Origin of the sequence: Sinomonas mesophila (assembly GCF_001999765.1) — a bacterium.
Classification (GTDB): domain Bacteria; phylum Actinomycetota; class Actinomycetes; order Actinomycetales; family Micrococcaceae; genus Sinomonas; species Sinomonas mesophila.
In genome coordinates this window covers 185,322-242,596 of the sequence record NZ_KV908324.1, presented here as the reverse complement: position 1 = coordinate 242,596, position 57,275 = coordinate 185,322, and the positions used below count along the sequence as shown (strand labels likewise).

Genomic DNA, 57,275 nt, shown 5'->3' with positions numbered 1-57,275 from the left:
GCCGGGATCGTAGATGCGGGCGACGACGTGCGGGACGTGGAAGGTCTCGCGCGCCACGCGCGTGGCGAGGATGTTGGAGTTGTCCCCGCTCGAGACCGCGGCGAACGCGTAGGCCTCCTCGATGCCGGCCTGCTTCATGGTGTCGCGGTCGAAGCCGATGCCCGTGACCTTGCGGCCCGCGAAGCTGCGGCGGAGCCGGCGGAATGCCCGGTCGTCCTGGTCGATGACCGCCACCGAGTGGCCGGAGTCCTCGAGGGTGTGGGCCAGCGTCACCCCGACACGGCCGCAGCCCATGATCACGTAGTGCGCCATGTCCCCAAATCTACCGCGCCATGACACGGGTGCTCCTTTGCGCATAACGTGTCAGGGTGCTGACGCTTCTGAACTCGGTCAAGCGTGTCTTCGTCGGGAGGGCACTGCGCAACGACCGCCTGGGGCAGACACTCCTGCCCAAGCGCGTCGCGCTCCCCGTCTTCGCCTCCGACGCGCTCTCCTCGGTCGCGTACGCCTCGGACGAGATCCTCCTCACGCTCGCCCTCGCGGGCGTCGCCGCCGTCGCGCTGTCGCCGTGGGTCGGCCTTGCGGTCATCGTGGTCCTCCTCGTCGTCGTCGCCGCCTACCGCGAGAACGTCCGCGCGTACCCCTCGGGCGGCGGGGACTACGAGACGACGACGGTCAACCTCGGCCGCACGGCGGGCCTCACGGTCGCGAGCGCCCTCCTCGTCGACTACGTGCTCACCGTCGCCGTGTCGATCTCCTCGGCGGCGACCTACCTCACGGCGGCCGTCCCCACGCTGCACGGCCGGCAGGCGCTCATCGCCGTCGTCGGCGTCGCCCTCCTCGCGCTCGCCAACCTGCGCGGCATCACGGGCATCGGCGCGCTCTTCGCCCTGCCCGCCTACATCTTCGTCGCGGCCATCCTCGGCATGACCGCGGTGGGCCTCGTGCAGTGGCTCACCGGGACGCTGCGCCCCGCGGAGAGCGCGGCGTTCGACATCGTGCCCGTGCCGGAGTTCGAGCAGGGCCTCGTGGGCGTTGCGGGGGCGCTCCTGCTGCTGCGCGCGTTCTCCTCCGGCGCCGTGGCGGTCACCGGCGTCGAAGCGATCAGCAACAACGTCCCGAGCTTCCGGCCGCCGAAGAGCGCCAACGCGGCCATTACGCTCCTGCTCGTAGGGGCGGTCGCCGCGGTGATGCTCGGCGGTGTGATCTTCCTCGCCAACGCCGCCCAAGTGCACATCGTCCAGGATCCCGCCCGGGAGTTCCTCCTCGACGGACAGCCCCTCCCCGCGGGGTACCTCCAGATGCCCGCGATCGGGCAGATCGCCGAGGCCGTGTTCGGGTCTGGGCACGCCCTGTTCTACATCGTGGTCGCCGCGACGTGTGCGATCCTCGTCTTCGCCTCGAACACGGCCTTCACCGGGTTCCCCGTGCTGGCCTCGATCCTGGCCCAGGAGGGCTACCTCCCGCGGCAGCTGCGCACGCGCGGGGACCGGCTCGCGTTCAGCAACGGCGTCCTCGCCCTCGCGGCCGGGGCGGCGCTGCTCATCCTCGCCTTCAACGCGGACGTGACGAGGCTCATCCAGCTCTACATCGTGGGGGTGTTCGTCTCGTTCACCGCGAGCCAGCTCGGCATGGTGCGGCACTGGGGCCGCGAGCTGCGGCGGCAGCGGGACCGGCCAGGGCGCGTGCGGATCATGCGGTCCCGCGCCGTCAATGCGATCGCGTTCGTCCTCACGGGCCTCGTCCTCGTGATCGTGCTCGTGACGAAGTTCGAGCACGGGGCGTGGATCGCGCTCCTGTCCATGGTCGTCCTGTACCTCATCATGTGGAGCATCCACGCGCACTACGAGAACGTCGCGCGGGAGCTCGCGGTGGGCGACGACGTTTCCGCGCGGGCCCTGCCGAGCCGCGTCCACGCCGTCCTGCTCGTCTCGCACGTGCGCAAGCCCGTCCTGCGGGCCCTCGCCTACGCCCGCGCCTCGCGGCCCTCGACCCTCGACGCCGTGACCGTGGACATCAGCTCCGAGGAGACGGCGCAGACGCTCGCGGACTGGGAGAAGCTCGAGATCCCCGTCCCGCTCACGGTCCTGGCGAGCCCCTTCCGCGAGACGATCACCCCGCTCATGGACTACATCCGCGGCATGCGGCGCGATTCCCCGCGGGACCTCATCGTCGTGTACATCCCCGAGTACGTCGTGGGCAAGTGGTGGGAGCAGCTCGTGCACAACCAGACGGCCCTGCGGATCAAGACCCGGCTCCACTTCGAGCCCGGGGTCATGGTCGCGAGCGTGCCGTGGCAGCTGAAGTCGTCGGAAGAAGCCAGGAGGCTGCAGGAGCTGTGAGCGCCCAGACACCACGCCCGAGAACCGGGGGGAGCGCGGAAGACCGCCAGGACGGGGGAGAGGCCCGGGTCCTTGAGCTGCGGCTGGGCCCCGTGGCACACGGCGGCCACGTCGTGGCCCGCCACGAGGGTCGCGTTGTCTTCGTCCGGCACGGCCTGCCGGGCGAGCTCGTCCGCGCTGCCCTGACCGAGGCCGAACCCGCCGGGAAGTTCTGGCGCGCCGACGTCGTCGAGGTCCTCGAGCCGTCGCCGCACCGCCGCGAGCACGTGTGGGACCTCGCCGACTCGCTGCGGGCCTACGCCGAGGGCCGGCTGCCCGTGGGCGGGGCCGAGTTCGGCCACATCGAGCTCGCCGAGCAGCGCCGGCTCAAGTCCGCCGTCGTGCGGGAGCAGCTCGAGCGCCTCGCGGGGCTCGCGTGGGACGTCGAGGCGGAGGAGGTGCCGCTCGGCGCGGCCGGGGCGGGCGACGGCGGGGGGCTGGGTTGGCGGACCCGGTGCAGCTTCGCCGTCACGCCGGGCGGCCGGCTTGCGATGCACGCCCACCGGTCCGACACGCTCATCCCGGTCGAGGCCATGCCGCTCGCGACCGATGAGATCAACGCCCTGCGCCTGTGGGAGCTGGACCTGCGCGGCGTCGAGCGGCTCGACGTGGCCGCGCCCGCCTCAGGCACGCCGCCGCTCATCGTCTTCATGCTCGCCGACGGGGTCACGCCCGGCCGGCTCCAGGAGGCCCTCGCGGGGCTCGACCCCGCGGTCTCGGCGAGCGCGCTCGCCGCGGGCAGCCGCACCCCGCTGACCATCCGGGGGCGCGGCTGGGTCGCGGAGAACGTGCTCGGCCACCACTACACGGTCACGGGCGACGGCTTCTGGCAGATCCACCGCCGCGCGCCCGAGACCCTCGTCGGCGCCGTGCTCGAGGCGCTCGACGGCGCCCTCGCCCCGGGCGCCCAGGTCGCCGACCTCTATGCCGGCGCGGGGCTGTTCACGGCGCCGCTCGCGGAGGCCGTCGGGCCCTCGGGGCACGTGCTCTCGGTCGAGGGCGCCCCGGGGACGAGCCGCGACGCCCGGCGGACGTTCAAGCGGCGCGAGGAGATCGCCGTCGTCCAGGGCCGGGTCGAGCGGGTGCTGCGCGAGCACGGCCGCCGCGGCGCGTTCGACGCCGTCGTCCTCGACCCGCCACGGGCGGGGGCGGGCAAGGAGGTCGTCCGGCAGCTCGTCGCGGCGGCGCCGCGCGCGATCGCGTACGTCGCGTGCGATCCGGCCTCGTTCGCGCGCGACGTCGGCTGGTTCCGCGACGCGGGCTGGCGGCTCGAGGGGCTGAGGGCGTTCGACCTGTATCCGCAGACGCACCACGTAGAAGTGGTAGGACTGCTGCTGCCCGGCACGTGAGCCGACAGGGATCAGGGAGGGGGAAGGGCGGGTGGTAGGACTGCTGCTGCTGCCCGGCACGTGAGCCTGGCTACATCCCCTCCTGCTGCCAGAAGCCGGGAACTAGGATGGTCGGCGAAGCCATGCGTCCCCCCTCGAGGGCGCACGAGCCCGGGTTAGGCGTGCCTAACTAGAACCGCCATGGTACCGGGACAAAGATGGCTGTGTTGCGAGAGGAGTCCTGCATTGAGCACTGTGGACAGCTTCGGAGCCAAAGGCGTCCTGAACGTCGGCGGAACCGAGTATGAAATTTTCCGGCTGAACTCTGTGGAAGGCCACGAGAGCCTCCCCTTCAGCCTCAAGGTCCTTCTGGAGAACCTGCTCCGCACCGAGGACGGTGCGAACATCACCGCGGACCACATCCGCGCACTCGCCGGCTGGGACCCGAACGCCCAGCCGAACACCGAGATCCAGTTCACCCCCGCCCGCGTCATCATGCAGGACTTCACCGGTGTCCCCTGCGTCGTCGACCTCGCGACAATGCGAGAGGCCGTCAAGGAGCTCGGCGGCGATGCGAAGCGCGTCAACCCGCTGGCACCCGCCGAGATGGTCATCGACCACTCGGTCCAGATCGACGTCTTCGGCAACGCGTCCGCGATCGAGCGGAACATGGAGATCGAGTACCAGCGCAACGGCGAACGCTACCAGTTCCTGCGCTGGGGCCAGACGGCGTTCGACGACTTCAAGGTCGTCCCCCCGGGCATGGGCATCGTGCACCAGGTCAACATCGAGTACCTGGCGCGCACGATCATGACCCGCGAGGTGGACGGAAAGGTTCGCGCCTACCCCGACACGTGCGTCGGCACCGACTCGCACACGACGATGGTGAACGGCCTCGGCGTGCTCGGCTGGGGCGTCGGCGGCATCGAGGCCGAGGCGGCCATGCTCGGCCAGCCCGTCTCGATGCTCATCCCGCGCGTCGTCGGCTTCAAGCTCTCCGGCTCGATCCCCGCCGGGGCGACCGCAACCGACGTCGTCCTCACGATCACCGAGATGCTGCGCAAGCACGGCGTCGTCGGCAAGTTCGTCGAGTTCTACGGCGAGGGCGTCGCGGCCGTGCCGCTCGCCAACCGCGCCACGATCGGCAACATGAGCCCCGAGTTCGGCTCGACCGCGGCCATGTTCCCGATCGACGACGTGACCCTCGACTACCTGCGCCTCACCGGCCGCTCCGAGGAGAATCTCGCCCTCGTCGAGGCCTACTGCAAGGAGCAGGGCCTCTGGCACGACGCGGCCCGCGAGCTGCGCTTCTCCGAGTACCTCGAGCTCGACCTCTCGACCGTCGTGCCCTCGATCTCCGGCCCCAAGCGTCCCCAGGACCGCATCGAGCTCTCCGATGCCAAGGAGCAGTTCCGCAAGGACCTGGACAACTACGTCTCGATCGAGGACGGCAGCATCGACGAGACGATCGCCGAGTCGTTCCCGGCGTCGGACTCGCCGACGACGACCGAGGCCGACAGCCACGTCCACGAGACCGCACGCCTGGCGAACCCGGTCGAGTCGGCCGCGTCCGGCGCGTTCGGACGCCCGTCGCAGCCCGTCCACGTCGCCATGGAGGACGGTCGCCAGTTCGAGCTCGACCACGGCGCCGTGACGATCGCCTCGATCACGTCCTGCACGAACACCTCGAACCCCTCGGTCATGCTCGCGGCGGCCGTCCTGGCCCGCAACGCGGTCAACAAGGGCCTCGCGTCCAAGCCGTGGGTCAAGACCTCCGTTGCCCCCGGCTCGAAGGTCGTCACCGACTACTACGAGAAGTCCGGGCTCATCCCGTACCTCGAGAAGCTCGGCTTCTTCACGGTCGGCTACGGCTGCGCGACCTGCATCGGCAACTCGGGCCCGCTCGAGGCCGAGATCTCCGAGGCCATCCAGGCCAACGACCTCTCCGTCACCGCCGTCCTCTCGGGCAACCGCAACTTCGAGGGCCGCATCAACCCGGACGTGAAGATGAACTACCTCGCGTCCCCGCCGCTCGTCATCGCGTACGCCCTCGCCGGCACGATGGACTTCGACTTCGACGCCGAGGCCCTGGGCCAGGACCAGGCCGGCAACGACGTCTTCCTCAAGGACATCTGGCCGAACCCGTCCGAGGTCCAGCAGGTCATGGACGCCTCGATCGACCAGGACATGTTCACGAAGTCATACGCGACCATCTTCGACGGCGACGACCGCTGGAAGTCCCTCCCGACGCCGACCGGCGACACGTTCGAGTGGGACGACAAGTCCACCTACGTCCGCAAGCCCCCGTACTTCGAGGGCATGAAGGCGCAGCCGGACCCCGTCACCGACATCGAGGGCGCCCGCGTGCTCCTCAAGCTCGGCGACTCGGTCACGACCGACCACATCTCCCCGGCCGGCTCCTTCAAGTCCGAGACCCCGGCGGGCCAGTACCTCCTGGCCAACGGCGTCGAGCGCAAGGACTTCAACTCCTACGGCTCGCGCCGCGGCAACCACGAGGTCATGATCCGCGGCACCTTCGCGAACATCCGCATCAAGAACCAGCTGCTCGACGGGGTCGAGGGCGGGTTCACGAAGGACTTCACGCAGGACGGCGCCCCGCAGGCCTACGTCTACGACGCCGCCATGAACTACCAGGCCGCCGGCACCCCGCTCGTGGTCCTCGCGGGCAAGGAGTACGGCTCCGGCTCCTCCCGCGACTGGGCCGCGAAGGGCACCGCGCTCCTGGGCGTCAAGGCCGTCATCGCCGAGAGCTACGAGCGCATCCACCGCTCGAACCTCATCGGCATGGGCGTCCTGCCGCTGCAGTTCCCGGCGGGGGAGTCGGCCGCGACGCTCGGCCTCACCGGCAACGAGGTCTTCTCGGTCCAGGGCGTGACCGCGCTCAACGAGGGCACGACCCCGTCGACCGTGAAGGTGACCGCGACGGCGGAGGACGGCAGTTCGACGTCCTTCGACGCCGTCGTGCGCATCGACACCCCCGGCGAGGCGGACTACTACCGCAACGGCGGCATCCTGCAGTACGTGCTGCGCCAAATCTCGGCTAGCTGAGAAAACGCGGCCAGCTGAGTGAGCTGACGCCGCGCCAGCGCGCCGCGCCAGCGTGCCAAGGGGGCCCCTGCCTGTGAGGCCGGGGCCCTCGCTGCGCCTACTCCCGCTGCGCGGCAAGAGTGCCGGGGAGGGATGCCGCGAGGCGCTAGAGTGGTTCGTGCACGTTTCGAGCAAGGAGTCGCCCTTGGGCATCTTGGAGTCTGTCGAGGGTCCGCGGGACCTCGCCCGCCTCAGCGCCGAGGACCTCGCGGAGCTAGCGGGGGAGATCCGCGAGTTCCTCATCCGCAACGTGGCGCAGACGGGCGGACACCTCGGCCCGAACCTCGGCGTCGTCGAGCTGACCCTCGCCATCCACCGCGTCTTCGACTCCCCGCGGGACAGCATCGTGTTCGACACGGGCCACCAGTCGTACGTGCACAAGCTCCTCACGGGCCGCAAGGACTTCTCGTCGCTGCGCAAGGAGGGCGGCCTCTCGGGCTATCCGTCGCGCGCAGAGAGCGAGCACGACATCGTCGAGTCCTCGCACGCCTCCTCGTCGCTGTCCTGGGCCGACGGCATCTCGCGCGCGCGCCAGCTCACGGGCGAGGGCGACCGGTACACCGTCGTCGTGATCGGCGACGGCGCGCTCACCGGCGGCATGGCGTGGGAGGCGATCAACAACATCGCAGCGGACAAGCGCCGGCGTGTCGTCATCGTCGTCAACGACAACGGCCGCTCCTACGCGCCGACCGTCGGCGGCATCGCCGACCACCTCGCCTCGCTGCGCCCCACGATCGACAGGGTGCGCACCGCGCCCGCCTACGAAAGCCTTCTCGAGCTCGCCAAGCGCCGCCTCAAGGAGGGCGGGCCCGTCGCGCAGCTCGTGTACAAGAGCCTCCACGCCACGAAGAAGGGCATCAAGGACTGGTGGGCCCCGCAGGGCATGTTCGAGGATCTCGGCCTCAAGTATGTCGGCCCGGTCGACGGCCATGACGAGCGCGCCCTCGAGGAGGCGCTCGCGACGGCGAAGAACTACGCCGGGCCCGTCATCGTCCATGCCCTGACCGAGAAGGGCCATGGCTACGCCCCGGCCCGCAACCACGAGGCCGACCAGTTCCACGCCGTGGGCGTCATCGACCCCGAGACCGGCGAGCCCGCCGAGCCCGGCGGGGGCACCTCCTGGACCTCCGTCTTCGCCGACGAGATCGCCGCGATCGCCGACGAGCGCGAGGACGTCGTCGGCATCACCGGGGCGATGCTCATCCCCGTGGGCCTGCACAAGTTCGCCGCGCGGCACCCGGACCGGGTCTTCGACGTCGGCATCGCCGAGCAGCACGCCGTGGCCTCGGCCGCGGGCCTCGCCTTCGGCGGCCTCCACCCCGTCGTCGCCGTCTACGCGACCTTCCTCAACCGGGCCTACGACCAGCTGCTCATGGACGTGGCCCTCCACCGGGCAGGGGTCACCCTCGTGCTCGACCGCGCGGGCGTCACCGGCCCCGACGGCGCGAGCCACCACGGCCAGTGGGACATGGCGCTCGTCCAGAGCATCCCGGGCCTGCACCTCGCCGCCCCGCGGGACGCGACCCGCCTCCGCGAGGAGCTGCGCGAGGCCGTCGCGGTCGACGACGCCCCCACGGTCGTGCGGTTCTCGAAGGGCACCGTCGGGCCCGAGACCGAGGCGATCGAGCGGCTCGCCGACGGCGTCGACGTGCTCGCCCGGGTCGGGCAGGGCACGCACGACGGCGACGAGGGCGCGGCGGGTGCTGCGGGCACCGCTGACGCCGCCGACGTCCTGCTCGTCTCGGTCGGGGCGATGAGCGAGACCGCCCTTGAGGTCTCCCGCCGGCTTGCCCAGCAGGGCATCAGCTCGACGGTCGTCGACCCGCGCTGGGTCCTGCCGGTCCCGCACAGCGTCATCCGGCTCGCGGCTGCGCACCGGATCGTCGTGTGCCTCGAGGACGGGGTGCGCACGGGCGGCGTCGGGTCCCGGATCCGCCAGGAGATGCGCGCGGCGGGGGTCGACACGGCCCTCAACGAGGTGGGACTCCCGGCGGAGTTCCTCGACCACGGCACCCGCGGGCAGGTGCTCGAGCGCGTGGGCCTCACGCCGCGCCAGATCGCGCACGACATCGTGGCCCAGGTGCTCGGCACGAAGGTGCCCTTCGCCCGGCCCCTCCCGGGCCAGCCGGCCCCCACGACCGGCAGCCTCCCGCAGCTGTGACGGCTGGCACCGGCGACGGCGCGCACCCCGTGCGGACGACCCCCGCGAGCGGCTGGGCCCCGGCCCCGCCCGCCGGAACGGGCACGCCCCGCCCGGGAGAGCTCGTCGTCGCGCGCAACCGCAAGTGGGACGGCTCCGCCCATTGGGTCGTGCCGGGCTTCAGCCTCGGCGAGGACGAGCACGGCTGGTGGATCTACCAGGGCCGGGGCGAGTTCATCTCCCGCCCCGGGGCCGCGCTGCACACGCGCTCCGACGCCGTCCTGCTCGTCCCGCGCATGGGCGGCTACGCCGCGACGTTCTACGACGAGACGAACCCGGGCGACTTCCGCGTCTACGTCGACCTCGCGTGGGATCTCGCGTGGAAGCGCATCGGCGAGCCGGCCGGCGAGGGCCACCCCGGCGTCGTCGAGTTCCACATGGTGGACATGGACCTCGACGTCATCCGCTCGGCCCGCCACGGCGTCTTCGTCGACGATGAGGACGAGTTCGACGAGCACCGCCGCACCATGGCGTACCCCGGCCCGCTCGTGGCCGCGGTGCGCGCCGAGTGCGCGCGCCTCCACCGGGCCGTGCTCGAGGGCACGGGCCCGTTCGACGGGGCCGCCGACGCCTGGATGGCGCGCGGCCGGAAGGAGCACCCATGAGCTACGCCCGCATGTACCGCCGTGCCGAGGACGGCACGCTCGAGTTCCGGGAGGCCTGGCACGACGACGAGGCGCGCCAGTTCGTCGTCAACCACGGCAAGGTCGGCCACGTCTCCGCGACGGAGTCGACGGACGACGTCGGGGCCGAAGCCGCCGAGGGGCTCCTGGCCGCGTTCGAGGCCCAGTGCGACGCCGACGGCTTCGCACTCCTCGGCGAGGACGAGCAGTGGCGCGTCGTCGCCCAGTTCGCGCTCAAGACGGCGTACGGCACCGAGCGGGACCGCCACCTCGAGCGCCAGGCCATCCAGGCCCTCTCGGCCCACCTCGCGTGGCGCGGGCTCGGCACGGTCGAGGGCAGCAGCATCGCCGGGGGGAAGCTCAACGTCTTCACCACGTGCGTCGACGCGGCCAAGGCCGTCGCCGCCGTCAAGACGTGCCTGCGCGAGGCCACGAGCGACTTCACGAAGCTCTCGATCGCGGTCGCCCCCGCCAGCGATCCCGAGGCGTTCAAGCTGCGGCACGCGCCCGCGGGCGTGCGCGGATTCTCCCTCTGAGTACCGCCCGCTCCCTATCCCGCGCGCGGGACGGGCACGAGTAGTCTGGCTGCATGACTGACTACCGCCGCCTCGGCCACTCCGGCCTGACCGTCTCGACCGTCGGCCTCGGCTGCAACAACCTCGGCCGCGCGAACACCCCGACCGCGACGCAGGAGGGCACGGACGCCGTCGTCCACGCCGCGATCGACGCCGGCATCACGCTGTTCGACGTCGCCGACGTCTACGGCGCGGTTCCCGGCCTCAGCGAGGAGATGCTCGGCAGGGCCCTGGCCGGCCAGCGCGACGACGTCGTCATCGCGACCAAGTTCGGCATGGACATGCACGGGGCCAACGGCCGTGACTTCGGCGCCCGCGGCTCGCGCCGGTACATCCGCCAGGCCGTCGAGGCCTCGCTGCGCCGCCTCGGCACCGACCGGATCGACCTGTACCAGTACCACACCCCGGACCCGTCGACGCCGATCGAGGAGACGCTCGCAGCCCTCGACGACCTCGTGCACGAGGGCAAGGTGCTCTACATCGGCCACTCGAACCGGGCGGGCTGGCAGATCGCCGAGGCCGAGTTCGCGGCGCGCATCGGCGGCTGGACCCCCTTCGTCTCGAGCCAGAACCACTACAACCTCCTCGACCGGCGGGCCGAGCTCGAGGTGACCGAGGCGGCGGAGGCGTACGGGCTCGGCGTCCTGCCCTACTTCCCGCTCGCGAACGGCCTGCTCACCGGCAAGTACTCGCGCGGGAGTGCCCCCGAGGGGTCGCGCCTGTCGCACACGCGCACGAATCTCGTGCACGACGCCGACTGGGAGCAGCTCGACAGGTTCTCGGCCTTCGCCGAGGAGCGGGGGCTGACCGAGCTGCAGGTCGCGTTCTCGTGGCTCGCCGCCCAGCCGTCCGTCGCGAGCGTCATCGCGGGTGCCACCAGGCCCGAGCAGATCCGCGAGAACGCAGAGGCCGCCTCCTGGCAGCCGAGCGACGAGGACCTCGCCGAGCTCGACGACATCTTCCCGCGCATCCCCAAGGTCGCGCTCTTCTAGCCGTGGCCGCCCGGACTCCTCCGCCGGCTCCTCCGCCATGGCCGTGATGAACGAGGCGTCCCGCCCCGTGGCGCAGGAACCCTCGCGGGCGCCCGTGTCGCTGCTCGTGGACTGCGACACCGGCATCGACGACGCCCTCGCGCTCGTGTACCTGTGCAGCCAGCCGCACGTCGAGCTCGCCGCGGTCACGGCGACGCCCGGCAACGTCGGCGTGGACCAGGTGGCGCGCAACACGCTCGCGGTCCTCGAACTGTGCGGGCGGGGCGACGTCCCCGTCGCCGTCGGGGCGCGCGCCCCGCTGCGCGTGCCGCTCGTCACGTCCCCCGAGACCCACGGCCCCCAGGGCATCGGCCACGCCGAGCTCCCGCCGCCGCGCCGCGCGCCCGAGCCGCGCGACGCCGTCGGTCTCTGGGTCGAGCTCGCCCGGGCGCGCCCGGGCGAGCTCACCGCCCTCCTGACGGCGCCCCTGACCAACTTCGCCCTCGCCCTGCGCGCCGAGCCGCGCCTGCCCGAGCTGCTCGCCGGCGTCGTCATCATGGGTGGCGCCTACAACCACCAGGGCAACACGACGCCGACGGCCGAGTGGAACACGCACGTCGACCCGCACGCGGCCGCCGAGGTGTTCGCCGCCTACGCGGGCCAGCCGCCCGGGCGGCTCCCGGTCGTCTGCGCGCTCGAGGTGACCGAGCGGATCGAGATGCGCCCCGAGCACGTCGCGGCCCTCGCCGAGGCGGCCCGCTGCGCCGGGCCCGAGCTCGTCCTCCCGGACCAGGCCGAGGGGACGCGCAGCCGCGCGTCCAGCCCGCTCGTGCGTCACGTGAGCGACATGCTCCGCTTCTACTTCGAGTTCCACCGCCGCTACGACCAGGGCTACATCGCGCACGTGCACGACTACTTCGCCGCGAGCGTCGCCGCCGGGACCGCCCGCTACGCGGCGCGGGCCGCGGCGGTGCACGTCGAGACCGAGGCGCGCCGGCTCGTCGGCACGACCGTGGCCGACTTCCGCGGACTCTGGGGCGAGCCGCCGAGCGCGCGGATCGTGAGCGAGAACCATCCCGAGGAGGCCTTCGCCGAGCTCGTCTCTGCCGTCGGGGCCCTCGCCCGGCGGCTCGGCTAGGCCGCGGCTCGGCTCGCCCGGCTCGGCTCGCCCGGCGGCTCCGCGAGGCGGGCCCTCGGCTAGACTGTGGCGTGCGCGCGAGCGCACCGTCGCCGAGGTGACATAGGCGTCCCGCCCCTGCCAGCACCCACCGCAAGGACGTGCCCGCCATGTCGCACCCCCTGACCGCCGAGGCACCCCGGCGCTCGCCCCTGAGGACGGTCCTGACCGTGCTCGGCGCCCTCGCCGCGGCCGCCACCTTCGTCTTCCTCATCCTCACGCAGCCCGGCGAGCCCGTGGACGCGCCGTCGGCCTCCGCGACGCTCATCGCGCTCACGGGCTACGGGATCGCGACCGTGCTCCTGTTCGTCGGGATCCTCCCGACGCTCCCGACCGCGACGCTCGCCCTCATCCCCGTGGCCCTCGTGCTCAACATCGTCCTGGGCCAGTTCGTCGGCACGGCCCTCGTGCCCATCTACCTCGACTCGATCGGCACGGTCCTCGTGGCCTTCCTCGCCGGGCCCGCGGCGGGAGCCGCGACCGGCCTCCTGAGCACGATCGTGTGGTCGTTCTTCAACCCGACGCTCATCCCCTTCGCGGCCGGCGCGGCGGTGATCGGCTGCCTGGCCGGGCTCGCCGCCCGCTGGGGCGCGGTCCGGCGCCTCTGGTGGCTGCCCCTCGCGGCCCTCGCGACGGGCTTCGCCGCCGCGTTCATCGGCACCACGGTCGCCCTGGCCGTGTACGGCGGGACCGCCACCGGGGCGACCGGGGCGGTCATCGCCGTCTTCCGCGCGGCCGGTGACGGGCTCGCCGAATCCGTCCTCAAGGGCGCGATCCTCTCCGACCTCGTGGACAAGCTCGTGACGTTCGCCGCAGCGGCCGCGCTTGCCTACGCCCTCCCGCGCCGCGCAACCCAGCGGTTCGAGTTCGTCCGGCGCCACCGGGTCCTCGCGGCCCCGCGCAAGGCCCGCGACTCCGAGGCGGCGCCCGCTGCCTGACGTCCCCACGCCGGCGGCCCCGCCCGAGGCAGAGCCCGCGGGCCGCGGCGGGCTCAACCCCCTGACCGGGCTCGCCCTCGCGGGGACCGGCGCGGTCGCGTGCCTTGCGTGGGCGCATTGGTCCGTGTGGCTCGCCGCGCTCGCCGCGGCCGGAGCGGCCGCCGTGCGGGCTGGCACCGCCAGCAGGGTCGCCGCTGCCGGCGCGGCCGTCGTCGTGCCGTTCGCGCTGTGGGCCCTAGCGATCCACGGCCTGTTCTTCCCCGAGGGCCGCACCGTGCTCGCCGAGCTCGGCCCCGCCCGCGTGACCGCCGAGGGCCTCGCCTACGCGGCGGCCTTCGTCCTGCGCACCGCCGCCCTCGCCGCCGTCATGCTCGCCTTCTCGCTCTGGGCTGACGTGGGCCTGCTCCGCGCGGCGCTCGTCCGCCGCGGCGTCCCCGCGCAGCTCGGCTACGTGCTCGCGGCCACGCTCGGGCTCGCGGCGGCGGTCTCGGACAGGCTGCGCCGCATCCGCGAGGCGCAGGAGGCCCGCGGGCTCGTGGTCCGGCGCGGGCCGGGCGGGCGGCTCCTCGCGGCGCGGCTGCAGGCCGTGCCCCTCGTGCTCGCCCTCGTGGACGAGGCGGGCGAGCGCGCGGTCGCCCTCGAGGCGCGCGGCCAGTCCCTGCCCGGGCAGCGCACGGCGTACCGCGCCGAGCCGGACTCACCGGCCCAGCGCGCTCTGCGCTGGGCCCTCGCCGCGGCGAGCGCGGCGATCGTGGCCTCCGTCGTCGTCCCCGCCATCGCCGGGGCGGCGGCGTGAGCGGACAGGCCTCAGCCGATGCGGGCGGCGCGGGCCAGCCCGCGCTCTCGGCGCACGTGCGGCGCTTCGCGTACGACGACGGCGGGCCGGCCGTGCTGCGCGACCTCCGGCTCGCGCTGTGGCCGGGGACGCTGACCGCAGTTCTCGGCGCGTCGGGCAGCGGGACGTCGACGCTCGCGAAGATCCTCGCGGGCTGGGCCCTGGCGGGCGGGCACGGGCGGCTCGAGGGGAGCCTCGAGCTCGCGGCCTCGGGCGCGGCCGGCGCGCTGGCCTTCAGGGGCGGCCCCGACGATCCACGGCTCCGGCTCGGCGCCTGGGGCGCACATGTCGCCTACGTCCCGCAGCGCGCCGCCGACCTCCTCACGGGTGCCGCGCCCACCGTGGGGGAGGAGCTCGCCTTCTCGCTCGAGCAGCGCGGCGTCCCCCGCCCCGAGATGCGCGCGCGCGTGGCGGACGCGGCCGATGCGGCGGGCCTCGCGGACCTCCTCGGGCGGAGCCCGCAGCGCCTCTCGGGCGGCGAGCAGCGCCGGCTCGCGATCGGCTGCGCGCTCGTGGACCGGCCCGGGGTCCTGCTCCTCGATGACCCCGAGGCGTCCCTCGATGCCGCCGGCCTCGCGGCCCTGGCCGCCGTCGTGGACGGCGCCCTCGCCGCCGGCACCGCCGTCGCGGTCTTCGGCGCGTGCGCGGGGGCGCTCGCGCGGCGGGCACGGCACATGCTCGTGCTCGGCGGCGGGACGGCGGTCGCCTCTGGACCCCCGGGCGAGGTCCTGGTCTCCCGTGCCTTCGCGAGCTCGGGCGTCCTGCCCCGGGACCCCGGGGACGGCGGGTCCGACGGGCCCGCCATCCGCGAGTCCGACGCCGCAGCCGAGCCGCCCGGGCAGAACCGGGCCGGGCAGAACCGGGCCGGGCAGAACCGGGACGCACCGGCGGGGACCGATGGCACGCCTGCCGCCCGTCCCGCGGGCGGGGAGCCATTCGCCGAGCTCGAGGCCGTGCGCTTCGCCTACCCGGAGCGCGACGGCGGCTCCCGCCCGCGCCGCCGCGGCCTGCGGAGGCCACCCGGACGGGCCCAGCACTCCGTGCGGGCGGTCCTCGACGGCGCCTCCCTGGCCGTGCGGCCGGGGGAGGTCGTGGCCCTCACGGGCCCGAACGGGGCCGGGAAGTCGACGGCCCTGCGCACCCTCGCCGGCCTCCTGCGCCCCGACGCCGGGACAGTCAGGATCGCTGGCCGCGACATCGCCGGGCTGCCCGCGGGGGCCGTCGCCGCGCACGCCGGCACCCTGTTCCAGGACCCGCGGGACCAGCTCTTGGAGCGCACGGCCCTCGCCGAGGTCACGTTCGGCCTGGGCCGCCTCGGCCTCTCCCGCGACGCCGCCCGCGCCCGCGCGCTCGAGGCCCTTGCCGCCGTCGGGCTCGCCGACGAGGCTGGCGCACACCCGTACGAGCTCCCAGCGGCCCGGCAGCGCCTGCTCGCGCTCGCGACGGTCCTCGCCCGCCGCCCCCGCGTCCTGCTCCTCGACGAGCCGACCGCCGGGCTCGACCGCCCGGGCCTGCGGCTGCTCGAGGCGGCGGTGGCACACGCCGCCACGGAGGGCGCCGCCATCGTCCTGACGACCCACGCGCTGCCCTGGGCGCAACGGATCGCCCACCGCGTGCTCACGCTCGAGTCCGGGCGCCTCACGCGCGTGGAGTCCGGGCCCATCCGGTAGGGTCAATCGCTGTGGCACCCCCACGCGCGGCGGGGCCCGGAGGAGGGGATCGTGGAGGCGGCGTGGGAACGCTGGGAAGGCTTCTGGGTTGCCGGGGAGCGGCGCGGCGCCGTGCTGCGGGCCTTCGACGGCGACGTCCTCGTCACGCGGGTCGGGTTCGAGGATGGCTTCGGCTCGCCCTTCGGAAGCGAGTCCCTCATCCGGCTCAGCAAGGACGGCGACACGTGGCACGCCTTCCGCTACCGCCAGGAGCCCGGCGGCCTCCGCTCCGGGGCCCGGCGCGAGGAGGCGGGGCTCGGCGTCGACACGCTCCCGGCGGCGGGGGAGCATCTGCTCGTCGCGCGGCTTGCCGCCTCGTCGCGGCAGCGCGCAGCCTACCGGCGCGTCGACGATGCCTGCCCCGAGGAGCCCCCCGCGCCGGCCGAGGTCCGGCGCGCCGGCACCGAGACAGTCGAGCTCCCCGACGGGAGGAGTCTCGCGGCCGAGCGGCTCGACGTCGTGGCCGGCGGCCTGCGCACCGCCTCGCACTGGGCGCACGACGGCGCGCTCGTGCGCAGCGCATGGGCCGGCGCGCTGAGCTTCCCCCTCGGCGGCGAGGCCGAGGCCATCGACGGGCTGGGCCCGGCCCTCGCGCAGTTCCTCCGCGAGGGGTTCGGAGGGGACTGACGCGGGGGCCGGGCCCCGGGTCAGCCCCGCGCGTGGAACGCGCGCCCGTTGACGCGCTGGGAGGCGCCGACGCGGTCGAGGTAGGGCGTGATGCCGCCGAGGTGCAGCGGCCACCCCGCCCCGAGGATCATGCACAGGTCCACGTCCTCGGGGCCCGCCACGACCCCCTCGGCGAGGATGAGGCCGATCTCCTCGGCGAGCGCGTCCTGGCAGCGGGTCAGGACCTGCTCGGACGTCGACGGCGCGTTGCCGCGGCTCAGGAGGGCGAGGGTCGAGGCTCGGACCTCGTGCCCGCCGCCCGCGGTCCGGGACCAGAGCCCTGGCAGGCCCGCGTCGATCAGCGCCTGCTGGTTCGCCGAGACGTGGAAGCGCTCGCCGACGGCGGCGTGGAGCGACTCGGCGACGTGCTGGGCGACCGGGAGGCCCACGAGGGCGGCGAGCTCGAACGGCGTCATCGGCAGGCCCAGCGGCCCGAGGGCGCCGTCCGCCACCTCGGCCGGGGTCCCCTCGTCGAACGCCGCCATGACCTCGCCCATGAGACGCAGGAGGATCCGGTTGACGACGAACGCCGGGGCGTCCCGGACGAGCACCGCCGTCTTCTTCAGGTCCCTCGCGAGCGCGAACGCCGTGGCGAGGGCGGCGTCGTCCGTCCGGGGCGCCCGGACAATCTCCACGAGGGGCATCGCCGCGACGGGGTTGAAGAAATGGAAGCCGACGACGCGCTCGGGGTGGGCGAGGCCGTCGGCCATCGCGGCGACCGACAGCGACGACGTGTTGGTCGCGAGCACGCACTCGGGCGAGACGGCCGCCTCGGCGCGGGCGAGGACGTCCCGCTTCACCGAGAGCTCTTCGAACACTGCCTCGATCACGAGGCCCGCGCCCTCGAAGGCGTCCATCGAGACCGAGCCCGAGACGAGGTCCTTCACCCGCGCCGCCTCCTCGGCGGGCATCCGGCCCTTGTCCGCGAGCCGTTCCAGCGCGGCCCGGACGTGGCCGACGCCTCTCGCGACCCGGTCCTCGTCGAGGTCGGTGAGGACGACCGGGACCCCGAGCCGGCGCGCGAAGAGGAGCGCGAGCTGGCTCGCCATGAGGCCCGCTCCGATGATCCCGACCTTCGCGACCGGCCGGGCGAGGGATGGCGCCGGCGCGCCGGCGGGGCGCTTGGCGCGCTTTTGGACGACGTCGAGGAAGGCATAGACGGTGTCGCGGAACTCGGGGGACTGCATGAGTCGCGTGAGCGTGGCGACCTCGAGCTCGGCCGACTCGGCCTGCGTCGCGCTGGTCCCGGCCTCGAAGACGTCCAGGAGCGCTGCGGGGGCGGGGGCCGCGTCGCCGACCTTGGCGGCGACGACCGACCGGGCCCGCTCCGCGGCGGCCCGCCACCGACCGGCCGCCGCGGCATCCGTGGCGGGCTCGACGGCGTGCGGGCGTTCGACGGCGGTGTCCCCGGCGAGCACGGCGGCGGCCCACTCGAGGGAGCGCGCGAGGAAGTCCCCCGCCGGGAAGAGGGCGTCCGCGATGCCGAGGCCGAAGGCCTCCCGGCCGCCGAGCGTCCGGTTGCCGCCGAGCGGCTGGTCGATCATGACCTGCAGGGCGGCCTCGGGCCCGATGAGCCGTGGGAGCCGCCACACCCCGCCCCAGCCGGGGATGAGGCCGAGGTGCGCCTCGGGCAGCCCGATCCCGTCGGCGGCCTCCGAGACGGTGCGGTAGGTGCACGCGAGGGCGATCTCGAGGCCCCCGCCGAGGGCTACGCCGTTGATGAACGCGAACGTCGGGACGCCGAGGTCGGCGAGGAGGCCGTAGGCGGCGTGGCCGAGGCGGGCCATCTGTGCCCCGTGCGCGGGGTCGCGCAGCGCCCTCACGGTCGAGAGGTCGGCGCCCGCGACGAGGAAGCCCGGCTTGCCGGTCACGGCGACGGCCTGGACCTCGCCCGCGGCGGCGCGGGCCCGGAGGCCTTCGAGCGTGCGGCCGAGCTCGACGAGCGTGTTCGGCCCGAGCGTCGTGGGCCGCCTGTGGTCGAGCCCGTTGTCGAGGGTGATGAGGGCGATGGTCGCGCGCCTGCTGCCGTCTCGTCCTTCCCTCCTGGGCAGGACGACCTCGGTCAGGGGCGAATGGGTGACTGTCTCATCAGGGACCTGCGCAGCAAGCCCGGCGAAGGCGTCGAATCGCGAGGCAGACTGCGCCGCGGGGATGGACTCGGATGCAGTGGTCATTCACTCGCCCTTCGGATGGTCGGGGTTCCGGTCGCCCAGAGGGGGCGGGCCGTCCCGGCCAATGTTACTCACTGGTAACTTAGCGGGCAATGCCCGGGCTCCCCTCCCGCCCCTCCGCTCGGCCTTGTGGTTCGGGTCCGTTCATCTCGCGTCCGCGGCGGGACCCTTCGCCCTGACCGGCAGCGGCTCCGGGTCCAGGAGGGCGCCCAGGAGGTCGGGAAGCACCTGGGCGATCTGCCACTCTCGCGCCCCGACCCCCCGGAGCGCCTCGGCGAGCGAGTCGGCGTCGAGCGTCGATGGCGGGCGCCACGCGATGCGCCGCAGGTGGTCGGGGGTGAGGACGTTCTCGGTCGGCATGCCGAGCCGCTCTGCGATCGCCGCGACGCGCGCTCTGGCGGTCTTGAGCCGGGCAGCGGCCTCCGGGTCGCGGTCCTCCCACACGCGCGGCGGCGGGGGAGCGGTGCTCGGCAGGTGCAGCGGCGGGAGCTCGTCGAGCTGGCGCGCCATGGAGATCGCCCGCAGCCATCTGGGCGCCTCGCGCTGGGCGGCCCGGCCGTGGAAGCCCTTCGTGCCCAGCAGCTGCGGGACCGTGCTCGGCATGGCGCGGGCGACGGCGACGAGCGCCGAGTCGGGGATGAGCTTGCCGGGGGCGATGTCACGTTTGGCGGCGAGGGCGTCGCGCTCGAACCAGAGTTCTCGCACGGCGGCGAGCTGGCGCCGGTCGCGGATCTGGTGGACCCCCGAGGTGCGCCGCCAGGGGTCGGGCTTGGGCTGGGGCAGGCCGGCCGCGAGGATCGCGGCGAACTCCTGCTCGGCGAACGCGAGCTTGCCCTGGTCGGCGAGCAGCTCGAGGAGCTCCTCGCGCAGCTCGACGAGGACCTCGACGTCGAGGGCCGCGTAGCGCAGCCACGGCTCGGGGAGCGGCCGCGTGGACCAGTCCGCTGCCGAGTGCTCCTTCGCGAGGCCGAAGCCGAGCATGTGCTCGACGACGGCCGCGAGCCCGACGCGCGGCAGCCCGGCGAGGCGCGCGGCGAGTTCGGTGTCGAACAGCCGGTCGGGCCACATGCCGAGCTCGGCGAGGCACGGCAGGTCCTGGGTCGAGGCATGCAGGATCCATTCGACCCCGCGCAGGGCCTCCTGGATGATCCCGAGGTCTCTGAACGGCTCCGGGTCGATGAGCCACGTGCCCGAGCCCTCGCGCCGGATCTGGACGAGGAACGCCCGCTGGCCGTACCGGAAGCCGGAGGCGCGCTCGGCGTCGACGCCCGCGGGTCCTGTCCCCGCGGCGATCGCGGCCGCGGCCCGCTCGAGGCCTTCCTGGGTCGAGATGACCAGCGGGACGCCGTCGCGGGGTGCGTCGAGGCCGATGACGGCGGGGACCGGGACCTCGAAGCCCTCCACGGTGATGTGAGTCGGCTGCCGGTCGTCAGTGTCGGGCGTTCCCACGAGGGGCCTGCCCTCCGATTCCGGCGCTGTTGCGTCCTGTGGCTGTGCGGTCATGATCCCGCCAGTTTACCGCCGGGGCGTTGCGGGCCTCGGGCGGCGCCGGCGCGGGAGCGCCGCGACGCCGTCCGGCAGGGGAGGGATGCCGGCGAACGTGCACACCATGTCGCACCATGCCTCGAGGTGCTCGCGCAGCGCCGGGCCGGTGGGAGTCCACGAGGCGCGCAGCTCGATGTCGATCGTGTCGCTGCGCCCCGCGAGCGTCCCGTAGCTCTCCGACAGGACGCGCGTTGCGGTGCCGCCCGCGGCGGTGTAGCCGGCGCCGTGCTTCTCGAGGGCCTCGACGAGCCAGGTCCAGGCCACGGAGCCCAGGAGGGAGTCGTTGCCCATCTCCGGTTCGAGCTGGGCACGGATGTAGGTCACGATCCGGAAGGTCCCCTCCCACACCGCCGGCGGCTGGGGGTCGTGCAGGAGGATGAAGCGCCCGGTGGCGAGCTCACCCGCCTCGTCGTCTGGCACCTCCGCCTCGAGCGCCACGGCATAGGGGGCCAGACGGGCGGGGGCAGGGATCTCCTGGAGTGTGAGCTCGGGCCTGCTCGCGGCGCTGCGGAGTGAGCGGAGGGCGCCCGAGAATTCCGCAGGCAGGTGTGCTAATGCGGTCACCTTTCCAGATTACGCTTGGGGCTGTCGGCGGCCGGGGAAGGCACGCCGGGCACGCCTCACGGCTAGTGCGCGAGTTCCTCGCGCAGCCTGGACACTAAGCCTCGCGGCTAGTGCGCGAGTTCCTCGCGCAGCCTGGACACTAAGCCTCGCGGCTAGTGCGCGAGTTCCTCGCGCAGCGCGGCTGCAAACGCGTCCACGTCCTGCTCCGTCGTGTCGAACGAGCACATCCAGCGCACCTCGCGCCGGCCAGGATCCCAGTCGTAGAAGCGGAATCGTCCCCGCAACCGGTCCGCGACGCCCTCGGGCAGGATGGCGAAGACGCCATTGGACTCGGTCGGCTGGGTGGGCTCGACGCCGTCGATCCCCTCCACGGCGGCCCGCAGTCGGGCCGCCATCGCGTTCGCGTGGGCGGCCGAGCGCAGCCACAGACCGTCCTCGAGCAGCGCGAGGAACTGGGCCGAGACGAAGCGCATCTTCGAGGCGAGCTGCATGTTCATCTTGCGCAGGTAGGTCAGGCCGCGCGCCGCGTCGGGGTTGAGGGCGACGACGCACTCGCCGAAGAGCATGCCGTTCTTCGTCCCGCCGAAGGACAGGACGTCGACGCCCGCGTCCCGCGTGAACTCGCGCACGGGCACGCCCAGGCCCACCACGGCGTTCGCAAGGCGGGCCCCGTCCATGTGCACGCTCATGCCGAGCGAGTGCGCGTGCTCGGCGATCGCGCGGACCTCCTCGACGCTGTACCGCGTGCCGAGCTCAGTGGTCTGCGTGATCGAGACGGCGAGCGGCTGGGCCCGGTGCTCGTCCCCCCAGCCCCACGCCTCGCGGTCGATGAGCTCGGGCGTGAGCTTCCCATCCGCGGCCGGGACGGCGAGGAGTTTGATGCCGCCGACGCGCTCGGGCGCGCCGTTCTCGTCGACGTTGATGTGCGCCGTGGCGGCGCACACGACCGCGCCCCAGCGCGGCAGGAGGGACTGGAGCGACAGGACGTTGGCCCCCGTGCCGTTGAACACCGGGAAGGCCTCGACGCCGTCGCCGAAGAGGCCGCTCATGGCCTCCTGGAGCCGCTCGGTGTACTGGTCCTCGCCGTAGGCGGTCTGGTGCCCGCCGTTCGCGGCGGCGAGGGCGGCGAGGATCTCGGGGTGGGCACCCGAGTAGTTGTCGGAGGCGAAGCCGCGCACGGACGCGTCGTGCAGCGGCCAGCCCGCCGGGGCAGGGGGAGGTGCAGAGGCAGCGCCACCCGGCGTTGTCGGGACGTGGGGAACAGAGGTCACGGTCACAGTATTGCCTAGGGGTAGGGTCTGACGGGGAAGCGGTCTCACGCGGTCAGGTCGAGGCGCGCGCCGTTCACCGCCGCGGCGTCCTCGGAGAAGAGAGCCACAGTGCGCGCGGCGAGCTCGTCGACGTGGGTGAAGCCTGCGAAGCGGCGCTCGGGGTGCTCGGCGCGCATCGACTCGTCGAGGAGCGCCTTGACGGCGAACACGACGGCGGCGCTCGTCTGGGGGGCCGGCGCCTCCACGCGCTCGGACTGGTCCGCGGCCAGGCCCCTGGCCATGGCGCGGACCCAGGCCTCGGCCGCGGCCTTGGCCGCTGCGTAGTTCGCATAGCCTGCGCGGGGGCGGTCGACGAGCGTCGAGGACACGATGACGAACCTGCCCCGGGGCGAGGCCTCGATGTCGTCGTAGAAGGCACGGCTCGTGTTCCGCAGCGTCGCGATCGACGTCCGGGACAGCGCCTCCCAGTCCTCGTCGGACTGGTCGGCGAGCGTCTTGCCGCCGCGCCACCCGCCCACGAGGTGGACGACGCCGTCGACCGCGCCAAACGTCTCGCGCAGCTCCTCCGCGAGCGCGCGGACGGCCGCGAGGTCGGCGAGGTCGCACGCGCGCTGGGGCACCCCGCCGTCGGGCGCGGGGCCGGTCTGCGCCAGCGCGGGCACGGCCGACGCGCCCTCGAGCGGGTTCTCGCCGAACGCCGCCGCGAGCCGGCCGGCGTCGCTGCCGACGGCGACCGGGATGGCGCCGGCGGCCCGCAGGGCGTGGACCATCGCCACGCCCGAGGCCGAGGTCGCGCCGGCGACGACGACGACCGCGCCCTCCGCGCCGCGTGCCCGCCGCGCCGCGGCGTCCTGGCGGGCGCTCATGCGGCCCCGCCCTGCGTCGGCGCGAGCGGCGTCTCGCCGGTGATTCCTGCCGTGGACCCGATGACCGTGCGCATCTTCTTCTCCAGAGCCTCGAAGAACATGGACAGCGGGAACTCGTCGTCCAGCACCGTGTCCGTGATCTCCCGCGTCGTCCCCGTCAGGGGGAGGGCGTCGGGGCCCTTGGCCCACACGGAGGCGGGGTGCGGGGTCACGGTCGAGGAGACGAGCCCGTATGCTGCGAGCCAGTGTGCCACCTTCGGACGGTCGATGGAACGCCAGTACAGCTCGTCGATCGCGTCGCCGAGCGCGCTCACGACCGCGGGCACCTCGTCCCAGTCGATCGTGAGCTTCGTATCGGTCCAGTGCAGGACGCGGTGCTGGTGCATCCAGGCGAAGAGCAGCTGGCCCCCGAGTCCGTCGTAGTTGCGCACGCGGCTGCCCGAGATCGCGAAGCGGAAGATCCGGTCGAAGACGACGGCGTACTGGACGAGCTTGGCGTGCCGCCGGGCCCCGGGCACCGCGTGCTCGTCCCGCTCGAGCTTGACGCACTCGCGGAAGGCCGTCAGGTCGCAGCGCAGCTCCTCGAGCGAGTAGAGGAAGAACGGCATGCGCTGCTTGATCATGAACGGGTCGAAGGGCAGGTCGCCGCGCATGTGGGTGCGGTCGTGGATGAGGTCCCACATGACGAAGGTCTCCTCTGTGAGCCGCTGGTCCGCGATGAGCGCGGCGGCGTCCTCCGGCAGGTCGAGGTTCGTGACCCGCGCCGCGGCGTCGAGCACGCGGCGGAAGCGCGCGGCCTCCCGGTCGGCGAAGATCGCGCCCCACGTGAAGTGCGGGACCTCGCGCATCGCGACGGTCTCGGGGAAGAGCACCGCCGAGTTCGTGTCGTAGCCCGGGGTGAAGTCGAGGAAGCGGATCGGCACGAAGAGCCTGTTGCTGTAGTCGCCGGCCTCGAGCTCCGCGACGAACTCGGGCCAGATGACCTCGACGAGGACCGCCTCGACGAGCCGGTCCGTGCTGCCGTTCTGGGTGTACATGGGGAAGACCACGAGGTGCGTGCGGCCGTCCACGCGGTCCAGCTGCGGCTGGAAGGCGAGGAGGGAGTCCAGGAAGTCGGGCACGCCGAAGCCGCCCCCGGCCCACGCGCGGAAGTCGGCGACGGCGCGGCGGAGGTACTCGGCGTCGTGCGGGAAGCGCGGTGCGAGGGCCTCGATGCCCGCCGTGATCGCGGCGACCAGGGCGCCGGCCTCGCCGCGGTCAGCGCCCTCGGCAAGGGCGCCGTCGTGCGCCTGGAGGGCGCGCAGGGACACCGCCGCGGCCTTGAGCGAGAGCCACGCGGGATCGTTCTGGACGGGGAGGCCGGGGTTCGAGGCGTTCGTGGTCGCGACGGCGGTGGCGGACATGATTACTCGCTTCCTGATCGTGGCGCCGCAGGTGCGGGGCCGGCGTGGTTTCGCTGCTGCCACGAGCGTAGCGAGAGGCCTTCATTGCTGCCGCTCGGAAGCATCATTCGTCAGGAAGTCTGTTGCTCGCAGCCCGAGAAGAGGGCGGCGGAACGGCCCGCGCTGATCCTCAGTGCCCCGCCCTTGCCGCCCTCCGCGTCCGGTGGCCGAGAGCCTTCGCCGTCAGCCCTCGTCGGGGACGAGCGTGAGCGAGATCGAGTTGATGCAGTACCGCTGGTCCGTCGGCGTCCCGTAGCCCTCGCCCTCGAACACGTGCCCGAGGTGCGAGTCGCACGTCGCGCAGCGGACTTCAATGCGGTCCATGCCGAGCGTGCGGTCGTGCAGGTAGACGACGGCGTCCTCGGCGAGCGGTGCCCAGAACGAGGGCCAGCCGCAGTGCGAGTCGAACTTCTCCCGGCTCGTGAAGAGCTCGGTGCCGCACGCGCGGCAGCGGTAGCTGCCCTTCGTGTGCGTGTCCCAGTACTCGCCCGTGAAGGCCCGCTCGGTGCCGGCCTGCCGCAGGACGCGGTACTCCTCGGGAGTCAGCTGGGTCCGCCACTCGTCGTCGGACTTGCGGACTGTGGGGCGGGGCGCCGGGCCGGCGCCCGTCGTGGTGTTCTCCATGCCTCCTCCAACGATCAGGAATCGCCGATGAATCCCGTGCCCGCGTAGAGGTGCAGGACCGGGATCCCGAGCTTCCGCTGGGCCTGGTTGGCCCAATCCGTGTGGAAGGTGTCCTCGATGGCGTGCGGGAGGGTCACGACGACGGCCTGTTCGGCGCCGGAGCCCGCCACGCGGTCGGCGAGGGCCTGCACCGGGTCCCCCTCGACGACGGTGCCGGTCACGCCGTCGCCGAGCCCCTCGAGGGCGGAGATCGACGTGGCCAGCGCGGTCTCGGCCGCGAGGTGGGCCTCCTCGGGGTCCGGGCCCTTGTCCGTGAGACCGTCGACGGCCTTGCCGAACTCGAGCATCGAGAGGTGGTCGAGGAAGTCGACGATCAGGCGCCGCTTGCGGCCCGCGGGCACGAGGACCTCGAGCGGCGCGCTCGCGCCCTCGAGGAGCCCCTGCACGGCCTTGCGCTCGCTCGGTCCGAGGGCGACTTCGGTCAGGATCAGGATCGGCGCGCTCATGCACTCAGACTAGCCTCCGGCGCACGGCAGCGGCAGGCCGCGACGCCGTCCCGGCGCGGGCGCCCGGGTGGGCGCCGGCTGGGGAATCCTTGCCACAATGGGGGCATGGCCACCCGAGCGCCCCGCGCGCAACCGCACCCGAGAAGCCCGGCCGGCTTCCCGCCGTCGTCCGCAGAGCCGCTTCCGCTCAGCGTGTGGGCGCTCGGCGGGGCGGGCGCCGCGCTCGTCCTCGCCTCCGGCATGGCAGCGCTGAGCTCGGGGCTCGCCACCTACTTCGCGCGGCGCATCGTCACCCCGGACCGGGTCAAGGAGGAGAACCAGGAGATCCTCGCGGTCCAGGGGGCTGGGCCCGCGCGGCGGGTGATCCTGCGCGCGACCCCGGAGACCCGGGTCGACGGCGAGTACAGCCTCTTCTTCCACGCCGGTGCGGGCCACGCCCGGCTCGGCCCCATCGAGGACGCCGCGCCCGGCGACATGACCGTGACCCGTCCCGTGCTCGCCGAGTATTCCGGTGACCTCACGACCGCGGTCCGTGCGCGCTGGAGCGGCGTCGTCTACAGCACGCCGCGGGATGCCGGGCTCGAGTTCGAGGAGGTCGTCCTGCCGCTCGACGTCGGGCCCGGGCCCGCGTGGCTCGTCCCCGCCGGGGAGCCGGCCGGGACGTGGGCCATCATGGTGCACGGCCGCGGGGCCTCGCGGCTGGAGGGGCTGCGGGGCCTGCCGGTGGCGCACTCTCTCGGCCTGACGAGCCTCGTCATCTCGTACCGCAACGACGGCGAGGCGCCCTCGGCTCCCGACCGCCGCTACGGGCTCGGGATGACCGAGTGGCGCGACGTCGAGGTGGCCATCCAGTACGCCCTCGACCACGGCGCCAAGGACGTTGTCCTGTTCGGCTGGTCCATGGGCGGGGCGATCAGCCTCCGGGCCGCGGACTTCTCGACTCTGCGCCAGTACATCCGGGCCCTCGTCCTCGACGCCCCGGTCGTGGACTGGGTCGACGTGCTCGCGCACCAGGCCCGCGTGAACCGGATCCCCTCGCGGGTCGGCACCTTCGGGCAGTTCCTCCTCGGCCACCCGTGGGGCCGCTGGCTCACGGGCCTCGCGGCGCCGCTGGACTTCAAGGCGATGGACTGGGTCACCCGCGCCGTCGAGCTGCGCACGCCGACGCTCATCCTGCACAGCGTCGACGACGAGTTCGTGCCGATCGGGCCCTCGCTCGAGCTCGCGAAGCGGAACCCCGAGATGGTCACGCTCGCGACCTTCCACCGGGCCCGGCATACGAAGGAGTGGAACTGCGACCGCGAGCGGTGGGAGGCCATCGTGTCCTCGTGGCTGGCCGAGCAGCTCGCCCCGCGGCAGGCGGCGGGCGGCGTCGTCTGACGCCGCGGCGCGTGGCGGGAGGCCCGGGCGACAGTCAGTCTGCCCGGATCCGGGCGACGACCGCCTCGGTCAGCCGGACGAGGTCCGCGGGCGCCAGCTCGATGTCGAAGCCCCTCCGGCCGCCCGAGACGAGGACGGTCCCGTGCTCGAGGGCCGAGTCGTCGAGGGCCGTGGGGGAGGGCTGGCGCTGGCCCAGGGGGGAGATGCCGCCGACGACGTAGCCCGTGCGCCGCTCGGCCGCGGCGGGATCCGCCATGGTCGCCTTCTTGCCGCCGAAGGCCGCTGCCGCCGCCTTGAGGTCGAGGCTCCCTGTGACGGGCACGACGGCGACGCACAGCCGACTGCCGGTGCCCTCGGCGACCTCCACCATGAGCGTCTTGAAGACCCGCGCGGGGTCCACGCCGAGCGCCTCGGCGGCCTCGAGCCCGTAGCTGTGCGCGGCCGGGTCGTGCTCGTAGGCGCGGGCCGCGTAGGCTACGCCCGCGGCGTCGAGAGCCGTCGTGGCCGGTGTCCCCGGCCCGCCGCGGCTCTTCCTGGCCACGTCAGGAGCCCAGGTGGCACTCGCCGGAGACCTTGCGCTTGATGCGCGCGAGCATGGCCGCCATGCCGCGCATCCGCAGCGGCGTCACGGCCCGGGTCAGGCCGAGCTCCTCCGGCATGTCGTCGGGGACCGCGAGGATCTCCGCCGCCGTGAGCCCGTCGAGGCCCTCGTGCAGGACCGAGGCGAACCCGCGCGTCGTCGGCGCCTCGGCGGGAGCCGAGAAGAAGAGCCGTACGACGGGGCCCGAGCCGACGGCCGCGCCCGCAGGGGCGGGCTCAGTCTCGATCGCGATGAAGAGGGGCGACTGGCACTCGACGACCTGCTCGAGCATCTCCGGATGGTTCTGGAGCCGCTCGGGCAGCTCGGGCAGCGACTGGGAGAACTCGAGCAGCAGCTGGAGCCGCTCGCGCTCGCTCACGGCCTGGAAGTCATCGACGATCTCCGCCAGCGCGGAGGGCATGGTTTTCGTGCTCATCAGTATCCAGCGTACGCGCAGGGCCCCACCGGGCGGCGCGTGGTCGCCGTCGGTGGGGCCTTGTATGACGCTGGGTTGCGCCCCTCCCCCCTGGTTTCGGGTACGTATCTCGTCGCCCTTTTCGCATTCCGGGTACACGGACGACGGCGGCCGTCCCCTCCGCGCGTGAGGTGACCGGCCGCCGTCGTACCCGATGTCAAGGATCGGGGGCGAGATACGTACCCGAAAGGTGGGAGACCCGAAAGATGGGAGACTAGGCGCCGCGCCCTAGCTCAGCGGCCAGGTGCCGCGCTGCTCACCCTTCACAATCGGGACCCGCACCGCGTTGCCCCACTCGGTCCACGAGCCGTCGTAGTTGCGGACGGTGTCGAAGCCCAGCAGGTACTTGAGCGCGAACCACGTGTGGCTGGAGCGCTCGCCGATGCGGCAGTAGGCCACGACGTCGTCGCCCTCGGTGAGGCCCGCCTCGCCGAGGTACAGGTCCTCGAGCTCCTGGCGCGACCTGTAGGTGCCGTCCTCGGCGGCCGCGCGGGCCCACGGGATCGACGCTGCGGTCGGGATGTGGCCGCCGCGGAGGGCGCCCTCCTCAGGGTAGGCGGGCATGTGGGTGCGCTTGCCCGTGTACTCGTCGGGGGAGCGCACGTCGATGAGCGGCTTGCCGAGGTGGGCAAGGACATCGTCCTTGAACGCGCGGATCGGGGCGTCGTTGCGCTCGATGACGGGGTACTCGGCCCGCTCGGGGGAGGGCACCTCGGTCGTGAGCTCGCGGCCCTCGGCGATCCACTTGTCGCGGCCGCCGTCGAGCAGCCGGACGTCCTCGTGGCCGAAGAGGGTGAAGACCCAGAGGGCGTAGGCGGCCCACCAGTTGGACTTGTCGCCATAGATGACGACCGTCGCGTCCCGCGATATGCCCTTGGACGAGAGCAGCTCCGCGAAGCCCTTGCCGTCGACGTAGTCGCGGGTGACCTCGTCGTTCAGGTCCGTGTGCCAGTCGATCTTGACGGCGCCCGGGATGTGGCCGGTCTCGTACAGGAGCACGTCCTCGTCCGACTCGACGACGACGAGGCGGGCAGCGCCGTCAGCGCCCACCGCGCCCGCGGCGATCTGCTCGGCGAGCCACTCGGTGGAGACGAGACGCTCGGGGTGGGCATAGGCGGCGAACTTCTCGCTGCCGTCGACGGGGTAGCTCATGGTGTGCCTTTCGCTCGGCTGAGCCAGGGCGCGCGGGTCCATTCCCGCGCTCCTGAGTGGTCGGCACCAGAGTAGCCACCGCGGCCCGAGTGTGGGACTGCTTCCCCGTAGTGCCTGTCACGCGGCGCAACATCCCGTCGGGATATCCTTGTCTCTGGCCCGAAGACCCCCATAGACCGGACGGAATCCTTGGCGACTGTCGCACACCTCACCACCCGCACGCCCAGAGTCTCCGTCGATGAACTGCTCTCGGGCTTCCACCCGTCCCCGCGCTTCGGCGAGGTCTCCTTCGAGAGCTACCGCCCGGACCCTGCGCAGCCCTCCCAAGCCGCCGCCGTCAAGGCGCTCCAGCACTTCGGCACGACGGTCGGGACGAGGAAGGGCGGCGGGCTCTTCTCGAAGCTCTTCGGGCAGAAGGACTCCGCGCGGGCCGGGATCTACCTCGACGGGGGCTTCGGCGTGGGGAAGACCCACCTCCTCGCCTCGCTGTGGCACTCGGTCCCCGGCCCGAAGGCGTTCGGCACCTTCGTCGAGTACACGAACCTCGTAGGCGCCCTCTCGTTCCGCAAGACGGTCGAGGCGCTCAGCGGCTACCGGCTCGTGTGCATCGACGAGTTCGAGCTCGACGACCCTGGCGACACTGTCCTCATGTCCCGCCTCATGCGCGAGCTTGCCGACGCCGGGGTCAAGCTCGCGGCGACGTCGAACACGCTTCCCGGGGCGCTCGGCGAGGGCCGCTTCGCGGCCGTCGACTTCCAGCGCGAGATCCAGGTGCTCGCCGACCAGTTCGACGTCGTGCGCATCGACGGCGAGGACTACCGGCACCGCGGCCTGCCGGCCGCTCCGTTGCCGCTGCCGCCGCACGAGCTCGACACCCGGATGAAGGCGGAGTTCGACGGCGGGGTCGTCGCCGTCGACGACTTCGCCGACCTCATGAAGCACCTCGCGGGAGTCCACCCGAGCCGCTACCGCCAGCTCATCGACGGCATCGACGGGATCGTGTGGCGCGACGTGCACACGATCGAGGAGCAGTCCGTCGCCCTGCGCTTCGTCGTGCTCGCCGATCGGCTCTACGACAAGGACGTGCCGATCCTGGCGTCGGGGGTGCCGTTCGACCGGCTGTTCACCTCGGACATGATGGCCGGCGGCTACATGAAGAAGTACTTCCGGGCCGTCTCCCGCCTGACCGCGCTCGCGCGCGAGGGGCAGACGCACGAGCCCTCCTGAGGGCAGGCCGGGGGTGCGCTCAGGCGAGCGGTCGGGGGAGGGCACCTTCGGAGTCTAGGGCCCAGACGCAGAAGGTGCCGGTCCCGCCTCGCGGCGGTACCGGCACCCAGCAACAGACGTCAGGGAGGCATCAGCCTCTCACGGCGGCTCCCTCCGGAGACCGGAGTGCTCCGTCGATATGGGCTTCAGCCTTGCCCTTGATGTCGTTGGGTAAGGACACGGCCACCTCCTTTCAGTCCGCGGGGCCAGATCGCCCCTCGTGACAACGATGGTAGCGCAGATGCGAAAAGGCGCCCCCGAGGGGGCGCCTTGCTGTGGGCGATACTGGGATCGAACCAGTGACCTCTTCCGTGTCAGGGAAGCGCGCTACCGCTGCGCCAATCGCCCGTAGTCCCCCGGCAGAGCCGGAGAAAGGGGTTTAAGCAGAAAGAGAGCGGACGACGAGACTCGAACTCGCGACATCCACCTTGGCAAGGTGGTGCTCTACCAACTGAGCTACGTCCGCATGGGGGAGCCTTGGCTCCTCCGTGGGCGATACTGGGATCGAACCAGTGACCTCTTCCGTGTCAGGGAAGCGCGCTACCGCTGCGCCAATCGCCCGCTGCTCCTGCAAGGGAGCCAGGGTGTCCACCGAGGTGGGGACGGGATTCGAACCCGCGTATACGGCTTTGCAGGCCGCTGCCTCGCCTCTCGGCCACCCCACCGTGTTGGCATCCGGTATGGATGCTTCCGACAGTGTCCTGCGAGCGGACGACGAGACTCGAACTCGCGACATCCACCTTGGCAAGGTGGTGCTCTACCAACTGAGCTACGTCCGCATGCTGTCTGCGCTCCGGTCGCGGTCGACGTCCCTGTCTGCCTTGTGGGCTTTCCGGGTCTGTCGTCCGCGGCTTTCGGCCGCGCTTCAACGAGTAAAGACTCTATAGGACCGCCCGGGTTTGCACAAATCGGCCGACGGCGCGGCGAGGCTTCCCGGGGCGGCTCGGCGCGGGACGGGAGGCGCCCCCTCGCGCGCGGGCGCGCGTTCTCCTTCCACCCACTCTGGGCCGCTTCCACCCGCCGCGCGATGGGCCTGGGTGATTTGGGTTCTCGGCCCCATGTGGGCTAAAGTCGTAGAGCGCCAGGGGCCGAGAGGCCGGCATGGCGACGCGGGCGATTGGCGCAGTGGTAGCGCGCTTCGTTCACACCGAAGAGGTCACTGGTTCGAACCCAGTATCGCCCACCTGCTGGACCCCCGGACGCGCGTCCGGGGGTCTTTCCGTTTCCGGGCGCCGCGGCGCCGGCGACGGGTGCGCTGCGCGGACAGCGTGCCCGCGCAAGAATTGTCGGTCCGTCATGAAAGGGTGACCCCATGACAGCCCCGGAACTCGCGGTGGCCTCCCCGGACGGCTTCGGTCGCATGTACCGGCGTTCGTTCCACGAGCAGCCCACCGTGCCATCGATCACGACGGTGATCTCCCAGCAACCCCTCGATCTCGACGGGTGGCGCAGCTACATGGCCGCGAAGCACGTCGCCGACCATCCAGAGCTGCGGGCGGCGCTCGAGCGCCCCGCGCAGCTGCGCCAGCTCGTCCGCACCGCCGTGGACGCGTCGGAGGCCTACGCCCGCAGCGCGGCCGAGCGCGGCGACCGCGTCCACTCGTACGCCGAGCAGCTCGCCCTGCGGGCCCTCGGCAGGCCCCACGCGGTCGCCGAGTCGCGCGAGTCACTGCGCGAGCACGGCGAGGAGGCCTACGCGGCGAGCGTCGACACGTGGTGGGAGTCCTTCGACGTCGAGCCCCTCGCCGCCGAGCTGACCGTGTGGAACCACGAGCTCGGCTACGCGGGCACCCTCGACCTCGTCGCGAGGATCAACGGCCGCATCTGCCTCATCGACTACAAGACCAAGGGCACGACGCGGGACGGGCGTGTCAAGCCCCTCGACGACAAGGTGGCGATGCAGCTTGTCGCTGGCATGAAGGCCGAGGAGAGCGTCGTCGACCCCGAGGCCGGGACGTGGGAGCCCTGGGCCTACGGCGAGGACCCGCTCCTGATCGCCGTCGCGGTGGGCGAGACGGAGGCGGCCACGGTGCGGGTCAATCCCGAGGTCCGCAGGAGCCACTGGATCACGTTCTGCCAGCTCCGCCGCGTGTGGGGCGCCAGGGTCGAGGCCGCCGGCGCGGGCAGGGTACTCCTGCCCCTCGCCCCGCCGCAGAGGCCTCTGCCCGGGAGCCCGGACGCCCTCGTCGGCCCGTCCCAGGCCGTCGGCTGAGCAGGCCCGCGGGCATCCCGGGATCCACACCGCCGTGGGCCGTGGATGGGCCCGCCGCCTAGACTGGTGTCCACAGCCCCTCAGCCCCGGCGACCGCCGGGGCGCCGCCCGCGCGCACGCCGCGCCGGCACCCGCCTTGCGACCACGAAAGGTTCCCGCGCCCATGGCCGTCTTGCCCATCAGGATCATCGGCGACCCCGTGCTCCGGACCGTCGCCGATCCCGTGACGGACTTCGGCCCCGAGCTGCGCCGCCTCGTGGCGGACATGATGGAGACCATGGAAGACGTCGACGGCGCCGGTCTCGCCGCGCCGCAGGTCGGCGTGGGGCTGCGCGTCTTCACCTACCAGGTCGACGGCCAGCGGGGCCACATCGTCAACCCCGAGCTCGAGCTCTCCGAGGACTTCCAGGACGACGCCGTCGAGGGCTGCCTGAGCATCCCCGGCGTCGCCTTCGCGGTGCGGCGCCGCCGCACCGCGACCGTGCGGGGCGTCGACGCCGACGGCCAGCCGGTCGCGTTCGACGCCGAGGGCCTCCTCGCGCGGTGCGTCCAGCACGAGACCGACCACCTCGACGGGATCCTCTTCCCCGACCGCCTCGAGGGCGAGGACCGCAAGGCGGCCCTGCGCGCGATCCGGGCGATCGACTACCGCAGCGTCGCCGGCTCGACCGTGGCGCAGCGTGCGCAGCACGTCGGCTCGAGCTTCGGCACGGGCCGTCGCGCATGAGGGTCCTCTTCGCCGGGACCCCGGCCGTGGCCGTTCCCTCCCTCGACCGCATCGTCGCGGCCGGTCACGAGGTCGTCGGCGTGCTGACCCGCCCGGATGCGCCGTTCGGCCGCAAGCGGGTGCTCACCCCGTCGCCCGTCGCGGCCCGCGCCGCCGAGCTCGGGCTGCCCACCGTCAAGGCCAGCCGCATCGGTTCCGAGGTGACGGAGCAGCTGGCCGCGTGGGAGCCGGACGTCGCCGCGATCGTCGCCTATGGAGGCCTCGTCCCGCCCGCCGCGCTCGATGTGCCCCGGCACGGCTGGGTCAACCTGCACTTCTCCCTCCTGCCCGCGTGGCGCGGTGCCGCGCCGCTCCAGCACTCGGTCATCCACGGCGACGACGTCGTGGGCGCCTCGACGTTCCGCCTCGAGGAGGGCCTCGACACGGGACCGGTGTACGGGACCCTCGCCGTGACGCCGGGTCCCGAGGCAACGAGCGGCGAGCTCCTCGACGAGCTCGCGGTGAGCGGCGCCGAGCTCCTCGTCCAGACGCTCGGCGGCATCGCGGAGGGCCGGCTCGAGCCGCTTCCGCAGTCCGGGCCGGCCACGCTCGCCCCCAAGCTCACGCTCGAGGACGGCAGGCTCGACTGGGCCCAGCCCGCCGTCGCCCTGCACCGTCGCGCCCGGGGCGTCACACCGGAGCCGGGGGCGTGGACGCTCCTCGACGGGCAGCGGCTCAAGCTGGCCCCGCCCCGGCTGCGGCCGGACGTCGAGGGGCTCGCACCCGGCCGGCTCGCGTGGGACGGCACGAGCGTCCTCGTCGGCACGGGTACCCACGCGCTCGAGCTCGTGCGGCTCCAGCCCGCGGGGAAGAAGATGATGGCCGCCGCCGACTGGGCGCGCGGCGCGGGAGACGTCGAGGGGAAGGTGCTCGGATGAGCGAGCGCGGCAGCGACAGCTCGGGCCAGGGCGGCCAGGGCGGCCGAAGGCAGGGCGGCGCAGGCCGGGGCGGCCAGGGCGGCGCGCCCCGCCGGGACGCGAAGGGACGCGAGCGCAACAGGGGAGAGGGCCCCCGCCAGCGGAGCCGTATGGCCCCCTCGGAGCGCACACGCCGCGCCGACCCTGCACGCCTCGTCGCGTTCGAGGTGCTCCGCGCCGTCTCGGGCGAGGACGCCTACGCCAACCTCGTGCTCCCGGCCCGGATCCGCCACCACAGGCTCGACCGCCGCGATGCGGGGTTCGCGACCGAGCTCGCCTATGGCGCGCTCCGCAGCACCGGCACGCTCGACGCCGTCCTGGCCCGCTGCGTCGACCGGCCGCTCGAGGCGCTCGACCCGGCCGTCCTCGACGTCCTGCGCCTCGGCGCGTACCAGCTCCTCTCGATGCGCGTCCCCGCCCACGCGGCCCTGGACGAGACCGTCGGCCTCACGCGCGCCGTCGTCGGCGCGGGCCCCTCGTCGCTCGTCAACGCCGTCCTGCGCCGCGTGAGCGAGCGTGGGCTCGACGACTGGCTGGACGAGCTCACCGCCGGCGCGGCGGACGAGACCGAACGCGATGCCATCCGGCACGCCCACCCGGCATGGATCGTCAGGGCCATGCGCCAGTCCCTCGTCGCCCACGGCCGCCCCGCGGGCGAGATCGGCGAGCTGCTCGACGCGGACAACGCGGCCCCTGTGGTCAACCTCGTGGCCCTTCCCGGCCTCGGCTCGCTCGAGGACGCCCTCGAGGCCGGCGCCGAGCCGGGGGAGCTCGTCGAGGGCTCGGCGCTCTCGGGCGGCGGCGACCTCGGCCGATGGTCGGCCGTGCGCGAGGGCACCGTCCGCGTCCAGGACGTCGGCTCCCAGCTCGTCGCCCGGGCCGTGGCGGGCGTGGCTGTCGGCCCGCACGACGGCGCCGGCTCGCCCGAGCGGTGGCTCGACCTGTGCGCGGGGCCCGGTGGCAAGGCGGCCCTCCTGGGTGCCATGGCCGCGCAGCGCGGCGCGACCCTGCTCGCCAACGAGGCCGCGCCGCACCGGGCGGACCTCGTCCGCCAGGCCCTGCGGCCCGTCCCCGAGGGCGTGTGGGAGGTGCGGACGGGCGACGGCCGCGACGCCGGGCGCGAGTTCCCGGGCCAGTTCGACCGCGTCATCGTCGACGTCCCCTGCACGGGCCTCGGCGCCCTGCGCCGCCGCCCCGAGTCCCGGTGGCGCCGCACGCCGTCGGACCTCGCCGAGCTCGGCCCGCTCCAGCGCTCCCTCCTCGACGCCGCGATCGACGCGACGGCGCCCGGCGGCGTCGTGGGCTACGTGACGTGCTCGCCGCACCCCGCCGAGACGACGACGGTCGTCGACGACGCGCTCCGCCGCCGCGCCGACATCGAGCCGCTCGATGCCGGCGCCGCCCTCGACGCCGTCGCGCTCCGCCCCCTCGGAGCAGGCCACGGCGAAACCGCGCAGCTGTGGCCCCACGTGCACGGGACGGATGCCATGTTCCTGGCCCTGTTTCGCAAGCTGCCCGCGCCCGAGAAAGAGGACTGAGTGAGCCCCTGCATCCACCCGAGCATCCTGTCCGCGGACTTCGTCAACCTCGAGGCCGAGCTCGCCCGGATCTCGGCCGCCGACGCCGTGCACGTCGACGTCATGGACAACCACTTCGTGCCCAACCTCACCCTCGGGCTCCCCGTCGTCGAGCGGATCCAGGCGGTGAGCCCGGTCCCGGTCGACGCGCACCTCATGATCGCCGACGCCGACCGCTGGGCTCCGCTGTACGCGGACCTTGGGATCGCGTCCGTCACCTTCCACGCCGAGGCGGCCACGGCGCCGATCAAGCTCGCCCGCGAGCTCCGGGCCCGCGGCTCGAAGGCGGGCATGGCGCTGCGTCCGGCCACGCCCGTCGAGCCCTACCTCGACATGCTCACCGAGCTCGACATGCTCCTCATCATGACCGTCGAGCCCGGCTTCGGCGGCCAGGCGTTCCTCGACCTGACCCTGCCCAAGATCCGCCGCGCCCGCGCCGCCGTCGAGGGCAGCGGGGCGTCCGTCGCGATCCAGGTCGACGGCGGGATCTCGGACTCGACGATCGCCCGCGCCGCCGAGGCGGGGGCCGACGTCTTCGTCGCCGGCTCGGCCGTCTACGGGGCCGCCGACCCGGGCGAGGCCATCGCCCGCCTGCGGGCGAGCGCCCAGGAAGCGGGCGGGCAGTCGGCCGGCGCCCGGTCCACGGCGGGCTGAACGCCCGGGTCGCCGCCGGCTGCGCCGTCATGGCCGCTCTTCATGGCGGTGCGTGACGGGAATGGCATGAGCACCCTGCGTGTTGTGCCACAATGTCAGTGGCCTATCGGTTGACCCGGCGACAAGCGGGCACCTGAGAAGCCAGTACCAAGTAAACGTGCTCCGGGGTCGGTGAAAGTCCGAACCGGCGGTGATAGTCCGCGACCCTGAGGCAACGCTCGATGAGAGCGCGGCCGACGGTTGAACCGGTGGAATTCCGGTACCGACAGTCAAAGTCTGGATGGGAGAAGCACGTGCAGCCTGTGGTGCGCCCCGAGGGGGCGCGCCCCATCTGTCGCAACCCCGGAGCCGCTGCAGAGCGGAAAGGAAGAGTGCGATGGATTCGCTGCAGTGGCTCTCACCCGTGCGCGCACAGCCGCCCGCATGGACAGCATCTGACTCGGCGCACATGGCCGAGGCCCTCAACCTCGCGACCCGCGGTCCGCGGGGCGCGAACCCCCTCGTCGGAGCCGTCGTCGTCGCCTCCGACGGGCGCGTCCTGGCGACGGGCTGGCACCGTGGCGCCGGGAGCCCCCACGCGGAGGCGGACGCCCTCGCGGCGGCCTCAAGGGACGGCGTCGACCTCGAAGGGGCGACGATGTACGTCACCCTCGAGCCGTGCAACCACGTGGGGCGCACGCCGTCCTGCGCGCACGCGATCGTCGCGACCGGGATCGCCCGCGTGGTCTACGCGATCGACGACCCGCACGACGCCGCCTCGGGCGGCGCCGCGACGCTGCGGGCCGGCGGGGTCGCCGTCGAGAGCGGGCTCCTGTCCGAGGAGGCGACCGAGCTCAACCGCCGGTGGCTCGAAGCGGTCGGCGCCGGCCGCCCCTACGTGACCGTCCACATCGCCCAGACCCTCGACAGCCGCATCGCCGCCGAGGACGGCACGAGTCAGTGGATCACGTGCCCCGCCTCGCTCGAGGACAACCACGCACTGCGTTCCCGCGTCGACGCGATCCTCGTCGGGAGCCAGACCGTGGCCGTTGACGACCCGCGGCTCACGGCCCGTGCGCCGGACGGGTCGCTCGCGCCGCACCAGCCCCTGCGCGTCGTCATGGGCCTGCGCGACGTCCCAGCGGACGCCGCCGTGCGCGGCGGTGACGGGCTCTTCCACCACGAGCGCACCCAGGACCCGGCCGAGGTCCTCGCGGCCCTGTTCGCGCGCGGCGTCCGGCACCTCATGGTCGAGGGAGGATCCCGCGTCATCGGCGCGTTCCTCGCCGCCGGACTCGTCGACGAGCTCATCGTCTACCAGGCGCCGATCCTGCTCGGCTCCGGCCGCTCCGCCGTCGCCGACCTCGGCATCCGCACCCTCGCCGACGCCCAGCACTGGGACTGGGACGAGGCCAACGGCGGCGCCGTGCGCCGCCTCGGCGCCGACGTGCGCCTGACGTTCAAACCCGCGGCCAGCGCCGCCCGCACCGCCAGCATTGCCCCTGAGGAGATCCACTGATGTTCACCGGAATCATCGCCGAGCGCGGCACGGTCGAGGCTGTCCACAGCACCGGCCGGAGCGCCGTCATCACGCTCAGCGTGCCCACGCTCGCACGCGACCTGCCCCTCGGCGGGTCCCTCGCCGTCGACGGCTGCTGCCTCACGGCGGTCGAGAACGACGGGCAGCACGTCACCGTGGACGTCATGGGGGAGTCCCTCGACCGCACGACCATCGGCCGCCTCGCCGCGGGCGACACGGTCAACCTCGAGCGCTGCGTCCCCGCCGGCGGCCGCCTCGACGGGCACGTCGTCCAAGGCCACGTCGACGGCGTCGGGACGCTCGTCGAGCGCGAGCCGCTCGAGAACTGGCACCGCCTCAGGTTCTCCGTCCCGCCGGCGCTCGCCCCGTACATCGCGGAGAAGGGCTCGATCGCGGTCGACGGCGTCTCGCTCACCGTCACCGCGGTGAGCCCGGCCGGGGAGGCCGGGCCGTGGTTCGAGGTCGGGCTCATCCCCGCGACGCTCGCAGAGACGGGCCTCGGCGCCAAGGAGCTCGGCGGCGCCGTCAACCTCGAGGTCGACGTCCTCGCGAAGTACACCGCGCGGCTCCTCTCCTTCTCCCGCGAGGGGGTCGCGCTGTGACCGCCCCCGCACAGGCCATCCGCCTCGAGCCCGTCAGCGCCGCCATCGATGCCTTCCAGGCCGGCCGTCCCGTCCTCGTCGTCGACGACGAGAACCGCGAGAACGAGGGCGACATCATCTTCGCGGCCCAGCACTCGACCCCGGCGCTCATGGGCTGGACGATCCGGCACAGCTCGGGCGTCGTGTGCGTCCCCATGGACGGCGCGACGGCCGAGAGGCTCGCGCTGCCGCCCATGGTCGCGGACAACCAGGACGCCAAGGGCACGGCCTACACGGTCTCGTGCGACCTCATCGGCACGGGCACTGGCATCAGCGCGACCGCCCGGTCGCGGACTGTCGCCGCGCTGGCGTCCGCGTCCTCGACCGCCGCGGACTTCAGCCGGCCGGGGCATATCTTCCCGCTGCGCGCGGTTGACGGTGGTGTGCTGGCCCGCCCGGGCCACACGGAGGCGGCCGTCGAGCTGTGCCGCCTCGCCGGCCTCGCGCCCGTGGGCGTGATCGCCGAGGTGGTCCACGACGACGGCGAGATGATGCGGCTCCCGGCCCTGCGAGAATTCGCGGACGAGCACGGCTGCCCGCTCATCTCGATCGAGGACCTCTCGGCCTACGTCGCCGCGCAGAGCGGCGCTCAAGGAGGAGTTCGATGACGCACCGGCCAGCACACGGCCACCACCGCCCCCACCCCGTCAGCGGCGGCCCGGTCGTGAAGCTCCCCACGGCGTTCGGCGAGTTCGTCGCCCAAGCCTGGACCGACGAGGAGACGGGGGTCGAGCACTTCGCCGTCAGCGCGCCGGACGCGCCGGCCGATGGCCTCGCGCCCCTCGTGCGGCTCCACTCGGAGTGCCTCACGGGCGACATCTTCGGCTCGTACCGCTGCGACTGCGGAGAACAGCTGGCCTATGCCCTGGGCCTGATCCGCGAGCAGGGCGGGACCCTCCTGTACCTGCGCGGGCAGGAGGGGCGCGGCATCGGCCTCGCGAACAAGATCAAGGCGTACTCCCTCCAGGAGGCCGGCTTCGACACGGTCGAGGCCAACGAGCAGCTCGGCCTGCCCGTCGACGCGCGCTCCTACCGGGCGGCCGCGCAGATCCTCGTCGAGATGGGCCTGACCCGCATCCGGCTCCTGAGCAACAACCCCGACAAGCAGCACCGCCTGGCCGACGCCGGCGTCGAGATCGTCGCCATGGTCCCGACCGAAGTGCCCTCGCGCGTCGAGAACATCCGCTACCTCCAGACCAAGAAGGAGCGGATGGACCACCGCCTCACCCTCGGCATCGAGGCCGCCGCCGCGCGCGCCGTCGCCGAGGGCGAGTGACCCAGGCCCCTCCCGCCGGCCCTGCCCGGGCCCAGGCATGACCCCCCCACCGACCACCTGCAGACAAGGAAGAGACCACCACGTGAGCGGACACGGCGCACCCACCCTGACACTCGACAACCCGGACCTCGCGACGCTGCGGCTCGCGATCGTCGCGGCCAGCTGGCACACCCAGATCATGGACGGCCTCCTCGACGGGGCCCTGCGCGCCGCGAAGGAGGCGGGCATCGCCGAGCCGACCGTCGTGCGGGTGCCGGGCACCTTCGAGCTCCCTGTCGCCGCCGGGAAGCTCGCCGGGACGCACGACGCCGTCGTCGCGCTCGGCGTCGTCATCCGCGGCGGCACGCCGCACTTCGAGTACGTGTGTGAGGCAGCGACGGTCGGCCTCACGGATGTGAGCGTTCGTTCGGGCGTCCCCGTCGGGTTCGGCGTGCTCACGTGCGACACCGAGCAGCAGGGGATCGACCGGGCCGGCCTGCCCGGCTCGGCGGAGGACAAGGGGCACGAGGCGACCACCGCCGCCTTGCTCACGGCGCAGACGCTCCGCTCGCTCTGACTGCCTCGACGTTGACCGACCACCCGGCGGCCTGTGGGGTGCCTCACAGGCCGCCGGTCACACACGGCCCCGTGTGCGGGCGGCCCTCCGCGCTCCAGTAGGCTTGGGCGCGTGAAGGATTTCGAGACACTGTTCGCCGAGCTCAGCGAGAAGGCCGAGAAGCGCCCGGCCGGATCGCGCACCGTCGCCGAACTGGAGTCCGGAGTGCACGGCATCGGCAAGAAGATCGTCGAAGAGGCCGCCGAGGTCTGGATGGCCGCCGAGTACGAATCGGACGACGCCGCGGCCGAGGAGATCTCGCAGCTGCTCTACCACGTCCAGGTGCTCATGCTGGCCAAGGGGCTCTCGCTGCAGGACGTCTACCGTCATCTGTAGCCGCGGCGCGCCGGCCCCTGTGAGCCGGCGTCTGACCGCGGCCCGTGCCGCCCCGACCCCTCCCGCATCAGAAAGCCCCTCCATGCTCCGTGTAGCCGTCCCCAACAAGGGATCCCTGTCCGAAGCCGCCTCGTCGATGCTGTCCGAGGCGGGCTACCGCCAACGCCGCGACAGCCGCGAGCTCGTCATGATCGACCCCGACAACGACATCGAGTTCTTCTTCCTGCGCCCGCGCGACATCGCGGTCTACGTCGGCCGCGGCACCCTCGACGTCGGCATCACGGGCCGCGACCTCCTGCTCGACGCCGAGGTCGAGGCCGAGGAGCTCCTCGGCCTGGGCTTCGCGGCGTCGACGTTCCGCTTCGCCGGGCCGGTCGGCCACTTCGGCGCTGTCGATGACCTCGCGGGCAAGCGCATCGCGACGAGCTACGACGGCCTCCTGCGCGGCTACCTCGCCCAGCGGGGCATCGACGCCGGGGTCGTGCGCCTCGACGGCGCGGTCGAGTCCTCGGTGCGGCTCGGCGTCGCGGACGCGATCGCTGACGTCGTCGAGACGGGCAACACGCTCAAGGCCGCCGGCATGGAGATCTTCGGCGAGCCGATCCTGCGCTCCGAGGCCGTGCTGATCGGCCGCTCGGGCGAGGGCGGTCCCGCGAACGGCACCGTGCGCGAGATCGACGTCCTGATCCGCCGCCTCCAGGGCGTGCTCGTGGCCCGCCAGTACGTCCTCATGGACTACGACATCCGCAAGGACCTCGTCGAGCAGGCCGCCGCGCTCACGCCCGGCCTCGAGTCGCCGACCGTGTCGCCGCTGCGCGACTCCGAGTGGGTCGCCGTGCGCTCGATGGTGCCCAAGCGCGAGACCAACCGCATCATGGACGAGCTCTACGACCTCGGGGCCCGCGCGATCCTGGTCAGCAGCATCCACGCCTGCCGGATCTGAGGGGACCCACGATGTCTGTTGCCGTCCGCGTCATCCCGTGCCTCGACGTCGACGCCGGCCGCGTCGTCAAGGGCGTGAACTTCCAGGACCTGCGCGACGCCGGGGATCCGGTCGCGCTCGCGCACCGCTACGACGCCGCGGGGGCCGACGAGCTCACGTTCCTCGACGTCACCGCGTCCTCGTCCGAGCGGGAGACGACGTTCGACGTCGTGCGGCGCACCGCCGAGGAGGTCTTCATCCCGCTCACGGTCGGCGGAGGCGTCCGCGGCGTCGCCGAGGTCGACCGCCTGCTGCGCGAGGGCGCGGACAAGGCTTCGATCAACACCGCGGCGATCGCGCGCCCCGACGTCATCGACGAGATCACGCGCCACTTCGGCTCCCAGGTCCTCGTGCTCTCGGTGGACGCGCGACGCGTCCAGGGGGACACCTCGACCCCGTCAGGCTTCGAGGTCACGACGCACGGCGGGCGCCGCGGGACGGGCATCGACGCGGTCGCGTGGGCGAAGGAGGCCGCTGACCGCGGGGTCGGGGAGATCCTGCTGAACTCGATCGACGCGGACGGGACGAAGGAGGGCTTCGACCTCGAGCTCATCCGGCTCATCCGCGGCGCAGTCACGGTCCCGCTCATCGCCTCGGGCGGCGCCGGCGTGCCGGAGCACTTCCCGCCCGCGATCGAGGCCGGCGCGGACGCCGTCCTGGCCGCGTCGATGTTCCACTTCGGCCCGGACGACATGATCGCCCAGGTCAAGGCCGCGATCCGCGACGCCGGCTTCCCGGTCCGCTAGCGGGAAGAGGGGTCTACCCCCACTCCCACGGCGCGGTGGCGCCCCTGAGTCGCCAGCCCGTTCCTAGTACGCATCTCGTCGCCCTCTGCGGATTCCGGGTACAGGCGAGGGCGCTGTCTGTGCACCCGAAACGCCGGATCCGCGTCGAGATACGTACCCGAAAGGCTACGGTCGCGGATAGGGTCACTCGCCGATGTCGGCGCTGGCGAGGAGGGCGACGGCGTCCGGCTGGCCCTCGTAGGTCACGAGCGCCTGCGCGGTGCGCCCGTAGGCATGCAGGAGGAGCTCGCCCGGCTCCCCGACGATCGCGACCGAGACGGGAGCCCGCTTCGCCACGTGCCGGGGCCCGGAGCTGTTGACGAGCACGACGCCCAGGTCCACGCCCCGGTACAGGAGCGCGGCGCGCTTGAGGACCTCGTCCCACAGCGCGGAGGCGTACGCGGCGTCGAGGGCGCGGGGCGCCCAGCGGTCCACCGCGCGGCGCACGTCCTCGGTGTGGACGAAGTACTCGGCCAGGTTCGCCGTCTCGTCGACGGCGGGGATGCGCAGGGGAGAGAGGGCCGGCGGCCCGGACCGGAACGACCCGACGAGCTCGGCGTAGCGCTCCGGCGAGGCGTGCGTCGCGGCGAGCCGCGCCACGGCACGGTCCGAGGCACCCCGGAGGCGCTTGAGCACGATGCCGAGGCCGACGCGTGGGCTGCGCTCGCGCAGGTACAGGTGGGCGGCGAGGTGCCGCGTCCGCCACCCCTCGCAGAGCGTGGGCGCGTCGGGGCCGGCCGCCAGCAGCGTCTCGGCCAGGACTTCGCGCGACAGGTCTACGAAATGCATCACTAGCGAACCTAGCACGCGGCACGGCCCCGCGCAGGCAGGCCTCCGGGCCCCGGCCCAGCTGCCGCCGGGGAGGGGCGCCGACGACGGTGCGGGAGCCGGTTCCGCGCCGTCTAGACTTGAGGGGATGTCTGAGCAGAGCGCCCCCACGTCCCCGGCCCCCGGCCGCAGCCCCGGCCGGCCTGCGCCGTCGAGCCCCCTGCCCGTCGAGCTCGCCGCGCGGCTCAAGCGGGACGACGCCGGGCTCGTCGCCGCCGTCGTGCAGCAGCACGACTCGGGCGAGGTCCTCATGGTGGGATGGATGGACGACGAGGCGCTGCACCGCACCCTCACGAGCGGCCGCGTGACCTTCTGGTCCCGGTCCCGCCGCGAGTACTGGCGCAAGGGCGACACGTCCGGCCACGTCCAGTGGGTCAAGTCGGTGGACCTCGACTGCGACGGCGACGCCCTGCTCGTCAGGGTCGACCAGGTCGGGGCCGCGTGCCACACCGGCACCCGGACCTGCTTCGACGGGCGGCGCCTCGACGCCGTCGTCGGCGAACGAGCCTGACCGGCCCCCGCCGCACTCCCTGATGGACCGGGAGCGCGGCCTCCACGAACCGAAAGCGAAAACGCACCCCATGAACGACCTTGGAGTCATCAGCCCCACGCTCGAGGAGTTCCGGGCCGTCGCGGCCCACCGCCGCGTCGTGCCCGTGCACCTCCGCGTCCTGGCCGACGCCGAGACCCCCATCGGCCTGTACCGCAAGCTCGCCGACGGCCGGCCGGGGACGTTCCTCTTCGAGTCGGCCGCCGTGGGGGGCTCGTGGTCCAGGTACTCCTTCATCGGCGCCGCCTCCCGGGCGACCCTCACGAGCCGCGAGGGCCAGGCCCACTGGATCGGCGAGCCGCCCGCGGGAGTGCCCATCTCCGGCAACCCGCTCGAGGCGCTGCGCGACACCGTCGCGGCGCTGCGGACCGAGCGCTTCGAGGGGCTCCCGCCGCTGACCTCGGGCATGGTCGGCTTCGTCGGCTGGGAGGCCGTGCGGCGCTGGGAGAAGCTCGTCTCGCCGCCCGAGGACGACCTGCACCTGCCGGAGCTCGCGATGAACCTCGTGACGGATCTCGCGGTGCACGACAACGTCGACGGCACGGTCACGCTCGTGGCCAACGCGATCAACTTCGACAACAGCGACGAGCGCGTCGACGACGCCTGGCAGGACGCCGTCGACCGCCTCCACGGCATGCTCGAGGCCCTCCTGCGACCGGCGGAGGCCGCCCTGAGCGTCCTGAGCCCCGTCGTCGACTACCAGGACAAGGTCATCCACGACTGGGCCGAGGACGGCTACCTCGCGGCCATCGCGCGCGGCAAGGAGGCGATCGTCGACGGCGATGTCTTTCAGGTCGTCATCTCGCGCCGCTTCGAGCTCGACTACGACGCCGAGCCCCTCGACGTCTACCGCGTGCTGCGCACGTCCAACCCGAGCCCGTACATGTACCTCATGACGCTCGCGGACGCCGAGGGGCGCGAGTACTCGATCGTGGGGTCCTCGCCGGAGGCGCTCGTCACGGTCACGGGCTTGCAGGTCGTGACCCACCCGATCGCCGGGTCCCGGCCCCGCGGGGCCACTGTGGAGGCGGACAAGAGCCTCGCCGACGAGCTCCTCGAGGACGAGAAGGAGCGGGCCGAGCACCTCATGCTCGTCGACCTCGCGCGCAATGACCTGTCCAAGGTGTGCCGGCCGGGCACGGTCGAGGTCAGCGAGTTCATGGAAGTCGAGCGCTTCAGCCACATCATGCACCTCGTCTCGACGGTCGACGGCAAGCTCCGCCCCGACGCGACCGCCTACGACGTCCTCGCCGCGACGTTCCCCGCCGGGACCCTCTCGGGCGCCCCGAAGCCGCGCGCCCTCCGGCTGCTCGACGAGGTCGAGCCGCACCGGCGCGGCGTCTACGGCGGCGTCGTGGGGTACTTCGACTTCGCGGGGGACATGGACATGGCGATCGCGATCCGCACGGCGCTCCTGCGCGAGGGGCGCGCGTACGTCCAGGCCGGCGGCGGCATCGTCGCCGACTCGGACCCGGCCGCCGAGGCCCTCGAGTCCGTCAACAAGGCTGCCGCGCCCCTGCGCGCCGTCCACACGGCGTCCGCCCTGCGCCCCGCCGAGACGCTCGCGCGGTCGGCGCCGGCGCCCGGAGCCGGGCGTGGCTGACGCTCCCGCCGTGCCGCGCTGGGCGCGCAAGTCCCTCGTCGTGATGCTGTGCGTCGCGTTCGCCCTGGCGGCGTTCGGCGCGACGACCCAGACGTGGCTCGACGCCGACGTCAGCGGCGCCGCCGTCCGCACGAGCCACCTCGAGGTGCAGGGCAGCAAGGCCGCGACGGCCGTCTCCGCGCTCGCCCTCGTGGGCCTCGCCGGGACGCTCGCCGCCGCGGTGGCGGGCCGGATCGGCCGCGTGGTGGCGGGCGCCGTCGTCGTCCTCGCCGGCGCGGGCGTCGTCGCGGCATGCCTCGCGGTGCTCGGCGACCCGCGGGCCGCCGCGGAGGGCACGATCGCGCAGGCGACGGGGCTCGCCGGGTCGCAGGCCGACGTCGTCCTCACCGCGTTCCCGGCCCTCGCGGCCGCCGCCGGCGGCCTCCTCGCGGCGGGCGGCGTGCTCCTGCTCGTCGCCTCGCGCCGCTGGGCGCTGCGCACGAAGTACGACACCGCAGCGCATGGCGCGTACGGTTCCGCGCCGGCCGCGCCGGCCGCGCCTGCCATTCCGGGAGCGGGCGGCCGCGCCCCGGACGGGCGGCCGGCCGGCGACGGCGGCACGGAGCACGGGCGCGTGGACCAGATCGACGGCTGGGACCGGCTCAGCCGCGGAGACGACCCGACGCGCTGAGCACGGCCGGGCCCGCGGGGCGCGGCCGGAACGCGACAGCCGCGATCGGAGTTGATGGCAGAATGGCACTAGTACCCCACGTCAGGAGATTGAGATGAGCAACACCCCCGGTTCGGCGAACACGAAGGACGTCCTCCACGGCGAGGACCTCGGCCACGGCAACAGCCCCGCGGCCTGGACCTGCGTCTTCGTCATGATGCTCGGCGCGATCGTCTCGTGCGTCGGCTTCGTGATCGCGTCGAACCCGGTGTTCTGGGGCGGCGTCGTCGTCATGGTCCTCGGCCTCGTCGTGGGCTGGGCCATGCGCAAGGCCGGCTACGGCGTGGGCGGCAGCAAGCTCAAGACCAACCACTGATGGCCACCGTCCTCGACGAGATCATCGCGGGCGTCCGCGAGGACCTCGCTGAGCGGGTCCGCCACGTCCCGGCGGCCGAGATCGAGGCCGCCGCGGCGGCCCGGCCCGCGGCGCTCGACGCGTGGGCTGCCCTCGGCGGCGGCCAGCCGGCGGGGGAGCTGCGGGTCATCGCCGAGGTCAAGCGGAAGAGCCCGTCGAAGGGCGCCCTCGCGGACATCCCCGACCCCGCCGAGCTCGCCGCGCTCTACGCGCGCGGCGGCGCCTCCGTCATCAGCGTCCTGACGGAGCAGCGCCGCTTCGGCGGGAGCCTGGCGGACTTCGACGCAGTCCGCGGCGCCGTGGGCGTGCCGCTCCTGCGCAAGGACTTCACCGTCGAGGAGTACCAGGTCCACGAGGCGCGGGCCCACGGCGCCGACCTCGTCCTGCTCATCGTGGCAGCGCTCGACGACGCGCGCCTGCGCGGGCTGCTCGAGCTCGCCCAGGGCCTCGGGATGGAGGCGCTCGTCGAGACGCACACCGAGGAGGAGATCGACCGGGCCGCGGCCGCCGGGGCCCGGATCGTGGGCGTCAACGTGCGCAACCTCAAGACGCTCGACGTCGACCGGGGCATCTTCGGCCGCCTCGCGGACCGACTCCCGGCCGGCGCGGTGGCCGTCGCCGAGTCCGGCGTGCGGGGGCCCGAGGACGTCGCGTACTACGCCGGGCTCGGCGCAGGCGCGGTCCTCGTCGGGGAGGCGCTCGTGACCCATGGGGATCCGCTGGCGCGGATCCAGGAATTCAAGCGCGCGGGAGCGGCGGCCATCGCCGAACGCCTCGCTGCACACTAGGCATTCGGCGGCGCCGGCCTCGGCGCGCCAGGAAGGTAGGACTCGTGGGCGAGAGCACGCCGGCATCGGCCCCGCAGCACGCGGCTGAGGGAACAGGACAGGGCACGGGGGAGGCGGGCGAGACGACGGCCGACGCCTTCCTCGCGGGCGGGAGCCTGCGCCACGCGCCCGGGCCGTACTTCGGTTCGTACGGCGGCCGCTGGATGCCGGAGTCCCTCATCGCCGCGCTCGACGAGCTCGAGGAGACCTTCGAGAAGGCGAAGTCCGATCCGGAGTTCCTCGCGCAGATCGCCGAGCTCAACCGGACCTACTCGGGCCGCCCTTCGCTGCTGACCGAGGCGAAGCGCTTCTCCGCGCATGCCGGCGGCGTCCGGGTCTTCCTCAAGCGCGAGGACCTCAACCACACCGGCTCGCACAAGATCAACAACGTGCTCGGCCAGGCCCTGCTCGCCAAGCGCATGGGCAAGACCCGCGTCATCGCCGAGACGGGCGCCGGCCAGCACGGCGTCGCGAGCGCGACCGCAGCGGCCCTCCTGGGCCTCGAGTGCGTCGTCTACATGGGCGCCGAGGATGCGCGCCGGCAGGCCCTCAACGTCGCGCGCATGCAGCTGCTCGGCGCGACGGTGGTCCCCGTGACGAACGGCTCCCAGACGCTCAAGGACGCGATCAACGACGCGCTGCGCGACTGGGTCGCCAACGTGCGCACGACCCACTACCTCCTCGGCACCGCCGCCGGCGCCCACCCCTTCCCGGCCCTCGTGCGGTTCTTCCACGAGGTCATCGGGGACGAGGCCCGGGAGCAGATCCTCACCCAGACCGGGCGGCTGCCGGACGCCGTGTGCGCGTGCATCGGCGGCGGCTCGAACGCGATCGGCATCTTCCACGGCTTCCTCGACGACCCGTCGGTGCGCATCTACGGCTTCGAGGCCGGGGGAGAGGGAATCGACACCGGCAGGCACGCCGCGACGATCACGCTCGGCCGCCCGGGGGTGCTGCACGGCGCCCGCTCGTACCTCATGCAGGACGAGGACGGCCAGACGATCGAGTCGCACTCGATCTCGGCGGGCCTCGACTACCCGGGCGTCGGTCCCGAGCACTCCTACCTGCACGACATCGGGCGCGTGACGTACGAGCCCATCACCGACGCGGAGGCCATGGACGCCTTCCGGCTCCTGTGCCGCACCGAGGGGATCATCCCGGCGATCGAGTCCTCGCACGCCCTCGCCGGCGCCCTCAAGGTCGGCCAGCGGCTCGCCGCCGAGGGCGGCGACCCCGCAGAGAAGATCGTGATCGTGAACCTCTCCGGGCGCGGCGACAAGGACGTCCAGACCGCCGCCGACTGGTTCGGCATGCTGGACGAGAACGGCAACGTCAAGGGCACGACGCTCTCGACCCGCTCGGCCAAGGGCGGCCAGCCCCAGGCCGCAGGTCAGGGCGAAGCGAAGGAGCAGCAGTGAGCAAGTCCGCCGCCAAGATCGACCAGGCCCTAGCCGGGGGCCGCGCCGCCCTCATCGGCTACCTCCCGGCCGGCTACCCGAGTGTCGAGGAGAGCATCGAGGCCGGCATCGAGCTGGCCCGCGGCGGCGCCGACCTCATCGAGATCGGCGTCCCGTACTCCGACCCCGTCATGGACGGCTCGGTCATCCAGGCCGCGACCACCGAGGCCCTCGCGCGCGGCTTCCGCGTGGCGAGCGTGTTCGACGTCGTCCGCGGCATCACCGAGGCCACCGCGGACCTCGGCACTGCCGTGCTCGTCATGACCTACTGGAACCCGGTCGTTCGCATGGGCGTGGACGAGTTCGCCCGCCGGCTCGCCGAGGCCGGCGGAGCGGGTCTCATCACCCCCGACCTCATCCCGGACGAGGCCGAGGAGTGGTTCGAAGCCTCCGACAGGTACGGCCTCGACCGCGTCTTCCTCGTCGCACCGTCCTCGACGCCCGAGCGCATGGCGATGACCGCCAAGGCCTGCCGCGGGTTCACCTACGCCGTCTCGCTCATGGGCGTCACCGGCGCCCGCACGGCCGTCGATGCGGCGGCGCGCGACGTCGTCGAGGCGGCCCGCGCGGCCGGCGCCGAGCGCGTCTGCGTCGGCCTCGGCGTCTCGACCGCGGAGCACGTGCGCGAGATCGCCGACTACGCGGACGGCGTCATCGTCGGCTCCGCGCTCGTGTCGGCGCAGCGCGACGGCGGGCCCTCCGCCGTCGGCCGGCTCGCCTCCGAGCTCAGCGCCGGGCTCTCGCGCACGACGGCGGCCGGGGCCTGAGCATGACGGGCTCGCTCGCCGCCGTGGTCGCCCCGGCCGCCGCAGCTGCCATCGCGCCAGCCGCCATCCCCAGCCCGGACTGGTCCGGGTTCGACATCCCCCTGCCGTGGGGGTCCCTCCGCATCCACGCCTACGCCCTGTGCATCCTCGCGGGCATCGTCGTGGGCCTGTGGCTCACGGCCCGCCGGTGGGCCAAGCGCGGGGGCCCGGCGGACGCCATCTGGGACATCGCGATCTGGGCCATCCCCGCTGGCATCATCGGCGGGCGGCTCTACCACGTGTTCTCCTCCCCGGACCGGTACTTCGGACCGGGGTACGACGGCACGGGCGATCCGAGCGCCATCTGGCGCATCTGGGAGGGCGGCCTCGGCATCTGGGGCGCCGTGCTCCTCGGCGCGGTCGGAGCCTGGATCGGCTGCCGCCGCTCCGGCGTCCGGCTCACGGCCTTCATGGACGCCGCCGCGCCCGGGCTCCTGCTCGCCCAGGCGATCGGCCGCTGGGGCAACTACTTCAACCAGGAGCTCTTCGGCGGCCCCACCGACCTGCCCTGGGGCCTCGAGGTCGACGCCGAGAACGCGAACTTCCCGGCGGGCTACGACCCCCAGACGCTCTTCCACCCCACGTTCCTCTACGAGTCGCTGTGGAACCTCGCCGGCGTGGGCCTCCTGCTCGCCCTCGACGCGCGCTTCCGATTCCGCGGCGGGCGCCTCTTCTGGATCTATGCCGCCTACTACACGCTCGGCCGGGTCTGGATCGAGGCCCTGCGCATCGACGATGCCCAGATGATCACGGTGGCGGGGCTCACCGCGCGGCTGAACGTGTGGACGTCGGCGCTCGTGTTCCTCCTGGCCGTCGCGGTCTTCGCCGCGCTCACGATCGTCCGCCGCCGCGCGACGGACAGCGTCCTGCTGCCCGGCCGAGAGGCCGGTGCCGGGCGAGAGGCCGAGGCTGGGCGAGAGGCCGAGGCTGGGCGGGCGGAGGACGCCGACGGCGGCACCGGCCGCCACGTCGATCGGGGTGCCGGTGCCGGCTCCCCGGAGGAGCCCACGGACCGCTAGCACGGCGTCTCGGGGGCGGATCATTTCGCGACCGGGACCCGTGTAACAACCGCGTCCCGGAATGCGGACGATACCGTCTCGGAATGCGGCTCCGTGGTAGTCTGGCGGACAGTCGAGAAGGCTCTGACGCTCCGTGGCCCGCATCTATGGCCGCACAGGATGCCTGAAGAGGCCGACCGGAAGGCGGACCCCCATGCCGCCGGCCGACCAGACCGGGCTACCGCCTGGAAGGCTCGCCTCCACAACGACGTGGACCATTCCGACGCCCGGCAGAGTCCCGGGCGCATCGGCACCTGAGTATGTCCGTCCCAGGTGCGGAAGGCTGTTACGCCTGACGCGGGCCAGCCATACTGTTCCAAGTAATCAGCGCCTTGCTGTGCCCTCGCATGGCCAGCATTGCGGGGCCAACGTTGTCCCCTGTCGCGAAACCGACCAGGAGGAAGGACGTTACGTCATGACTCATCCGACACACGGCGCCGCCGAGCAGGGGTCCGAAAGGGCGCTCTCCCCGTTTGAGCGATTCTCCTCCCTGCCCGCCTCCGCAGGCATGTACCGCGCCGACACCGAGAAGGATGCGTGCGGCCTCGCCATTGTCGCGACGCTCCGGGGCGAGGGCGGCCACGACATCGTCGATGCGGCACTGCACGCACTGCGAGCGCTTGAGCACCGCGGCGCCGTCGGCGCCGACGAGGGCACGGGCGACGGCGCCGGCCTCCTGACCCAGATCCCGGACGAGTTCTTCCGCGCGGTCGTCGACTTCGAGCTCCCGGCTCCGGGCCAGTACGCGGCGGGCATCGCCTTCCTCCCCGCGGAGGACCGCGAGGCCGCGACCGCCCGCGCGGGCGTCGAGGCGCTCGCCGCCGCCGAGGGCCTCACCGTCCTGGGCTGGCGCGCCGTCCCCGTCGTCGCGGAGCTCGTCGGCGCGATGGCGCGCGCGTGCATGCCCCGCTTCGAGCAGCCCTTCCTTGCCTCGGCCACGGGCGAGGAGCTTACCCGCAACGAGCTCGACGCGCGGGCCTGGCGCATCCGCAAGCGCGCCCAGAACAAGCACGGCGTCTACTTCCCGTCGCTGTCCTCGCGCACCATCGTTTACAAGGGCATGCTCACGACCGCCCAGCTCGAGCCGTTCTACCCCGACCTCTCGGACGACCGGTTCACGACGAAGCTCGCGATCGTGCACTCGCGCTTCTCGACCAACACCTTCCCGTCGTGGCCCCTCGCCCAGCCGTTCCGCACGATCGCGCACAACGGCGAGATCAACACGGTCAAGGGCAACCGGAACTGGATGCGCGCACGCCAGTCGCAGCTGAGCAGCGCGCTCCTGGGCGACGCCCCCGAGGAGCTGTTCCCGATCTGCACCCCGGGCGCCTCCGACTCGGCCTCGTTCGACGAGGTCGCCGAGCTCCTGTGGCTCTCCGGCCGCCCCATCACGCACTCGATCATGATGATGATCCCCGAGGCGTGGGAGAACCACGTCTCGATGGACCCGGCCCGCCGCGCCTTCTACGAGTACCACTCCCTCCTCATGGAGCCGTGGGACGGCCCCGCCGCGGTGTCCTTCACCGACGGCACCCTCGTCGGCGCGACCCTCGACCGCAACGGCCTGCGCCCGTGCCGCTACTGGGTCACCGAGGACGGCCTCGTCGTCTTCGCCTCCGAGGTCGGCGTCGTCGACGTCGAGCCCGCCAAGGTCGTCAAGAAGGGCCGCGTCGCGCCCGGCAAGATGTTCGTCGTCGACACCGACGCCGGCCGGATCATCGACGACGAGGAGGTCAAGGCGGAGATCGCCGGGACCAACCCGTGGGCCGAGTGGGTCGAGGAGAACGTCATCCGCCTCGACGACCTGCCCGAGCGCGAGCACGTCGTGCACACGCCGCAGTCCGTCAACGTCCGCCAGCGCACCTTCGGCTACACGCAGGAGGAGCTGCGCATCCTCGTCGGCCCGATGGCCCGCACGGGCGCCGAGCCGCTCGGCGCGATGGGCTCCGACACCCCCGTCGCGGTGCTGTCCAAGCGGCCGCGGCTCCTGTTCGACTACTTCGTCCAGTCCTTCGCCCAGGTCACGAACCCGCCGCTCGACGCGATCCGCGAGGAGCTCGTGACGAGCCTCAACAGCGCGATCGGGCCCAACGGCAACCTCCTGAGCACGGGACAGGTCTCGGAGAAGCAGGTCACCCTGCCCTTCCCCGTGATCAACAACGACCAGCTCGCGAAGATCGCGAACATCGAGGCCGCCTCAGGGCACAACGCGGGCGACCGGATCGCCGTCAAGATCCGCGGCCTCTACCGCCCCGAGGGCGGCGAGCAGGCCCTGCGCGCCCGCCTCACCGAGATCTGCGAGCAGGTCTCCGGCGCGATCAACCGCGGCGTGCAGTACATCGTGCTCTCGGACCGCGACTCGAACGCGCAGTGGGCGCCGATCCCGTCGCTCCTGCTGCTCTCCGCCGTGCACCACCACCTCCTGCGCAGCGCCAACCGCACCAAGACGGCGCTCGTCGTCGAGGCCGGCGACGTGCGCGAGGTGCACCACGTCGCCGTCCTGCTCGGCTACGGCGCGGCCGCGGTCAACCCGTACCTCGCAATGGAGAGCGTCGAGGAGCTCATCCGCTCCGGCGACCTCCCGGGCGTGACCCCCGAGGACGGCGTCTACAACCTCATCAAGGGCCTCGGCAAGGGCGTCCTGAAGATCATGTCCAAGATGGGCATCTCGACGGTCGCCTCCTACTGCGGCGCCCAGACCTTCGAGGCACTCGGCCTGTCCCAAGAGCTCGTCGACGAGTTCTTCGCCGGCACGCACAGCCAGCTCGGCGGCGTCGGCCTCGATGTCATCGCCGCCGAGGTCGCCGCGCGCCACGAGATGGCGTACCCGTCCTCGGGCATCGAGCAGCCGCACCGGCCTCTCATGAACGGCGGCGAGTACCAGTGGCGCCGCGACGGCGAGCCGCACCTGTTCAACCCGGAGACCGTCTTCCGGCTCCAGCACGCGACGCGCGAGCGCCGCTACGACGTCTTCAAGGCGTACACGAACGGGATCGACGACCAGTCGAAGAACCTCATGACGCTCCGCGGCCTGCTCACGTTCCACGAGGGCCTCCGCCCGGCGGTGCCGATCGAGGAGGTCGAGCCGGTCTCGAGCATCGTCAAGCGCTTCTCCACCGGCGCGATGAGCTACGGCTCCATCTCGAAGGAGGCGCACGAGACCCTCGCGATCGCGATGAACCGCCTCGGCGCGAAGTCCAACACGGGCGAGGGCGGCGAAGACGTCGACCGCCTCCTGGACCCCGAGCGCCGCTCGGCGATCAAGCAGGTCGCGTCGGGCCGCTTCGGCGTCACGAGCCTGTACCTGACGAACGCGGACGACATCCAGATCAAGATGGCGCAGGGCGCCAAGCCCGGCGAGGGCGGCCAGCTCATGGCCCAGAAGGTCTACCCGTGGGTCGCGCGCACGCGCCACTCGACCCCGGGCGTGGCCCTCATCTCGCCGCCGCCGCACCACGACATCTACTCGATCGAGGACCTCGCTCAGCTCATCTACGACTGCAAGCGGTCCAACCCGGGCGCGCGCGTGCACGTCAAGCTCGTCTCCGAGGTGGGCATCGGCACGGTCGCCGCGGGCGTGACCAAGGCGAAGGCCGACGTCGTGCTCGTCTCCGGGCACGACGGCGGAACCGGCGCCTCGCCGCTCAACTCGCTCAAGCACGCGGGGGTTCCGTGGGAGCTCGGCCTCGCCGAGACCCAGCAGACTCTCATGCTCAACGGGCTCCGCGACCGCGTCGTCGTGCAGGTCGACGGCCAGCTCAAGACCGGCCGCGACGTCGTCATCGCCGCTCTCCTGGGCGCCGAGGAGTACGGCTTCGCGACCGCACCGCTCGTCGTCTCCGGCTGCATCATGATGCGCGTGTGCCACCTCGACACGTGCCCCGTCGGCGTGGCCACGCAGAATCCCGAGCTCCGTTCGCGGTTCACGGGCAAGCCCGAGTTCGTCGTGAACTTCTTCGAGTTCGTCGCGGAGGAGATCCGCGAGCTCCTCGCCCAGCTCGGCTTCCGCAGCCTGGACGAGGCGATCGGCCGCAGCGAGGTCCTCGACGTGCGCGACGCGATCGAGCACTGGAAGGCCGAGGGCCTGGATCTCTCGCCGATCCTCGCGAGCCTCGACTTCGACGAGGACGCTCCGCTGCGCAACATGACGGGCCAGAACCACGAGCTCGAAAAGCACTTCGACACGCCGCTCATCGAGATGGCGTCCGAGGCCCTCGCGGACCGCAGCCCGGTCAAGATCAGCCTGCCCGTCGTGAACACCGATCGCTCGGTGGGCACGATGCTCGGCCACACGGTCACGAAGACCTTCGGGACGGAGAACCTCGCGACCGACACGATCGACGTGACGCTCACGGGCACGGCCGGGCAGTCGCTCGGCGCGTTCCTTCCGGCCGGCGTGACCCTGCGCCTCTTCGGCGACTCGAACGACTACGTGGGCAAGGGCCTCTCGGGCGGCCGCGTCATCGTGCGCCCGGACCGCACGAACGTGTTCCCCGCGGAGCACAACGTCATCGCGGGCAACGTGATCGGCTACGGCGCCACGAGCGGTGAGATGTTCCTGCGCGGCCAGGTCGGCGAGCGGTTCCTCGTGCGGAACTCGGGCGCGACCGCCGTCGTCGAGGGCATCGGCGACCACGGCTGCGAGTACATGACCGGCGGCCAGGCGCTCATCCTCGGCCGCACGGGCCGCAACTTCGGCGCGGGCATGTCCGGGGGCACGGCGTTCGTCCTGGACCTCAAGCCGGAGCGCGTGAACAAGCAGGCGCTCGACTCGGGCGAGCTCCAGCTCCTGCCGCTCGACGACGAGGACCGCGACATCGTCCGGAACCTCCTCGTGAAGCACATCGAGGAGACCGAGTCCGCGCTCGCGCAGCGGCTTCTCGAGAATTTCGACGACACGGCGGCGAGGATCACCAAGGTCCTTCCGCGCGACTACGCAGCAGTGCTGCAGACCCGTCTGTCGGCCCTCGAGGAGGGCCTCGACCCGGACGGTGAGGAAGTTTGGTCTCGCATCCTGGAGGTGACCGGTGGCTGATCCACGCGGATTCCTGAAAGTCCGGCAGCGGGAGACGCAGCCGCGGCGCCCCGTGCCCGTCCGCATCATGGACTGGAAAGAGGTCTACGAGGCGCAGGAGCGCGGCGTGCTCAAGCGCCAGGCCGGCCGCTGCATGGACTGCGGCGTGCCGTTCTGCCACCACGGCTGCCCGCTCGGCAACCTCATCCCCGAGTGGAACGACCTCACCTGGCGCGGCAAGGGCCGCGAGGCCAGCGAACGGCTGCACGCGACGAACAACTTCCCGGAGTTCACGGGCCGCCTGTGCCCGGCCCCGTGCGAGACGTCGTGCGTGCTCGGCATCAACCAGCCGGCGGTGACGATCAAGCAGATCGAGGTTTCGATCGCTGACGAGGCCTTCGACGAGGGCTGGACCGAGCCCCTTCCGCCGGCGCGCCTCACGGGCAAGACGGTCGCCGTCGTCGGCTCCGGGCCCGCGGGCCTCGCCGCCGCCCAGCAGCTGACCCGCGTCGGCCACACTGTCGCCGTGTACGAGCGCGACGACCGGATCGGCGGCCTCCTCCGCTACGGCATCCCCGACTTCAAGATGGAGAAGGAGGTGCTCGAGCGCCGCCTGACCCAGATGAAGGCCGAGGGCACCCGCTTCCGCACGGGCGTGAACGTCGGCAAGGACGTCAGCTGGGACCAGCTGCGCCGCCGCTACGACGCCGTCGTGGTTGCCACCGGCGCCACCGTCCCGCGCGACCTGCCCATCCCGGGCCGCCACCTCGAGGGCGTCCACTACGCCATGGACTACCTCGTGCAGGCCAACCGCGTCGTCGCCGGGGACACGGTCCCGGACCAGATCGACGCCCGCGGCAAGCACGTCGTCATCCTCGGCGGCGGCGACACCGGCGCAGACTGCATCGGCACGGCCCACCGCCAGCAGGCCGCGTCCGTCACGACCCTCGCGATCGGCAAGCAGCCCCCGAGCGAGCGCCCCGCCCACCAGCCGTGGCCCATGTTCCCGAACCTCTTCGAGGTCGCGAGCGCCCACGAGGAGGGCGGCGATCGGACCTACCTCGCCTCGACCGTCGAGTTCGTCGGCGAGAACGACCGGCTCACGGGCATCAAGGTCGCCGAGACGGAGTTCGTCGACGGCAAGCGCCTGCCCAAGGCCGGCACGGAGCGCATCATCCCCGCTGACCTCGTCTTCCTCGCGCTCGGCTTCACCGGCGCCGAGCCGGCGGGCATCACGGAGCAGGTCAAGGCCGGCTTCGACGAGCGGGGCAACGTCGCCCGCGACGGCGACTACATGACCGGGACGCCGGGCATTTTCGTGGCCGGCGATGCCGGACGCGGCCAGTCCCTCATCGTCTGGGCCATCGCGGAAGGCCGCGCGTGCGCGGCCGCCGTCGACCGGCACCTCACCGGAGCGACGATCCTCCCGGCGCCGGTCGCGCCGACGGACCGAGC

The 57,275-nt window shown here is 73.0% G+C and carries 50 protein-coding genes, 6 tRNA genes and 1 riboswitch (1 of these 57 only partly in view); of the genes, 38 read left to right on the top strand and 18 right to left on the bottom strand.

Features of this window, described 5'->3' with window-relative positions; all coding sequences use genetic code 11:
* A protein-coding gene (locus BV907_RS04955) for a potassium channel family protein (RefSeq protein ID WP_077488605.1) crosses the window boundary here: on the bottom strand, window positions 1–312 show its beginning. The gene continues 363 nt to the left of window position 1, outside the view; the window shows 312 of its 675 coding nt (coding positions 1–312); the start codon lies at window positions 310–312; its stop codon lies off the left edge, out of view.
* A gap of 56 nt (window positions 313–368) precedes the next feature.
* Between BV907_RS04955 and BV907_RS04950 the strand changes: the two genes are divergently transcribed.
* From BV907_RS04950 to BV907_RS04895, 12 genes are all read left to right on the top strand, one after another.
* Window positions 369–2,342 (top strand): APC family permease, encoded by a 1,974-nt coding sequence (locus tag BV907_RS04950; RefSeq protein ID WP_077488604.1) that lies wholly within the window; start codon window positions 369–371, stop codon window positions 2,340–2,342.
* A gap of 92 nt (window positions 2,343–2,434) precedes the next feature.
* Complete coding sequence (locus tag BV907_RS04945; protein ID WP_425441604.1) at window positions 2,435–3,730, top strand: class I SAM-dependent RNA methyltransferase; 1,296 nt, start codon at window positions 2,435–2,437, stop codon at window positions 3,728–3,730.
* A 225-nt stretch (window positions 3,731–3,955) separates the two neighbouring features.
* On the top strand, window positions 3,956–6,778 hold the full coding sequence (locus BV907_RS04940) for an aconitate hydratase (protein ID WP_077488603.1): 2,823 nt from the start codon (window positions 3,956–3,958) through the stop codon (window positions 6,776–6,778).
* A gap of 184 nt (window positions 6,779–6,962) precedes the next feature.
* Window positions 6,963–8,978, top strand: a complete 2,016-nt coding sequence (dxs, locus tag BV907_RS04935; protein ID WP_077488602.1) for a 1-deoxy-D-xylulose-5-phosphate synthase — start codon at window positions 6,963–6,965, stop codon at window positions 8,976–8,978.
* A 29-nt stretch (window positions 8,979–9,007) separates the two neighbouring features.
* Complete coding sequence (locus BV907_RS04930; RefSeq protein WP_077488669.1) at window positions 9,008–9,622, top strand: DUF402 domain-containing protein; 615 nt, start codon at window positions 9,008–9,010, stop codon at window positions 9,620–9,622.
* Complete coding sequence (locus tag BV907_RS04925) at window positions 9,619–10,176, top strand: hypothetical protein (protein ID WP_077488601.1); 558 nt, start codon at window positions 9,619–9,621, stop codon at window positions 10,174–10,176. Before BV907_RS04930 ends, BV907_RS04925 begins: the two co-directional genes overlap by 4 nt.
* Before the next feature lie 53 nt (window positions 10,177–10,229).
* Window positions 10,230–11,207 (top strand): aldo/keto reductase, encoded by a 978-nt coding sequence (locus BV907_RS04920; protein ID WP_077488600.1) that lies wholly within the window; start codon window positions 10,230–10,232, stop codon window positions 11,205–11,207.
* A gap of 46 nt (window positions 11,208–11,253) precedes the next feature.
* Window positions 11,254–12,324 carry a nucleoside hydrolase gene (locus BV907_RS04915; protein ID WP_077488668.1) on the top strand — a complete coding sequence of 357 codons (1,071 nt, stop codon included), beginning with the start codon at window positions 11,254–11,256 and terminating at the stop codon, window positions 12,322–12,324.
* Window positions 12,325–12,473: 149 nt separating this feature from the next.
* Entirely contained in the window at window positions 12,474–13,301 is an 828-nt protein-coding gene (locus BV907_RS04910) for a glycosyl transferase family 9 (RefSeq protein WP_077488599.1), read from the top strand.
* Complete coding sequence (locus BV907_RS04905) at window positions 13,294–14,097, top strand: CbiQ family ECF transporter T component (protein ID WP_077488667.1); 804 nt, start codon at window positions 13,294–13,296, stop codon at window positions 14,095–14,097. Before BV907_RS04910 ends, BV907_RS04905 begins: the two co-directional genes overlap by 8 nt.
* On the top strand, window positions 14,094–15,806 hold the full coding sequence (locus tag BV907_RS04900) for an ATP-binding cassette domain-containing protein (protein WP_077488598.1): 1,713 nt from the start codon (window positions 14,094–14,096) through the stop codon (window positions 15,804–15,806). Before BV907_RS04905 ends, BV907_RS04900 begins: the two co-directional genes overlap by 4 nt.
* A 51-nt stretch (window positions 15,807–15,857) precedes the next feature.
* Window positions 15,858–16,472, top strand: a complete 615-nt coding sequence (locus BV907_RS04895; protein WP_077488597.1) for a hypothetical protein — start codon at window positions 15,858–15,860, stop codon at window positions 16,470–16,472.
* Between the two features lie 20 nt (window positions 16,473–16,492).
* On the opposite strand, the gene BV907_RS04890 is transcribed toward BV907_RS04895, so the two are convergent.
* The 8 genes from BV907_RS04890 to BV907_RS04855 form a co-directional block, all read right to left on the bottom strand.
* Window positions 16,493–18,685 carry a 3-hydroxyacyl-CoA dehydrogenase NAD-binding domain-containing protein gene (locus BV907_RS04890; RefSeq protein WP_077488596.1) on the bottom strand — a complete coding sequence of 731 codons (2,193 nt, stop codon included), beginning with the start codon at window positions 18,683–18,685 and terminating at the stop codon, window positions 16,493–16,495.
* A gap of 141 nt (window positions 18,686–18,826) precedes the next feature.
* Complete coding sequence (locus BV907_RS04885) at window positions 18,827–20,185, bottom strand: HRDC domain-containing protein (protein WP_077488595.1); 1,359 nt, start codon at window positions 20,183–20,185, stop codon at window positions 18,827–18,829.
* A 12-nt stretch (window positions 20,186–20,197) separates the two neighbouring features.
* Entirely contained in the window at window positions 20,198–20,791 is a 594-nt protein-coding gene (locus BV907_RS04880; protein ID WP_077488594.1) for a DUF3000 domain-containing protein, read from the bottom strand.
* Window positions 20,792–20,943: 152 nt separating this feature from the next.
* Window positions 20,944–21,984: a threonine aldolase family protein gene (locus tag BV907_RS04875; protein WP_077488666.1), complete on the bottom strand. Its 1,041-nt coding sequence runs from the start codon at window positions 21,982–21,984 to the stop codon at window positions 20,944–20,946.
* Window positions 21,985–22,106: 122 nt separating this feature from the next.
* On the bottom strand, window positions 22,107–22,928 hold the full coding sequence (locus BV907_RS04870) for an SDR family oxidoreductase (protein WP_077488593.1): 822 nt from the start codon (window positions 22,926–22,928) through the stop codon (window positions 22,107–22,109).
* Window positions 22,925–24,331 carry a DUF6421 family protein gene (locus BV907_RS04865; protein ID WP_077488592.1) on the bottom strand — a complete coding sequence of 469 codons (1,407 nt, stop codon included), beginning with the start codon at window positions 24,329–24,331 and terminating at the stop codon, window positions 22,925–22,927. The genes BV907_RS04870 and BV907_RS04865 overlap by 4 nt, the downstream gene beginning before the upstream one ends.
* A 222-nt stretch (window positions 24,332–24,553) precedes the next feature.
* A complete protein-coding gene (gene msrB, locus BV907_RS04860) occupies window positions 24,554–24,994 on the bottom strand; it encodes a peptide-methionine (R)-S-oxide reductase MsrB (protein ID WP_077488591.1) in 441 nt (146 codons plus the stop codon).
* A 14-nt stretch (window positions 24,995–25,008) separates the two neighbouring features.
* Window positions 25,009–25,500 carry a hypothetical protein gene (locus BV907_RS04855; protein WP_077488590.1) on the bottom strand — a complete coding sequence of 164 codons (492 nt, stop codon included), beginning with the start codon at window positions 25,498–25,500 and terminating at the stop codon, window positions 25,009–25,011.
* 105 nt (window positions 25,501–25,605) lie between these two features.
* On the opposite strand from BV907_RS04855, the gene BV907_RS04850 reads away from it, so the two are divergent.
* Window positions 25,606–26,880: an alpha/beta hydrolase family protein gene (locus BV907_RS04850; protein ID WP_077488589.1), complete on the top strand. Its 1,275-nt coding sequence runs from the start codon at window positions 25,606–25,608 to the stop codon at window positions 26,878–26,880.
* A gap of 34 nt (window positions 26,881–26,914) precedes the next feature.
* On the opposite strand, the gene ybaK is transcribed toward BV907_RS04850, so the two are convergent.
* From ybaK to BV907_RS04835, 3 genes are all read right to left on the bottom strand, one after another.
* Window positions 26,915–27,421, bottom strand: a complete 507-nt coding sequence (gene ybaK / locus BV907_RS04845; RefSeq protein WP_077488588.1) for a Cys-tRNA(Pro) deacylase — start codon at window positions 27,419–27,421, stop codon at window positions 26,915–26,917.
* Between the two features lies 1 nt (window position 27,422).
* Window positions 27,423–27,896, bottom strand: a complete 474-nt coding sequence (locus BV907_RS04840; protein ID WP_077488587.1) for a SufE family protein — start codon at window positions 27,894–27,896, stop codon at window positions 27,423–27,425.
* A gap of 267 nt (window positions 27,897–28,163) precedes the next feature.
* A complete protein-coding gene (locus BV907_RS04835; RefSeq protein ID WP_077488665.1) occupies window positions 28,164–29,087 on the bottom strand; it encodes a sulfurtransferase in 924 nt (307 codons plus the stop codon).
* A gap of 189 nt (window positions 29,088–29,276) precedes the next feature.
* Here BV907_RS04835 and zapE point away from each other — a divergent pair, with 189 nt between their 5' ends.
* Window positions 29,277–30,314, top strand: coding sequence for a cell division protein ZapE (gene zapE, locus BV907_RS04830; protein ID WP_077488586.1), 1,038 nt, complete (start codon window positions 29,277–29,279; stop codon window positions 30,312–30,314).
* Window positions 30,315–30,629: 315 nt separating this feature from the next.
* Here the strand turns inward: zapE and BV907_RS04825 are convergent.
* From BV907_RS04825 to BV907_RS04805, 5 genes are all read right to left on the bottom strand, one after another.
* Window positions 30,630–30,701, bottom strand: a tRNA-Val gene (locus BV907_RS04825).
* Window positions 30,702–30,746: 45 nt separating this feature from the next.
* A tRNA-Gly gene (locus tag BV907_RS04820) sits at window positions 30,747–30,819 on the bottom strand.
* A 23-nt stretch (window positions 30,820–30,842) separates the two neighbouring features.
* Window positions 30,843–30,914, bottom strand: a tRNA-Val gene (locus tag BV907_RS04815).
* 33 nt (window positions 30,915–30,947) lie between these two features.
* Window positions 30,948–31,018 (bottom strand) — tRNA-Cys (locus BV907_RS04810).
* A gap of 41 nt (window positions 31,019–31,059) precedes the next feature.
* Window positions 31,060–31,132 (bottom strand) — tRNA-Gly (locus BV907_RS04805).
* 332 nt (window positions 31,133–31,464) lie between these two features.
* Here BV907_RS04805 and BV907_RS04800 point away from each other — a divergent pair.
* The 14 genes from BV907_RS04800 (at window position 31,465) to hisF (ending at window position 42,574) form a co-directional block, all read left to right on the top strand.
* A tRNA-Val gene (locus BV907_RS04800) sits at window positions 31,465–31,536 on the top strand.
* Between the two features lie 129 nt (window positions 31,537–31,665).
* Window positions 31,666–32,565, top strand: coding sequence for a cytochrome (locus tag BV907_RS04795; protein WP_077488585.1), 900 nt, complete (start codon window positions 31,666–31,668; stop codon window positions 32,563–32,565).
* Between the two features lie 163 nt (window positions 32,566–32,728).
* Window positions 32,729–33,292 (top strand): peptide deformylase, encoded by a 564-nt coding sequence (gene def / locus BV907_RS04790; protein ID WP_077488584.1) that lies wholly within the window; start codon window positions 32,729–32,731, stop codon window positions 33,290–33,292.
* Window positions 33,289–34,209, top strand: a complete 921-nt coding sequence (gene fmt / locus BV907_RS04785) for a methionyl-tRNA formyltransferase (RefSeq protein WP_077488583.1) — start codon at window positions 33,289–33,291, stop codon at window positions 34,207–34,209. The genes def and fmt overlap by 4 nt, the downstream gene beginning before the upstream one ends.
* Window positions 34,206–35,786, top strand: coding sequence for an RsmB/NOP family class I SAM-dependent RNA methyltransferase (locus BV907_RS04780; RefSeq protein WP_077488582.1), 1,581 nt, complete (start codon window positions 34,206–34,208; stop codon window positions 35,784–35,786). The genes fmt and BV907_RS04780 overlap by 4 nt, the downstream gene beginning before the upstream one ends.
* A complete protein-coding gene (rpe, locus tag BV907_RS04775) occupies window positions 35,787–36,479 on the top strand; it encodes a ribulose-phosphate 3-epimerase (RefSeq protein WP_077488581.1) in 693 nt (230 codons plus the stop codon).
* A 154-nt stretch (window positions 36,480–36,633) separates the two neighbouring features.
* Window positions 36,634–36,775: riboswitch (FMN riboswitch) on the top strand.
* Between the two features lie 80 nt (window positions 36,776–36,855).
* Window positions 36,856–37,977 carry a bifunctional diaminohydroxyphosphoribosylaminopyrimidine deaminase/5-amino-6-(5-phosphoribosylamino)uracil reductase RibD gene (gene ribD / locus BV907_RS04770; RefSeq protein ID WP_077488580.1) on the top strand — a complete coding sequence of 374 codons (1,122 nt, stop codon included), beginning with the start codon at window positions 36,856–36,858 and terminating at the stop codon, window positions 37,975–37,977.
* A complete protein-coding gene (locus BV907_RS04765; RefSeq protein ID WP_077488579.1) occupies window positions 37,977–38,600 on the top strand; it encodes a riboflavin synthase in 624 nt (207 codons plus the stop codon). Before ribD ends, BV907_RS04765 begins: the two co-directional genes overlap by 1 nt.
* Entirely contained in the window at window positions 38,597–39,247 is a 651-nt protein-coding gene (ribB, locus tag BV907_RS04760; protein ID WP_077488578.1) for a 3,4-dihydroxy-2-butanone-4-phosphate synthase, read from the top strand. The genes BV907_RS04765 and ribB overlap by 4 nt, the downstream gene beginning before the upstream one ends.
* Window positions 39,244–39,915: a GTP cyclohydrolase II gene (ribA, locus tag BV907_RS04755; RefSeq protein ID WP_077488577.1), complete on the top strand. Its 672-nt coding sequence runs from the start codon at window positions 39,244–39,246 to the stop codon at window positions 39,913–39,915. The genes ribB and ribA overlap by 4 nt, the downstream gene beginning before the upstream one ends.
* Window positions 39,916–39,997: 82 nt before the next feature.
* Window positions 39,998–40,471, top strand: coding sequence for a 6,7-dimethyl-8-ribityllumazine synthase (gene ribH / locus BV907_RS04750; protein ID WP_077488576.1), 474 nt, complete (start codon window positions 39,998–40,000; stop codon window positions 40,469–40,471).
* Between the two features lie 111 nt (window positions 40,472–40,582).
* Entirely contained in the window at window positions 40,583–40,846 is a 264-nt protein-coding gene (locus tag BV907_RS04745; protein WP_077488575.1) for a phosphoribosyl-ATP diphosphatase, read from the top strand.
* An 82-nt stretch (window positions 40,847–40,928) separates the two neighbouring features.
* A complete protein-coding gene (gene hisG, locus BV907_RS04740; RefSeq protein ID WP_077488574.1) occupies window positions 40,929–41,789 on the top strand; it encodes an ATP phosphoribosyltransferase in 861 nt (286 codons plus the stop codon).
* Window positions 41,790–41,800: 11 nt separating this feature from the next.
* Complete coding sequence (hisF, locus tag BV907_RS04735; protein ID WP_077488573.1) at window positions 41,801–42,574, top strand: imidazole glycerol phosphate synthase subunit HisF; 774 nt, start codon at window positions 41,801–41,803, stop codon at window positions 42,572–42,574.
* 183 nt (window positions 42,575–42,757) lie between these two features.
* Here the strand turns inward: hisF and BV907_RS04730 are convergent, their stop codons facing one another.
* Window positions 42,758–43,402 (bottom strand): TIGR03085 family metal-binding protein, encoded by a 645-nt coding sequence (locus BV907_RS04730; protein WP_077488572.1) that lies wholly within the window; start codon window positions 43,400–43,402, stop codon window positions 42,758–42,760.
* 127 nt (window positions 43,403–43,529) lie between these two features.
* Between BV907_RS04730 and hisI the strand changes: the two genes are divergently transcribed.
* The 10 genes from hisI to BV907_RS04680 form a co-directional block, all read left to right on the top strand.
* Window positions 43,530–43,952: a phosphoribosyl-AMP cyclohydrolase gene (hisI, locus tag BV907_RS04725; protein WP_077488571.1), complete on the top strand. Its 423-nt coding sequence runs from the start codon at window positions 43,530–43,532 to the stop codon at window positions 43,950–43,952.
* A gap of 70 nt (window positions 43,953–44,022) precedes the next feature.
* A complete protein-coding gene (locus BV907_RS04720; RefSeq protein WP_077488570.1) occupies window positions 44,023–45,594 on the top strand; it encodes an anthranilate synthase component I in 1,572 nt (523 codons plus the stop codon).
* A 43-nt stretch (window positions 45,595–45,637) separates the two neighbouring features.
* On the top strand, window positions 45,638–46,264 hold the full coding sequence (locus tag BV907_RS04715) for a Trp biosynthesis-associated membrane protein (RefSeq protein ID WP_077488664.1): 627 nt from the start codon (window positions 45,638–45,640) through the stop codon (window positions 46,262–46,264).
* Between the two features lie 94 nt (window positions 46,265–46,358).
* Window positions 46,359–46,619 (top strand): HGxxPAAW family protein, encoded by a 261-nt coding sequence (locus tag BV907_RS04710; RefSeq protein ID WP_077488569.1) that lies wholly within the window; start codon window positions 46,359–46,361, stop codon window positions 46,617–46,619.
* A complete protein-coding gene (trpC, locus tag BV907_RS04705) occupies window positions 46,619–47,446 on the top strand; it encodes an indole-3-glycerol phosphate synthase TrpC (protein ID WP_077488568.1) in 828 nt (275 codons plus the stop codon). Before BV907_RS04710 ends, trpC begins: the two co-directional genes overlap by 1 nt.
* Before the next feature lie 155 nt (window positions 47,447–47,601).
* Window positions 47,602–48,903, top strand: a complete 1,302-nt coding sequence (trpB, locus tag BV907_RS04700; RefSeq protein WP_245827806.1) for a tryptophan synthase subunit beta — start codon at window positions 47,602–47,604, stop codon at window positions 48,901–48,903.
* Window positions 48,900–49,709: a tryptophan synthase subunit alpha gene (gene trpA, locus BV907_RS04695; RefSeq protein ID WP_077488566.1), complete on the top strand. Its 810-nt coding sequence runs from the start codon at window positions 48,900–48,902 to the stop codon at window positions 49,707–49,709. Before trpB ends, trpA begins: the two co-directional genes overlap by 4 nt.
* A 2-nt stretch (window positions 49,710–49,711) precedes the next feature.
* Window positions 49,712–50,767 carry a prolipoprotein diacylglyceryl transferase gene (gene lgt / locus BV907_RS04690; RefSeq protein WP_077488565.1) on the top strand — a complete coding sequence of 352 codons (1,056 nt, stop codon included), beginning with the start codon at window positions 49,712–49,714 and terminating at the stop codon, window positions 50,765–50,767.
* Between the two features lie 454 nt (window positions 50,768–51,221).
* Window positions 51,222–55,841 (top strand): glutamate synthase large subunit, encoded by a 4,620-nt coding sequence (gene gltB / locus BV907_RS04685; RefSeq protein WP_077488564.1) that lies wholly within the window; start codon window positions 51,222–51,224, stop codon window positions 55,839–55,841.
* On the top strand, window positions 55,834–57,275 hold a 1,442-nt coding region (locus BV907_RS04680), incomplete at its 3' end, for a glutamate synthase subunit beta (RefSeq protein WP_139346610.1). The genes gltB and BV907_RS04680, both read left to right, overlap by 8 nt.

Excerpts from the sequence above, each read along its gene's own strand:
- BV907_RS04925 (WP_077488601.1), top strand. The coding sequence starts at position 9,619 with ATGAGCTACGCCCGCATGTACCGCCGTGCCGAGGACGGCACGCTCGAG.
- BV907_RS04920 (WP_077488600.1), top strand. The coding sequence starts at position 10,230 with ATGACTGACTACCGCCGCCTCGGCCACTCCGGCCTGACCGTCTCGACC.
- BV907_RS04915 (WP_077488668.1), top strand. The coding sequence starts at position 11,254 with ATGAACGAGGCGTCCCGCCCCGTGGCGCAGGAACCCTCGCGGGCGCCC.
- BV907_RS04910 (WP_077488599.1), top strand. The coding sequence starts at position 12,474 with ATGTCGCACCCCCTGACCGCCGAGGCACCCCGGCGCTCGCCCCTGAGG.
- BV907_RS04890 (WP_077488596.1), bottom strand. The coding sequence starts at position 18,685 with ATGACCACTGCATCCGAGTCCATCCCCGCGGCGCAGTCTGCCTCGCGA.
- BV907_RS04885 (WP_077488595.1), bottom strand. The coding sequence starts at position 20,185 with ATGACCGCACAGCCACAGGACGCAACAGCGCCGGAATCGGAGGGCAGG.
- BV907_RS04870 (WP_077488593.1), bottom strand. The coding sequence starts at position 22,928 with ATGAGCGCCCGCCAGGACGCCGCGGCGCGGCGGGCACGCGGCGCGGAG.
- BV907_RS04865 (WP_077488592.1), bottom strand. The coding sequence starts at position 24,331 with ATGTCCGCCACCGCCGTCGCGACCACGAACGCCTCGAACCCCGGCCTC.
- msrB (WP_077488591.1), bottom strand. The coding sequence starts at position 24,994 with ATGGAGAACACCACGACGGGCGCCGGCCCGGCGCCCCGCCCCACAGTC.
- BV907_RS04855 (WP_077488590.1), bottom strand. The coding sequence starts at position 25,500 with ATGAGCGCGCCGATCCTGATCCTGACCGAAGTCGCCCTCGGACCGAGC.
- BV907_RS04850 (WP_077488589.1), top strand. The coding sequence starts at position 25,606 with ATGGCCACCCGAGCGCCCCGCGCGCAACCGCACCCGAGAAGCCCGGCC.
- BV907_RS04840 (WP_077488587.1), bottom strand. The coding sequence starts at position 27,896 with ATGAGCACGAAAACCATGCCCTCCGCGCTGGCGGAGATCGTCGATGAC.
- BV907_RS04835 (WP_077488665.1), bottom strand. The coding sequence starts at position 29,087 with ATGAGCTACCCCGTCGACGGCAGCGAGAAGTTCGCCGCCTATGCCCAC.
- BV907_RS04795 (WP_077488585.1), top strand. The coding sequence starts at position 31,666 with ATGACAGCCCCGGAACTCGCGGTGGCCTCCCCGGACGGCTTCGGTCGC.
- def (WP_077488584.1), top strand. The coding sequence starts at position 32,729 with ATGGCCGTCTTGCCCATCAGGATCATCGGCGACCCCGTGCTCCGGACC.
- fmt (WP_077488583.1), top strand. The coding sequence starts at position 33,289 with ATGAGGGTCCTCTTCGCCGGGACCCCGGCCGTGGCCGTTCCCTCCCTC.
- BV907_RS04780 (WP_077488582.1), top strand. The coding sequence starts at position 34,206 with ATGAGCGAGCGCGGCAGCGACAGCTCGGGCCAGGGCGGCCAGGGCGGC.
- ribD (WP_077488580.1), top strand. The coding sequence starts at position 36,856 with ATGGATTCGCTGCAGTGGCTCTCACCCGTGCGCGCACAGCCGCCCGCA.
- BV907_RS04765 (WP_077488579.1), top strand. The coding sequence starts at position 37,977 with ATGTTCACCGGAATCATCGCCGAGCGCGGCACGGTCGAGGCTGTCCAC.
- ribA (WP_077488577.1), top strand. The coding sequence starts at position 39,244 with ATGACGCACCGGCCAGCACACGGCCACCACCGCCCCCACCCCGTCAGC.
- hisG (WP_077488574.1), top strand. The coding sequence starts at position 40,929 with ATGCTCCGTGTAGCCGTCCCCAACAAGGGATCCCTGTCCGAAGCCGCC.
- hisF (WP_077488573.1), top strand. The coding sequence starts at position 41,801 with ATGTCTGTTGCCGTCCGCGTCATCCCGTGCCTCGACGTCGACGCCGGC.
- BV907_RS04730 (WP_077488572.1), bottom strand. The coding sequence starts at position 43,402 with ATGCATTTCGTAGACCTGTCGCGCGAAGTCCTGGCCGAGACGCTGCTG.
- hisI (WP_077488571.1), top strand. The coding sequence starts at position 43,530 with ATGTCTGAGCAGAGCGCCCCCACGTCCCCGGCCCCCGGCCGCAGCCCC.
- BV907_RS04720 (WP_077488570.1), top strand. The coding sequence starts at position 44,023 with ATGAACGACCTTGGAGTCATCAGCCCCACGCTCGAGGAGTTCCGGGCC.
- BV907_RS04715 (WP_077488664.1), top strand. The coding sequence starts at position 45,638 with ATGCTGTGCGTCGCGTTCGCCCTGGCGGCGTTCGGCGCGACGACCCAG.
- BV907_RS04710 (WP_077488569.1), top strand. The coding sequence starts at position 46,359 with ATGAGCAACACCCCCGGTTCGGCGAACACGAAGGACGTCCTCCACGGC.
- trpC (WP_077488568.1), top strand. The coding sequence starts at position 46,619 with ATGGCCACCGTCCTCGACGAGATCATCGCGGGCGTCCGCGAGGACCTC.
- lgt (WP_077488565.1), top strand. The coding sequence starts at position 49,712 with ATGACGGGCTCGCTCGCCGCCGTGGTCGCCCCGGCCGCCGCAGCTGCC.
- gltB (WP_077488564.1), top strand. The coding sequence starts at position 51,222 with ATGACTCATCCGACACACGGCGCCGCCGAGCAGGGGTCCGAAAGGGCG.